This window comes from Solibacillus isronensis (assembly GCF_023715405.1).
Taxonomy (GTDB): Bacteria; Bacillota; Bacilli; order Bacillales_A; family Planococcaceae; genus Solibacillus; species Solibacillus isronensis_B.
In genome coordinates this window covers 461,371-519,041 of the sequence record NZ_JAMBOC010000001.1, presented here as the reverse complement: position 1 = coordinate 519,041, position 57,671 = coordinate 461,371, and the positions used below count along the sequence as shown (strand labels likewise).

General features: G+C 39.3%; 64 protein-coding genes and 1 riboswitch (3 of these 65 cut by a window edge). Of the genes, 14 read left to right on the top strand and 50 right to left on the bottom strand.

Annotated features, from left to right (window positions below; all coding sequences use genetic code 11):
• From M3166_RS02550 to M3166_RS02540, 3 genes are all read right to left on the bottom strand, one after another.
• Positions 1-376: the beginning of a glycerol-3-phosphate dehydrogenase/oxidase gene (locus M3166_RS02550; protein ID WP_251687046.1), read on the bottom strand. It extends 1,265 nt beyond the left edge of the window; 376 of the gene's 1,641 nt are visible here — the first part of the coding sequence; its start codon is at positions 374-376; its stop codon lies off the left edge, out of view.
• Positions 377-550: 174 nt separating this feature from the next.
• A complete protein-coding gene (locus M3166_RS02545; protein WP_008404246.1) occupies positions 551-955 on the bottom strand; it encodes an Asp23/Gls24 family envelope stress response protein in 405 nt (134 codons plus the stop codon).
• 132 nt (positions 956-1,087) lie between these two features.
• Positions 1,088-2,161, bottom strand: coding sequence for a mechanosensitive ion channel family protein (locus M3166_RS02540; RefSeq protein WP_251687044.1), 1,074 nt, complete (start codon positions 2,159-2,161; stop codon positions 1,088-1,090).
• A 115-nt stretch (positions 2,162-2,276) separates the two neighbouring features.
• On the opposite strand from M3166_RS02540, the gene M3166_RS02535 reads away from it, so the two are divergent.
• Complete coding sequence (locus M3166_RS02535) at positions 2,277-2,621, top strand: DUF4440 domain-containing protein (RefSeq protein WP_251687042.1); 345 nt, start codon at positions 2,277-2,279, stop codon at positions 2,619-2,621.
• Positions 2,622-2,656: 35 nt separating this feature from the next.
• On the opposite strand, the gene M3166_RS02530 is transcribed toward M3166_RS02535, so the two are convergent.
• The 17 genes from M3166_RS02530 to M3166_RS02455 all read right to left on the bottom strand — a co-directional run bounded on the left by M3166_RS02530 (position 2,657) and on the right by M3166_RS02455 (position 17,415).
• Positions 2,657-3,652 (bottom strand): VanW family protein, encoded by a 996-nt coding sequence (locus M3166_RS02530; RefSeq protein ID WP_251687040.1) that lies wholly within the window; start codon positions 3,650-3,652, stop codon positions 2,657-2,659.
• Between the two features lie 146 nt (positions 3,653-3,798).
• Entirely contained in the window at positions 3,799-4,800 is a 1,002-nt protein-coding gene (locus M3166_RS02525; RefSeq protein ID WP_251687038.1) for a M23 family metallopeptidase, read from the bottom strand.
• Entirely contained in the window at positions 4,800-5,567 is a 768-nt protein-coding gene (locus tag M3166_RS02520) for a polysaccharide deacetylase family protein (protein WP_251687036.1), read from the bottom strand. Before M3166_RS02520 ends, M3166_RS02525 begins: the two co-directional genes overlap by 1 nt.
• A gap of 211 nt (positions 5,568-5,778) precedes the next feature.
• The gene (locus M3166_RS02515; RefSeq protein WP_079527624.1) at positions 5,779-7,080 is read right to left on the bottom strand and encodes an NCS2 family permease; all 1,302 of its coding nucleotides are present in this window, start codon (positions 7,078-7,080) and stop codon (positions 5,779-5,781) included.
• A gap of 310 nt (positions 7,081-7,390) precedes the next feature.
• Entirely contained in the window at positions 7,391-8,923 is a 1,533-nt protein-coding gene (locus M3166_RS02510; RefSeq protein WP_251687034.1) for an SH3 domain-containing protein, read from the bottom strand.
• A gap of 257 nt (positions 8,924-9,180) precedes the next feature.
• Positions 9,181-10,545 (bottom strand): acetyl-CoA carboxylase biotin carboxylase subunit, encoded by a 1,365-nt coding sequence (accC, locus tag M3166_RS02505; RefSeq protein WP_251687032.1) that lies wholly within the window; start codon positions 10,543-10,545, stop codon positions 9,181-9,183.
• Positions 10,546-10,560: 15 nt separating this feature from the next.
• Complete coding sequence (accB, locus tag M3166_RS02500; RefSeq protein ID WP_251687030.1) at positions 10,561-11,064, bottom strand: acetyl-CoA carboxylase biotin carboxyl carrier protein; 504 nt, start codon at positions 11,062-11,064, stop codon at positions 10,561-10,563.
• Between the two features lie 193 nt (positions 11,065-11,257).
• Positions 11,258-11,791, bottom strand: coding sequence for a SpoIIIAH-like family protein (locus tag M3166_RS02495; protein WP_251687028.1), 534 nt, complete (start codon positions 11,789-11,791; stop codon positions 11,258-11,260).
• Entirely contained in the window at positions 11,788-12,165 is a 378-nt protein-coding gene (locus M3166_RS02490; RefSeq protein ID WP_251687026.1) for a hypothetical protein, read from the bottom strand. The genes M3166_RS02495 and M3166_RS02490 overlap by 4 nt, the downstream gene beginning before the upstream one ends.
• Positions 12,166-12,231: 66 nt before the next feature.
• Positions 12,232-12,366, bottom strand: coding sequence for a hypothetical protein (locus M3166_RS19295; RefSeq protein ID WP_285848697.1), 135 nt, complete (start codon positions 12,364-12,366; stop codon positions 12,232-12,234).
• The gene (locus M3166_RS02485; protein ID WP_251687024.1) at positions 12,363-13,274 is read right to left on the bottom strand and encodes a stage III sporulation protein AE; all 912 of its coding nucleotides are present in this window, start codon (positions 13,272-13,274) and stop codon (positions 12,363-12,365) included. Before M3166_RS02485 ends, M3166_RS19295 begins: the two co-directional genes overlap by 4 nt.
• The gene (locus M3166_RS02480) at positions 13,274-13,651 is read right to left on the bottom strand and encodes a pyruvate formate-lyase (RefSeq protein ID WP_251687022.1); all 378 of its coding nucleotides are present in this window, start codon (positions 13,649-13,651) and stop codon (positions 13,274-13,276) included. The genes M3166_RS02485 and M3166_RS02480 overlap by 1 nt, the downstream gene beginning before the upstream one ends.
• A 4-nt stretch (positions 13,652-13,655) precedes the next feature.
• Entirely contained in the window at positions 13,656-13,862 is a 207-nt protein-coding gene (locus M3166_RS02475) for a stage III sporulation protein AC (protein ID WP_251687019.1), read from the bottom strand.
• A 105-nt stretch (positions 13,863-13,967) separates the two neighbouring features.
• Positions 13,968-14,972 carry an NAD(P)H-dependent flavin oxidoreductase gene (locus M3166_RS02470; protein WP_251687017.1) on the bottom strand — a complete coding sequence of 335 codons (1,005 nt, stop codon included), beginning with the start codon at positions 14,970-14,972 and terminating at the stop codon, positions 13,968-13,970.
• 157 nt (positions 14,973-15,129) lie between these two features.
• The gene (gene efp, locus M3166_RS02465) at positions 15,130-15,687 is read right to left on the bottom strand and encodes an elongation factor P (protein ID WP_008404273.1); all 558 of its coding nucleotides are present in this window, start codon (positions 15,685-15,687) and stop codon (positions 15,130-15,132) included.
• Between the two features lie 17 nt (positions 15,688-15,704).
• Positions 15,705-16,763: a M24 family metallopeptidase gene (locus M3166_RS02460; RefSeq protein WP_251687015.1), complete on the bottom strand. Its 1,059-nt coding sequence runs from the start codon at positions 16,761-16,763 to the stop codon at positions 15,705-15,707.
• Positions 16,764-17,007: 244 nt separating this feature from the next.
• A complete protein-coding gene (locus M3166_RS02455) occupies positions 17,008-17,415 on the bottom strand; it encodes a DNA helicase (RefSeq protein WP_251687012.1) in 408 nt (135 codons plus the stop codon).
• Positions 17,416-17,644: 229 nt separating this feature from the next.
• On the opposite strand from M3166_RS02455, the gene M3166_RS02450 reads away from it, so the two are divergent.
• From M3166_RS02450 to M3166_RS02440, 3 genes are all read left to right on the top strand, one after another.
• Positions 17,645-18,532 (top strand): DUF1385 domain-containing protein, encoded by an 888-nt coding sequence (locus M3166_RS02450; protein ID WP_251689994.1) that lies wholly within the window; start codon positions 17,645-17,647, stop codon positions 18,530-18,532.
• A 166-nt stretch (positions 18,533-18,698) separates the two neighbouring features.
• Positions 18,699-20,414 (top strand): ABC transporter ATP-binding protein, encoded by a 1,716-nt coding sequence (locus M3166_RS02445; RefSeq protein ID WP_251687009.1) that lies wholly within the window; start codon positions 18,699-18,701, stop codon positions 20,412-20,414.
• Positions 20,414-22,210, top strand: coding sequence for an ABC transporter ATP-binding protein (locus M3166_RS02440; RefSeq protein WP_251687007.1), 1,797 nt, complete (start codon positions 20,414-20,416; stop codon positions 22,208-22,210). Before M3166_RS02445 ends, M3166_RS02440 begins: the two co-directional genes overlap by 1 nt.
• Before the next feature lie 82 nt (positions 22,211-22,292).
• Here the strand turns inward: M3166_RS02440 and M3166_RS02435 are convergent, their stop codons facing one another.
• On the bottom strand, positions 22,293-23,165 hold the full coding sequence (locus M3166_RS02435; protein WP_251687004.1) for a CPBP family intramembrane glutamic endopeptidase: 873 nt from the start codon (positions 23,163-23,165) through the stop codon (positions 22,293-22,295).
• A gap of 161 nt (positions 23,166-23,326) precedes the next feature.
• Here M3166_RS02435 and M3166_RS02430 point away from each other — a divergent pair, with 161 nt between their 5' ends.
• From M3166_RS02430 to M3166_RS02415, 4 genes are all read left to right on the top strand, one after another.
• The gene (locus tag M3166_RS02430) at positions 23,327-24,031 is read left to right on the top strand and encodes a response regulator transcription factor (RefSeq protein WP_251687002.1); all 705 of its coding nucleotides are present in this window, start codon (positions 23,327-23,329) and stop codon (positions 24,029-24,031) included.
• Complete coding sequence (locus M3166_RS02425; protein WP_251687000.1) at positions 24,021-25,373, top strand: sensor histidine kinase; 1,353 nt, start codon at positions 24,021-24,023, stop codon at positions 25,371-25,373. The genes M3166_RS02430 and M3166_RS02425 overlap by 11 nt, the downstream gene beginning before the upstream one ends.
• Positions 25,363-25,911 carry a PepSY domain-containing protein gene (locus M3166_RS02420; RefSeq protein ID WP_251686998.1) on the top strand — a complete coding sequence of 183 codons (549 nt, stop codon included), beginning with the start codon at positions 25,363-25,365 and terminating at the stop codon, positions 25,909-25,911. Before M3166_RS02425 ends, M3166_RS02420 begins: the two co-directional genes overlap by 11 nt.
• 90 nt (positions 25,912-26,001) lie before the next feature.
• A complete protein-coding gene (locus tag M3166_RS02415) occupies positions 26,002-26,568 on the top strand; it encodes a PepSY domain-containing protein (RefSeq protein WP_251686995.1) in 567 nt (188 codons plus the stop codon).
• A gap of 55 nt (positions 26,569-26,623) precedes the next feature.
• On the opposite strand, the gene M3166_RS02410 is transcribed toward M3166_RS02415, so the two are convergent.
• On the bottom strand, positions 26,624-27,364 hold the full coding sequence (locus M3166_RS02410) for a class I SAM-dependent methyltransferase (protein ID WP_251686993.1): 741 nt from the start codon (positions 27,362-27,364) through the stop codon (positions 26,624-26,626).
• A 229-nt stretch (positions 27,365-27,593) separates the two neighbouring features.
• Between M3166_RS02410 and M3166_RS02405 the strand changes: the two genes are divergently transcribed.
• Both M3166_RS02405 and M3166_RS02400 read left to right on the top strand, forming a co-directional pair.
• Positions 27,594-28,226 (top strand): heat-shock protein, encoded by a 633-nt coding sequence (locus M3166_RS02405; protein WP_251686991.1) that lies wholly within the window; start codon positions 27,594-27,596, stop codon positions 28,224-28,226.
• Positions 28,227-28,240: 14 nt separating this feature from the next.
• Positions 28,241-28,690 carry a cAMP-binding protein gene (locus M3166_RS02400; protein ID WP_251686989.1) on the top strand — a complete coding sequence of 150 codons (450 nt, stop codon included), beginning with the start codon at positions 28,241-28,243 and terminating at the stop codon, positions 28,688-28,690.
• Positions 28,691-28,748: 58 nt separating this feature from the next.
• On the opposite strand, the gene M3166_RS02395 is transcribed toward M3166_RS02400, so the two are convergent.
• The 15 genes from M3166_RS02395 to M3166_RS02325 all read right to left on the bottom strand — a co-directional run bounded on the left by M3166_RS02395 (position 28,749) and on the right by M3166_RS02325 (position 42,852).
• Positions 28,749-30,230: a methyl-accepting chemotaxis protein gene (locus M3166_RS02395; protein ID WP_251686987.1), complete on the bottom strand. Its 1,482-nt coding sequence runs from the start codon at positions 30,228-30,230 to the stop codon at positions 28,749-28,751.
• 154 nt (positions 30,231-30,384) lie between these two features.
• Entirely contained in the window at positions 30,385-31,014 is a 630-nt protein-coding gene (gene kynB / locus M3166_RS02390) for an arylformamidase (protein WP_251686985.1), read from the bottom strand.
• Between the two features lie 10 nt (positions 31,015-31,024).
• Positions 31,025-32,371: a sodium-dependent transporter gene (locus M3166_RS02385; RefSeq protein ID WP_251686983.1), complete on the bottom strand. Its 1,347-nt coding sequence runs from the start codon at positions 32,369-32,371 to the stop codon at positions 31,025-31,027.
• Between the two features lie 32 nt (positions 32,372-32,403).
• Complete coding sequence (gene kynA, locus M3166_RS02380; protein ID WP_251686981.1) at positions 32,404-33,261, bottom strand: tryptophan 2,3-dioxygenase; 858 nt, start codon at positions 33,259-33,261, stop codon at positions 32,404-32,406.
• 11 nt (positions 33,262-33,272) lie between these two features.
• Positions 33,273-34,532, bottom strand: coding sequence for a kynureninase (kynU, locus tag M3166_RS02375; RefSeq protein WP_251686979.1), 1,260 nt, complete (start codon positions 34,530-34,532; stop codon positions 33,273-33,275).
• Between the two features lie 136 nt (positions 34,533-34,668).
• Positions 34,669-35,556 carry a signal recognition particle gene (locus M3166_RS02370; RefSeq protein WP_251686978.1) on the bottom strand — a complete coding sequence of 296 codons (888 nt, stop codon included), beginning with the start codon at positions 35,554-35,556 and terminating at the stop codon, positions 34,669-34,671.
• Positions 35,549-36,025 carry an RNA polymerase sigma factor gene (locus M3166_RS02365; RefSeq protein WP_251686976.1) on the bottom strand — a complete coding sequence of 159 codons (477 nt, stop codon included), beginning with the start codon at positions 36,023-36,025 and terminating at the stop codon, positions 35,549-35,551. Before M3166_RS02365 ends, M3166_RS02370 begins: the two co-directional genes overlap by 8 nt.
• A 103-nt stretch (positions 36,026-36,128) precedes the next feature.
• Positions 36,129-36,311: a hypothetical protein gene (locus tag M3166_RS02360; protein WP_251686974.1), complete on the bottom strand. Its 183-nt coding sequence runs from the start codon at positions 36,309-36,311 to the stop codon at positions 36,129-36,131.
• Between the two features lie 130 nt (positions 36,312-36,441).
• Positions 36,442-37,152, bottom strand: a complete 711-nt coding sequence (locus M3166_RS02355; RefSeq protein WP_251686972.1) for a response regulator transcription factor — start codon at positions 37,150-37,152, stop codon at positions 36,442-36,444.
• Positions 37,153-37,390: 238 nt separating this feature from the next.
• Positions 37,391-38,044 (bottom strand): phosphate signaling complex protein PhoU, encoded by a 654-nt coding sequence (phoU, locus tag M3166_RS02350; protein ID WP_251686970.1) that lies wholly within the window; start codon positions 38,042-38,044, stop codon positions 37,391-37,393.
• Positions 38,045-38,059: 15 nt separating this feature from the next.
• The gene (gene pstB, locus M3166_RS02345) at positions 38,060-38,872 is read right to left on the bottom strand and encodes a phosphate ABC transporter ATP-binding protein PstB (protein ID WP_251686968.1); all 813 of its coding nucleotides are present in this window, start codon (positions 38,870-38,872) and stop codon (positions 38,060-38,062) included.
• 16 nt (positions 38,873-38,888) lie between these two features.
• Positions 38,889-39,713 carry a phosphate ABC transporter permease PstA gene (gene pstA / locus M3166_RS02340; protein WP_079527682.1) on the bottom strand — a complete coding sequence of 275 codons (825 nt, stop codon included), beginning with the start codon at positions 39,711-39,713 and terminating at the stop codon, positions 38,889-38,891.
• A gap of 1 nt (position 39,714) precedes the next feature.
• Positions 39,715-40,629 carry a phosphate ABC transporter permease subunit PstC gene (gene pstC / locus M3166_RS02335; protein ID WP_251686966.1) on the bottom strand — a complete coding sequence of 305 codons (915 nt, stop codon included), beginning with the start codon at positions 40,627-40,629 and terminating at the stop codon, positions 39,715-39,717.
• A 21-nt stretch (positions 40,630-40,650) separates the two neighbouring features.
• Positions 40,651-41,478, bottom strand: coding sequence for a phosphate ABC transporter substrate-binding protein (locus M3166_RS02330; protein ID WP_251686964.1), 828 nt, complete (start codon positions 41,476-41,478; stop codon positions 40,651-40,653).
• 420 nt (positions 41,479-41,898) lie between these two features.
• Positions 41,899-42,852, bottom strand: a complete 954-nt coding sequence (locus M3166_RS02325; protein ID WP_251686962.1) for a rhodanese-related sulfurtransferase — start codon at positions 42,850-42,852, stop codon at positions 41,899-41,901.
• A 184-nt stretch (positions 42,853-43,036) separates the two neighbouring features.
• On the opposite strand from M3166_RS02325, the gene M3166_RS02320 reads away from it, so the two are divergent.
• Complete coding sequence (locus M3166_RS02320) at positions 43,037-43,186, top strand: hypothetical protein (RefSeq protein ID WP_251686960.1); 150 nt, start codon at positions 43,037-43,039, stop codon at positions 43,184-43,186.
• Between the two features lies 1 nt (position 43,187).
• Here M3166_RS02320 and M3166_RS02315 read toward each other — a convergent pair whose 3' ends face one another.
• Positions 43,188-43,550, bottom strand: coding sequence for a VOC family protein (locus M3166_RS02315; RefSeq protein ID WP_251686958.1), 363 nt, complete (start codon positions 43,548-43,550; stop codon positions 43,188-43,190).
• Positions 43,551-43,863: 313 nt separating this feature from the next.
• Between M3166_RS02315 and M3166_RS02310 the strand changes: the two genes are divergently transcribed.
• Together M3166_RS02310 and M3166_RS02305 are read left to right on the top strand one after the other, a co-directional pair.
• Positions 43,864-44,499 carry a 2OG-Fe(II) oxygenase gene (locus M3166_RS02310; protein ID WP_251686956.1) on the top strand — a complete coding sequence of 212 codons (636 nt, stop codon included), beginning with the start codon at positions 43,864-43,866 and terminating at the stop codon, positions 44,497-44,499.
• A 55-nt stretch (positions 44,500-44,554) separates the two neighbouring features.
• On the top strand, positions 44,555-45,331 hold the full coding sequence (locus M3166_RS02305; protein WP_251686954.1) for a YqjF family protein: 777 nt from the start codon (positions 44,555-44,557) through the stop codon (positions 45,329-45,331).
• Positions 45,332-45,397: 66 nt separating this feature from the next.
• Here M3166_RS02305 and M3166_RS02300 read toward each other — a convergent pair whose 3' ends face one another.
• Both M3166_RS02300 and M3166_RS02295 read right to left on the bottom strand, forming a co-directional pair.
• The gene (locus M3166_RS02300; RefSeq protein WP_251686952.1) at positions 45,398-47,965 is read right to left on the bottom strand and encodes a vitamin B12-dependent ribonucleotide reductase; all 2,568 of its coding nucleotides are present in this window, start codon (positions 47,963-47,965) and stop codon (positions 45,398-45,400) included.
• A 263-nt stretch (positions 47,966-48,228) separates the two neighbouring features.
• Positions 48,229-49,008, bottom strand: coding sequence for a lipoate--protein ligase family protein (locus M3166_RS02295; RefSeq protein ID WP_285848834.1), 780 nt, complete (start codon positions 49,006-49,008; stop codon positions 48,229-48,231).
• Between the two features lie 153 nt (positions 49,009-49,161).
• Between M3166_RS02295 and M3166_RS02290 the strand changes: the two genes are divergently transcribed.
• Positions 49,162-49,545 carry a rhodanese-like domain-containing protein gene (locus M3166_RS02290; RefSeq protein ID WP_079527702.1) on the top strand — a complete coding sequence of 128 codons (384 nt, stop codon included), beginning with the start codon at positions 49,162-49,164 and terminating at the stop codon, positions 49,543-49,545.
• A 171-nt stretch (positions 49,546-49,716) separates the two neighbouring features.
• Here the strand turns inward: M3166_RS02290 and gcvPB are convergent, their stop codons facing one another.
• Positions 49,717-51,198, bottom strand: a complete 1,482-nt coding sequence (gene gcvPB, locus M3166_RS02285) for an aminomethyl-transferring glycine dehydrogenase subunit GcvPB (protein ID WP_251686950.1) — start codon at positions 51,196-51,198, stop codon at positions 49,717-49,719.
• Positions 51,191-52,537, bottom strand: coding sequence for an aminomethyl-transferring glycine dehydrogenase subunit GcvPA (gene gcvPA, locus M3166_RS02280; protein WP_251686948.1), 1,347 nt, complete (start codon positions 52,535-52,537; stop codon positions 51,191-51,193). Before gcvPA ends, gcvPB begins: the two co-directional genes overlap by 8 nt.
• 103 nt (positions 52,538-52,640) lie before the next feature.
• Positions 52,641-53,750 (bottom strand): glycine cleavage system aminomethyltransferase GcvT, encoded by a 1,110-nt coding sequence (gene gcvT / locus M3166_RS02275; protein ID WP_251686946.1) that lies wholly within the window; start codon positions 53,748-53,750, stop codon positions 52,641-52,643.
• Positions 53,751-54,023: 273 nt separating this feature from the next.
• Positions 54,024-54,116, bottom strand: a riboswitch (glycine riboswitch).
• Between the two features lie 126 nt (positions 54,117-54,242).
• Positions 54,243-54,755: a shikimate kinase gene (locus M3166_RS02270; RefSeq protein WP_251686944.1), complete on the bottom strand. Its 513-nt coding sequence runs from the start codon at positions 54,753-54,755 to the stop codon at positions 54,243-54,245.
• 309 nt (positions 54,756-55,064) lie between these two features.
• Positions 55,065-55,520: a competence type IV pilus minor pilin ComGF gene (gene comGF, locus M3166_RS02265; protein ID WP_251686942.1), complete on the bottom strand. Its 456-nt coding sequence runs from the start codon at positions 55,518-55,520 to the stop codon at positions 55,065-55,067.
• Complete coding sequence (locus M3166_RS02260) at positions 55,517-55,810, bottom strand: type II secretion system protein (protein WP_251686940.1); 294 nt, start codon at positions 55,808-55,810, stop codon at positions 55,517-55,519. The genes comGF and M3166_RS02260 overlap by 4 nt, the downstream gene beginning before the upstream one ends.
• Entirely contained in the window at positions 55,719-56,270 is a 552-nt protein-coding gene (locus tag M3166_RS19465; protein WP_353056546.1) for a prepilin-type N-terminal cleavage/methylation domain-containing protein, read from the bottom strand. The genes M3166_RS02260 and M3166_RS19465 overlap by 92 nt, the downstream gene beginning before the upstream one ends.
• Before the next feature lie 2 nt (positions 56,271-56,272).
• Positions 56,273-56,587, bottom strand: a complete 315-nt coding sequence (gene comGC / locus M3166_RS02255; protein ID WP_251686938.1) for a competence type IV pilus major pilin ComGC — start codon at positions 56,585-56,587, stop codon at positions 56,273-56,275.
• Between the two features lie 15 nt (positions 56,588-56,602).
• Positions 56,603-57,671 carry the 3' portion of a competence type IV pilus assembly protein ComGB gene (gene comGB, locus M3166_RS02250; protein ID WP_251686936.1) on the bottom strand. It continues 5 nt past the right edge of the window, so 1,069 of the gene's 1,074 nt are visible here — the last part of the coding sequence; the start codon falls outside the window, past its right edge; its stop codon occupies positions 56,603-56,605.
• On the bottom strand, positions 57,657-57,671 hold the final stretch of the coding sequence (gene comGA / locus M3166_RS02245; RefSeq protein ID WP_251686934.1) for a competence type IV pilus ATPase ComGA. The gene runs 1,002 nt beyond the window's last position; 15 of the gene's 1,017 nt are visible here — the last part of the coding sequence; its start codon lies off the right edge, out of view; its stop codon occupies positions 57,657-57,659. The genes comGB and comGA overlap by 20 nt, the downstream gene beginning before the upstream one ends.

Sequence of the window (57,671 nt, the reverse complement as noted above, 5' to 3'; positions counted from 1 at the left end):
ATACTTTCAATCCAAGCGCTGTCGAAAACGAACCAAATGTCCCTCCTTTATGGAAGGGAAGCAACATCCATACAGGTGTTGTTACATGTGGTCCGTTTTCATAAACAATTGCCCGCTCTCGACCAAGCTCTGCAACCTCTTTTATTTCGAATTGTTTTAAGTATCGCAGGCCGCCGTGCACAAGTTTTGTCGATCGGCTACTCGTTCCTTCCGCAAAGTCCTGCATTTCTGCCAACCCTACTTTCAGCCCTCGTGTTGCTGCATCAAGTGCAATCCCTGCACCTGTAATACCCCCACCAATAACAAATAGATCAAAGGTGTCTTCTATAAATGTTTTTTTCAGTCGCTCTCTTGCATTTGCAGAAAAGTTTCCCATACCGTTTTCCTCCTTACCAAATGAAGCTTTAAATCTATACCCTATTTTCACCTTGTTCATATCCTAAAATTCACAAAAATATGAAAAAACATTTTAAATTAAAGCCTTAGCTCTTTAGGGGACGAAAAAAAAACCGAGCCTCAATTTAATTGAGCTCGGTTCATGTTTATACGATTATTCTGCGTCTTTTGAAGTTTCGAACTGGATCCCTGTAATGTGGATGTTCACTTCGCTTGTTTCGATGGCTGTCATATTTAAAATGGCTTGTCGAATCGTTGTTTGCACTTCTTTCGCCACTTTAGGAATGGCATAACCATATTTTACAGTGCAGAATACATCAATGACAATATTGCCTTCTTCAGACATCGCTGACTTGATGCCTTTCGAATGGACTTTTTTACCGAAACGCTCGGCAACACCTGATGCGAAATTTCCGCGTGTTGCTGCGATTCCTTCCACTTCTGTTGCAGCGATACCTGCGATAACTTCAATTACTTCTGGCGCGACTTCAATCTTCCCTAATTCTTCTTTACCAACCGGTGTTGGTTGTACGAATGCTACTTGTTGTTTCTCAGCCATTTGCGATACATCCTCTCTTATGTAAACTAATGGATTTCTAACGCTTGTTACTTTAAATCCTTATGTTCAGTATACTACAATTATAGACTGGATGTAGAACCGTTACGCCACATTTTCTAAATTTGGCACTGGTTATCCATTATTCCATGCATACTGTCCGTCATTCGGATCAACTAATTTAATGTCATACACTTCACAGTAATGTTTTGCTACAAATAATATTTCCTGACGCACTTGAAGCATAATACCTGTATCATTCGTCTCGACAAAGTATCGGATGAGAATACGACAACTTGTCGGCATCAGCTCATCCATCGCCACATGAATGATTTTTTTCGAGATTTTGGGATGTAATGAAATTTGCTCACGTACCGATTCCATAAATTTCACAATACTTCCCTCATTATTTTCATTAGAAATATGCAGGAAATGCTCCACTTTTCTTTCTGTCCGATTCGACAAATTGTAAATCGGTCGATTGACCAAATACGAGTTTGGTACATATACAGTCCCTTTATCGGATGTTTGAATGACCGTACTGCGCAAATTAATATCCTGTATCGTCCCGTCGATTTTTTCGTCACTCGACATAACCCAATCCCCGATCTGGAATGGTTTATCCAAAGCAACACTCATCCCGCCGAATATATGTGCGAGCGTATCACGAATACCAAATGCAAGCGCAACACCAGTTAATCCAATCGCAGTTAAAAACCCGTTTAAATTAAAGTTCCACAGTGACGCAATTGTAAACATGGCAATTACCATAACCGCAACTTTACTCATCCTTAAAAAAAACGGTGTTAAAATATCCTGATCTTTCCCTGTTTCAAAACGGTGCGGATTTTTTAAATAAAAACCGAGTACATCATACAGCGCTTTAAACGCAAAAAATACATACACTGAATCGATATAAATACCGAGTTTCGCATTATCAAATAGCCATACTTCCACTAATAGGGATGCGGCCATCACAATCAGGCTGAAAATAATGGCATTACGTATTGATGGATATACACTTTTAGTAATGTCACCCAAAACCGGATGATTTTTTTTATTGAACAAATCCGCGATTTTGAATAGCAGCGGCCGGATCATGAATCGAATGCCGAGTAAACCAACGACAATTATTGCAGCAGCCGCCAGACCATCTGCTACAGTCGGTGCGGTAACAGACGGAATTAACCATTTTATCGATTCCCACATAACAATCACCTTCTTAAACCTTCTTTACAACTACAAGACAAAATCATACCATGTAAAGAAACGATTTACATCGAAAATCGTTCCACTGATAGTCAATTCGAATGGAGGGTTATTTATGACTGAACTTAACAAACAATTTCTGCTTTTAGAACAACAACTTATGTATTACAAAAAGGAGGACTTTATCAGCCTTTTGAGTGAGGATTTTATAGAATACGGATCATCCGGAGGCATTATGGAGAAACCTTTCCTACTGAATGAATTAACAGATCAAGGTATTGAAGAATGTTTATTTACAGTTACGAATTTCCAGGCAATTCCCATTGCAGAGCAGCTTGTGCAAACCCGATTCGTTACTACAAATCGCACGAATGGCAACAGTCAAAACCGGAGTTCCCTTTGGCGCAATGAAAACGGGACATGGCGGATGTTCTTTCACCAAGGCACACCAATAAAATAAAAAAACCGCCCTTATGTGTAAAGAGCAGCATTTCATTACTTTTTAAATATTTCTTTATATTGATGCGATGTTGTGATAGCAATTGTCAGAGCACCCTTACTGTAATACGATTTAATTAAAAACGGAGCCCCGCTCGTATTTTGAAACTTGAAATCGAGCGATCCGTAAGAAACCGTCGCATCCCTGCCTGTCGGGACATAACCGATGTTCAATGAATGGTGATGCCTTTCTGTAATGCGAATTCCTAACTGGTCGACGGCATTAAATAATGTAGAGGACGTTTGGCAAATTCCACCACCAATCCCCATTACAAGCTCCTTATTAATAATTTCAGGTGCCGGTTGATAACCTTTTTCCATCGTTCGCTCTCCAACCATTGTGTTAAAGGAAAAATAATCTCCATCCCCAACTAATATATTATGGATGGCATTTGAGGAAAGCTCGATATTTTCACTTCTTCCGCTTTGTGCCCCATTAAAATAAGTCGTAAACGATGCAACGGTCACATCATCTAAGGAAGGTATGTCTATATCCAGATCAGTTTCCAATATATACAGCGGTAAAAAAATATGATCTCCTTTTGGTGAAGCTGTTAATATTTTGTCGACCAATTCACTTTCTTTTAATACGATACCTGGATTTCCTTCAACAATAACGTCCCCGTTCTCCCCGACTTTATGAAGCACCATTATCTGATCATAGCCGGTCCTTTCTTTAGTCCCTCTGGCTAAATCTCTCGCTATTTTTTTTACGTTAGCTTTGTACAGTTCGCCATCCGTACCGTAACCTAATAATTGTGGTGTGAACGACTTCACGATTTCCATTGTTCTCGGATCGATCAATGTAATGACAGCTGGATAGATAAGCGGATATTCTCCGACAATCGCTTCACTTTCAGGCAACGGTGCGGTAGTTGAAGCTTCAATTTGCTGTTCTTCACCGGTTACTGAATCACCAGAATACGACGCTTTTTCACACCCTGTAAGTAAACAAAGACCGATTAGTACTAAATAAATGAAGTTTTTTTTCATTTTATTTCCCCTATCTATAAAAGCAAAGATCTCATAGCTTATTCAGAAATTCAACTTCTGTTAACAGAAGCAATGCCACTAAACGTCCATGTATATTGAATATGGGATACCGTCACTTTTATAGACAGCGAGAATGGAATCCATCTTTATTGTTTTCTTTGCTTTGCTTCTTTTTCCCATCTTGCCAAGGCTGGATATGGATCAAATGCCCACTCTGTACGACCATTAAATTTATAAATTCCATAATGGAGATGTGGAGGGAATTTTCCAGCTGTTCCTTCTTTTCCGTACCCTGTGCTTCCAACATAGCCGATAATTTGTCCTGCCTCGACAATATCGCCTTCTTTGAGTCCTTTTTGGAAATAAGCGAGGTGTGCATAATAATGATACGAGTTATGGTTATCACGAATACCGACACGCCAGCCACCAAACTGATTCCAGCCCATCACTTCAATTACACCGTATGACGTTGAATAGACCGGTGTGTTGTACGGAGCAAAAATGTCTGTTCCTTCATGAATTCTTCGGCCACCCCATCCGCGATTCGCTCCCCATGTCCCTCTATAGCTGTAATCGGCATAAGTTGCTAGCGGAAATGTATGATTATCTAAATTGATTGTTCCGAATTTCTCATATAATTTTGCAATAACAAGTATTTGATTCACTGATAGTTCATTTTTATAATAGTCCCATAATGCCAACTTAAAATTATCCTCACCATAGCCATACTGTCTTAAATATTTTGCTAATGTAAACAACACATCCCTATCATCGGATCGGTCTGCCACCCCATCTCCATTTCCATCCATACCACTTCCATGAAAATAAGCAATTGAAAACGGGGATGTATCATCGCCCGCCGGATTTAAAATACCGGACCAAAATTCATCCGAAAATTGAATGGCAATGACACTTTCCCGTTTTGGTATATCCTTTCGCACTTCCTGAATATTACGTTCAAACTGATCGACGGCAGCTAAATAATACCAGGGCAATAATATATTTTCATGCTGAATATAGTAGTCCATCCTTTTTTGCATTAGCTGTTCTTTTGTCAAGGTGGTGTCCTCTTCAGAAGAAGCATCGGCAACCGGCATAAATCCTAAGATAAAAATGGCCGACATCATCAATGCAATACGGTATTTCATCATTTCCCCTCCTCTACGATATGTTGTTTCGTATCATTTTGTAATCGGATCATTTGTGAAATTGTGATAAATCGGTAGCCTTGTTTTTTTAGTTCAGGCAAAATTTTCTCCAACGCTTGAACCGTCTGTTCACGATTGCCTCCTCCGTCATGGAACAAAACAACATTTCCATTTCCAAGACCGTTCAATACCGTATTTACTATTTTATTTACACCTGGATCTTTCCAGTCTTCTGTATCCTGATGCCATGACCACATAACAATCTTATAGCCATTTTTGACGGATTCTTTAACGAGTTCATCTGTATAATAACCTTCAACCGGTCGGAATAAATTTGGTTTCACCCCTGTTATGCTGAAAATTGTATCGGATGTTTGATTAACCTCTTCTATAATGGGTGAAACTGATTTTGTAAAAGGATGTGTGTACGTATGATTGGCGATCTCATGTCCACTTTCATGCATCCGCAAAACGAGTTCGGGGCTTTTTTCAGCCAATTGCCCCACGATAAAAAACGTTCCCTTCGCCTCATATTGTTCAAGTAAATCGAGTATTTGACCGGTATATTTCGGATGCGGCCCATCATCAAATGTCAGGGCCACTACCTTTTCATCCGTTTCAATATCCCAAATAATCTGTCCTGTTTCTTCATAATAGTCCCGTCCTTTTGCTTCACCAAGACTATTGAAAACATACATAGCTGCAAATATAAATAAAAGGACTAAAAATAAAATAAAAGCAATTCTTTTCCATTTTTTTCTTTGCATTTAATCACATCCTTAATTGATTTCCTCTGCATTAGTATTTAAAGAAAAGCTAAAAAGATGTATTCAATTTAAAGTGAAAATAAACCATTTGTGTTTTTAAAATAAAAACAGAGCCTGACGCGCCACTTTTATAACTAGATAATCCTTTTTATGTATAATAGGAAGTCATAAATCAAAAAAAGTGCCGCTTCAGTAAGAAGCAGCACTTTTATTAATGTGGTAAATAGATTAACTGTAAAATAAACAGAACGGCAAAAATATATACGAGCGGATGTACTTCACGCCCACGCCCTTTTACAAGCATAATTAACGGATAGCTGATAAAACCGAGTGCAATCCCTGTAGAAATACTTGATGTAAGTGGCATTGATAAAATAACTAAAAATGCCGGGAACGATTCTTCAATTTCATCCCAATTCATATTTTTTACGACACCGATCATTAAACTACCAACGATAATTAATGCAGGAGAAGTAATAGCAGCAACACCTGATAATGAACCGACAAGCGGTCCGAAAAATGAAGCAATGATGAACAGTACGGCAACAGTTAATGCAGTTAAACCTGTACGGCCGCCAACTGCAACACCAGAACCTGATTCCAAATATGCTGTTGATGGGCTTGTCCCGAACATCGCACCAGCAGTTGTTGCAAGTGAATCGGAAACAAGTGCTTTACGTGCACGCGGAAGTTTTCCGTCCTTCAATAATCCTGCCTGCTTTGATACACCGATTAACGTCCCAGTTGTATCAAATAAAGTAACTAAAATGAATGAAAAAATCACACCGTAAAGACCGTATTCAATCACTTCAGAAATCGCAGTTATTGGATTGAATACGATCAATCCTTCCGGTAAATGCGGAAGCGCCACTACTTTATCGATTGTAAGCTGTCCTGTGAACATCGCAATAATTGCAGTCACGATCATCCCGATAAAAATTGCACCGTTCACTTTACGTGCCATTAACGCGACTGTAATGAACAACCCGATAAACGTCAATAATGGGGCCGGCTCTGAAATATTACCAAACTTAACTAAATTCGATTCATCAGCTACGACAATACCGGACATACGCAGCCCGATGAACGCGATAAATAATCCGATCCCCGCAGTAATCGCCAATTTCAGGTTTTCCGGTATGGCTGTAATGAGCTTTTCGCGGAATGGCGTTAAACTAATAATAATAAATATAATACCTGCAACAAATACTGCTGAAAAGGCAGTAGTATACGTAATCTCTCCATTTGAAGCTAATACAACAGTATAAGTAAAATATGCGTTTAATCCCATACCCGGAGCAACGGCAATCGGATAGTTCGCACAAAGCGCCATCCAGCCAGTTCCGATAACTGCTGCGATAATTGTAGCCATAAATACTTGATCGACCGGAACTCCAGCACCTGATAAAATAATCGGGTTAACAATGATGACATAAGCCATCGTTAAAAATGTCGTTAATCCCGCAAATAATTCACGCTTTACTGTTGTCCCATTTTCTTTTAACTGAAACATTTGCAATCCTCTTTTCAAAACACGAACAATTTTTAAGAACTTATATATAATATTCGTTTCTATAGTAAAATGCAATCCATTCTGAGCATTTTTTTAAATAGGGAAAATTGGTTATTTTCAGAAATTTATTTTGTTGTTCTTTTAGCTCTCTCTTTGAGTTTTTTCTTCCTTTAAATAACGAGAAAAATTTCCTTTATCCTTCTGCTGAAATCTGCTCATTTCTTCTATCATACTTTACCCAAATTATGATATTTTACAGCTATAAAATAAGAAAAACGGTTGCTGTGGACGCAACCGTTTCCAATATTCATTATTTTTGCTTTGATAGGAATGAGTCATATCGCTGTATAAACGATGAAATCTGCGCACGAGTTAAAGGTTTGTCACTTCCGTATTCTTCAACATTAGGCTTTACAGTAAGCCCATTCTTAATGAAAAATTGAATCGCTGCTTCTTCGCTTACTGTTTTCCCATAGTAGTAAGAAGCCATCAATTGTGCCAGTTTCCCGCGTTTGATACCTTCATTCGCTAAATTTCTTAAGTCTTTTGGTTCTTCCTTTGCCAACACAGGCAGATTATGCTTTTTCGCCAAGTTGTATACTTTACTTTTCCCCCATGATGATGTGCTCTTAATATTAGCCAAGGCATCTTTTTCAGCATAACGGAAGAAAATTGTTAGGAAGTGATATTCTGTTAAAGGACTGTTCGGTTTTAGAAGCGTTTCGAATTTATTTGTTTTTGCATACCATTCATTACTGTAACCTTTTATTAGACCTTTATCGATTGCCCATATCATATCCTCAGCTGCACTACTGAAGTCAGCATATTTTTTAAAATACTCCGAGTAATCCGGATTAGGGTCTACCGGTGTTACAGGAGTTGGTGTCGGTTCAGGTGTCAATGTTGATTCTGCGTAGTCTAGATAACTAGACGCTACATACCCCTCTGACCCGTCACTTCTTTTCACCGGATACCAGACAAAATGATTTTTCTTCGAAGGTACTTCTTCATATTCAAAAGGACCTGTAATAGTAACCGTTTCACCTTTACTTAAAGTTCCCTTAGAAGGGCTATCCGTAGTAGGTCTTGTTCTAACCGTAACATTCGTTGTAGCACTTACTTTTTGACTTTTTTCAAAAGAATACTTTGATTTTGTTAAAGGTAAATCAAAGTTATAGTTCATCTCTAAAAACTTAATATTATCTCTACTGTTAGAGTCATATTGGAAAGTATCGCTTGTAAAAGGCAGCTCTTGTAAGTCGATTAATTCATACTTCTCAACAAACCCAAGAATCTTTTCCTGATATGCTTTTGCATTTCTTTCACCAGTTGATTGCTCAATCGGGCTATTTACTGGCTTCGTACCATTATATGCCATGATCGCGAAGTACCAAGATTCCAGGTCGTCTCTGTCACCACTATTGATTTTAGGTAAATCCGATCGATCAAACATTTTATCAAGAATTTTCACACCCGATTCAATATTATAAACAAGATCGCTTTTCAATCTTTCTTCATTGTAGCCTGCCTGGTTTGTAATTTGCATTAAGCCAATTCCATTATCAGCAGTTACAATTGTTTTGCCGTTGTTATCGAAATGACGCCAATTTCCACTTTCACCTTCCGCTATTGCCTTAACAATTTCAGGCGGGACATTATAATTCAGTGCTGTTTCAGTTAACAGGCAGTTCGTAGTGGCGTAATCCGGGTTTACATTTGATGCCGTATCATAGTCACATGCAGTTGCTATATCTTTCGCGAATACGTTGTTATCATTATTAATAGATAGAGTGATCGCACCAATGGCAATTGCGCCTAACAATGGTTTGAATATTTTTTTCATATGTACTTATTACACTTCCTTTTATATTTTCTAAAATTAAAAGATTCACATATATGTTAACATATACCAAACTTTTCAGATAGGGGTAACATTCCGGTTACTATAATCCCTGAACAGCTATTTGCCTCTTTGCCTCCTCCCTTAGTCTTTTAATAGCTATCCCACCTACAGACGGTAAAACTGTAAAATAGTTTCAAAAAAAATATAAAAAACCCTCTAATTTAAAATTAGAGGGTTAAATCGTGAGTAAAAGCCGATTAAGCTTTTGCTTTCACATCTAAAATATCATTCTCTTCCAAGAACTTCGTGTTGAATTTCGCTGATTTGAATACGTCGTTGTTCATTAAAGCTTGGTGGAATGGAATTGTTGTGTTAATTCCAGGTCCAGCTACTTCAAATTCCGATAACGCGCGGTTCATTTTCGCGATTGCTTCTTCACGAGTGTCAGCATGAACGATCAATTTTGCGACCATTGAATCGTAGTATGGTGGGATCGTATAACCTGCATAAACTGCAGAATCGATACGCACACCATATCCGCCTGGTACTACATACGTATCTACAGTACCTGCTGAAGGCATGAAGTTTTTGTATGCATTTTCGGCGTTAATACGGCATTCAATTGCCCAGCCGTTAATTTTGATGTCTTCTTGCTTGAACGGCAGTTCTTGACCAGAAGCGATTTTTAATTGTTGTTGTACTAAGTCAACACCTGTGATCATTTCTGTTACAGGGTGCTCAACTTGAATACGTGTGTTCATTTCCATGAAGTAGAAGCGATCTTCCTGGTAATCGTAGATGAACTCGATAGTACCAGCACCTTCATAGTTACAAGCTAATGCTGCTTTAACAGCCGCTTCGCCCATTTCTGCACGGCGCTCTTCAGATAGTGCCGGAGATGGCGCTTCTTCTACAAGCTTTTGCATACGGCGTTGAACCGTACAGTCACGTTCGCCAAGGTGTACAACATTACCGTGGCTGTCCGCTAACACTTGGATCTCGCAGTGACGGAAATACTCGATGAATTTCTCTAAATACACACCAGGGTTGCCGAATGCAGCCGCTGCTTCTTTTTGAGTAATTTCGATTCCTTTTACAAGATCTTCTTCTGTGCGTGCAACACGGATCCCTTTACCGCCACCACCAGCAGTTGCTTTAATGATGACTGGGTAACCGATTTTTGCAGCCCATTCTTTACCTGTTTCGATACTTGGCACAATGCCTGTACCAGGAACTAACGGAACGTTTGCCGCTTCCATTGTGTCACGTGCAACATCTTTAATCCCCATGATTTTAATCGCATCCGAAGAAGGACCGATAAATTTAATACCCGCGTTTTCACAAGCTTCAGCAAATGCTGCGTTTTCCGCCAAGAAACCATAACCTGGGTGGATTCCGTCAGCACCTGTTTTTTGCGCTACCCCTAAAACTGCTGGGAAACTTAAATACGAATCTTTCGATAACTTTGGTCCGATACAATATGCTTCATCCGCAAGCTTTACATGCAATGCATCCGCATCTGCTTCAGAATATACTGCGACCGTTTGAATACCTAGCTCTTTACATGCACGAATAATACGTACTGCAATTTCGCCTCGGTTTGCGATTAATACTTTTTTCATTGGTATATACGCTCCTTATTCAGCTTTTACTAAAAATAATGGTTGACCGTATTCTACTAATTGGCCATCTTGAACTAAGATTTCTACGATTTCACCTTTAATTTCAGCTTCGATTTCGTTGAATAATTTCATTGCTTCTACGATACATACGATTGACTCGTCGCCTACTTTGTCGCCTACTTTTACATATGCTGGTGATTCCGGGTTTGGAGACTGATAGAATGTTCCAACCATTGGAGACGTGATTTTATGTAAATCAGCCGTGTTTTCTACTGGTGTTGCTGGTGCTTCTGCTTTAGGAGCTGGTGCAGGTGCCGCTTCCACTTGTACTGGAGCAGGTGCTGCAACTGCTGCTGCAACCGGTGCTGCTTCTTGTACTTTTTTAGGAGCCGCTACTTCTGTAACACCGTTGTTTTTCTTTAGTTTAACCTTTGCGCCGTCCGCTTCATATACAAACTCGTCGATTGATGAAGCATCTACTAATTTAATAATTTCTCGGATTTCTTGAACTTTGAACATCTTTAACTCTCCCTTTAAAAAAAGTAATAACAATACAAACCCTATTTTATAATTTTTCGGACTATTTTGAAACAAATAATTTTAAATAGCTCAAAAATAGGCATAAAGCAGAACAATCGTATATTAAGACAAAGAAAAATATTTGCAACTGCTATATAACACATTTACTGCTTTACTATAATATGACGTCCTTTTAATTAAAAGGTTCGAATTCTACGCTAACATTTACATAATCCTTAAATTCAGAGCGCACAACGTATAAAATTTCATCTGCCAATTTCTCGGATACTTCATCTGACATAACTCGTACAGCAACTTTATCTCCTTCAATACGGACAAGGGCATCTGAATAGCCGATTGATTTAATAAGCATTTCCAGCATCGCTTCTGATGATTCTAATTTGATCAGTTCATCCATTTCATTGAATGCCTCATTCTTTTCTTCTGCTGTAAATTCATCAGCAGCAATCTTTTGTGTCAGCTGTTCTTTTTGTTGGCTGCGTTTGTTTGCTAATTCTAAACGTACTTCTTGGAATAAGTTGCTTTCTGAGTTCACTGGTTGTGTCAAGTTTTGATTAACCCCTAAAATATCTGTTTCATCAATCGTTTCATCAGAGAAGATCGTTAAAATATTCGGCGTATTGTCTTCAAAAATATAGAATACAGAAATTACCGCAGCTAAACTTACTACTGTTAAGAACCATACTGTTCGCTTTTTCACTTTCACTTGTTTTCCCCCTTAATTTGCATTGGCACTACTTGAATACGATGCGACGGAATTTGCAGAACATGCCCAACTGTTTCCTTTAGCATGGTTTTCACGTCGGTGCTATTCGCTCCTTGTGCCACGATGATGACACCGGATAGCTTTTTCTGTTGTGAGACAGACAAAAATTGCTGTTCACTTTGTTGATCATAGTGAAAATAAACCTGAACTTGTCCGACTGACTGAATTTCACTTAATAATTTTGCAAGCTGTTCCTCATTCGACTTATAACTTTCTCCTTTCTCTGATGGTGATAGAAACATGAATAAAAAGATAATGAATACTACGGCAATGACAATTAATAAGATAGGACGATTCGCTTGTTTCTTTTCCACATTATTAAGCGTATACGCCCCCTTCTCTACTAGATTTCAACATAATGTATGAACGAAACAAACCGGTTATGCAAAGAATGAAAGAATTGTGCTTGCGACGAATAAATACAGTGCGAGCTTTACATATACTTGCCATTGCCGCTCATCGGCAAAGATGAGAAGACTGCTGCCCAGTAAAATAAAAAGAAATAATTGGATCACGTTTTTCCCCCCATGGACATCTGCATAAAGAAAATAAATAACAGTACGATAAACATAATTGCGAAGCCAAGCAAAAATGCAACTGCACATAATACAAACATCGTCTTTCCAACATCATCAAACAGACCGCTCATACGCATATTTGTAAACGGTTCAATAATGGCACCAATAATTTTAAACAGCAGGGCATGCAGCAAAAGCACCGTCGCCGGATAAAAAGCCGCACCCCAAATAATTGTTAAAAAGGACAGTCCGACAAAGGTTGATACGGTTGACTGGGTTTTTTGGAAAAAAGACAGTCCTTCAACAATCAAACTGCCGATTAGCGGAATATTTTGCTCGATTAATTTTTTGATAGGAGATTTTAATGCATCATTCAGCTGAATAAAGGCGATACCGGAAAGCGTCAAAATTGAAGTCAATGCTACGACCGACGCAATCATGACGCTTAATATGGAGGAACGTATTAAATCTGCAGCTTTTGAAAAGGAAATGGCCGGATATATTTTTGTGCATACATCAAATACTAGTGCGAGGACAAGAGCAGGTATTGTTACTTTTGTACTGACAAATAAAATAACTTGGACAAATAGGATGATAATCGGGTTCCACGCAATCGCCGTAAACACGGTTTGAATCGTCAACAGCATAAATGACATGATCGGCAAAATAGCCATAAAGAAATTTTGAAGTATGGCAATGAGCTCATACAACACAACAAAGGCATCAACGACATTTTGCGCAAATACTACGATAAACAAAATAATAAATAACTGTTCAATCAACACGGTTTCATTCGGTACTAAAGCAAGTAGCAGTAAATACATCAAAATATAAATCGCTACAAGCAGCAAGGAAAACAATAAAGATTGAATAGGTTCTGTAAAAATCGAATAAATTGTCTGCATTACTGTAGCCTTTCTAATAATTGGATTAATAGCTGAAATTTCGGTTGTAGCAGATTGATCCAATATAACACTGCGGTCATGCGAATGGACAATGTAACTAATGTCGCAAAAGCTTCATATTCAAATTGATCTAATAGCTGACAGATTAATTCATTCAGCAAAAAGAGTAATGCCGTGAAAAGCAGTCCCTTACTGTATGGAACATTATTGAAAATAACTGCGAGTCGCTGCCAAAGCGGGATGAGTTGCTCTCGGACAACAAATTGGAAAAAAATAAAGAAAGCGATGACGACAATGATTGAATGCAGCTTGTCCATCGTCTGTTTCAAAATTAAAAACAGAACTAAATAAATGACACTTGCAAATAGCGCAATCATTTAGCTAGACTGCCGTCAACCATTGAAAAAATACGACAATTTCTTGAAAGAACAAGCGCAAAAATCGAATTAATTCCATCGTCATATATAGGTACGCAATGAAAAACAAGAAAAACGAAAACTCTTTTTTTCCTAAATGCTCGAAGAATAAATGAAGAAGTGCAATAATCAACCCAATCCCTGCAACACGAAGCACATCTTGTAATTCCAATAAAGCCCTCCTTCCTTAACGAAACTATATGCAATATCCAAACAAATAAGCACAAAAAAACACTAACGAGAAAGTTTTTATCCTTTGTCATCAGTGTAAAATTTTTTACGGTAAGAGAGTTTCGATAATCTCTTTAACGGATGCTTCTTTAGCCAAATAACTATTTTCTCCCATCCAAAGAGACATATATTCACGGTTGTTTTGGCGGGCACTTTCTTTTCGGATCGGCTGTGTCAAATAATGCTGGACCGGATATGGAGCAGTAGTCGCTTCTTTTAATTGCTCGGTAAATTTATTTCTCAAACCGCGCGCATATTTGCCGGTAAATGCTTTTGTCAATGTCGTCGCTTGTTCTCCGGAATTTAAAATTGCCTCTTTATGTAGTTTTGGAGCCCCACATTCTGCAGCCGTCAATAACGCCGTACCGATTTGCACATATGATGCCCCTAATGCAAGCATGTCAGTAACTTGTGGCTTAGTCATAATTCCACCTGCTGCAATGACAGGGATTGAAACATTTTCTTTTGCGGCTTTCAGCAGATCGGAAGTTGAATGAAGTGCCATTGGTTCTATAAATGACCCCCGGTGTCCGCCGGCTTCTTTTCCTTGGACAACGACTGCATCCAGTCCAGCCTGTTCAACTGCATTGGCTTCTTCCACTGAAGTTGCTGTGCCGATCAAGTATACGCCCTTTTGTTTAAGTGTTGATACAGTTTCGCCATCGGGTAAACCAAATGTGAAGGAGACGATCATTACATCTTCTTCAAGAATTGCCTGTACTTGGTCTTGAAAAACGTCGGTTGTTGGAATAGCTGCCGGAATTTCGATGTTCAACTCCTCATAGATGGGCTGTAATGCCTCTCGTGCATATTGTAGTAATTCGGGATCTGTTTTCGGCTGTTCCGGTACAAACAGATTCACATTAAAAGGTTTTGCAGTTAATGCTTTTACTCCCTGTATAAATTGCTTCGTTTCTGCGCCGTTCAAATACCCTGCGCCAATTGAACCTAATACACCTGCCTCACAGCATGCCGCTACAAATTCAGGGGTTGTAATGCCTGCCATTGGTGCCTGTACAATCGGTTTATCAATCGGTAATTTTGCCATCAAAAACAATCCACTCCTTTCTTTGATTATACCTACCCTTCCATTAGCAAGCTATAATTTGGGATATTTTTCATTGCTTTTCTAAAGCAGCACAACAAAAAAGACAGAAATATTGTATTCCTACAATACCCCTGCCTTTATCACTTTTGTTTTAGTGCAATTATGCGCGTGAAACGTAAGTACCTTCAGTTGTGTTGATGATTAATTTGTCGCCTTGGTTAACGAAGAATGGTACGTTTACCATTAATCCAGTTTCCATTTTAGCTGGTTTTGAACCGCCTGAAGCTGTATCGCCTTTAATACCAGGCTCTGTTTCAGCAACTTCTAAAGTTACTGTATTTGGTAATTCAAGACCTAACATTTCACCTGAATATGTTTGGATATGAACTTCCATGTTCTCTAATAAGTAGTAAAGTTCGTCTTCGATTTGAGCAGCAGCTAATGTTGTTTGGTCATATGACTCTAAGTCCATGAATACGTGCTCATCACCTTGTGCATATAGATATTGCATTTTGCGGTTTTCGATCATTGCTTTTTCTACTTTTTCACCAGCACGGAAAGTTTTTTCTGTTACGTTGCCGTTACGTAGGTTACGTAATTTAGAACGTACGAATGCAGCACCTTTACCTGGTTTTACGTGTTGGAATTCTAGTACGCGGAATAAGTTACCGTCAACGATAATTGTTAAACCTGTACGGAAATCGTTTACTGAGATCATGAATTATTTCCTCCAAATTATAAAATGATTAATTCTTTAGTCGAATGTGTTAGTACTTCATTACCCGTATTTGTGATTAAAATATCGTCCTCAATTCGAACGCCACCAATTCCAGGAATGTATACTCCCGGTTCAATTGTTACAACCATATTAGGCTCCAGCACTGTATTGGAACGGAATGATAACCCAGGTCCTTCATGCACTTCAAGGCCGATACCGTGACCAGTCGAGTGACCGAACGCTTCACCTAAGCCTTTTGATTTTAAATAATCTCGTGCTACAGCGTCCGCTTCGATCCCTGTCATACCCGGACCAACTTTTTCAAGCGCAAGAAGCTGAGACTCGAGCACAGCATTGTACATTTCTACCAACTTATCTGATGGTTGGCCTACAGCGATTGTACGTGTAATGTCCGAAATGTATCCATTATAGTAAGCACCAAAATCAAGTGTTACAAAATCGCCCGTTTCAATAACTTTGTTTGTCGCAACACCGTGCGGCAATGCAGAACGTAATCCGCTTGCAACAATAATATCAAACGAAGAACTTGTAGCACCTTGTTTACGCATGAAAAATTCTAATTCATTCGATACGTCAAGCTCTGTAATGCCAGGCTTGATGAAATTTAAAATATGTGTAAATGCATTGTCTGCAATTTCACATGCAACCTTAATAATATTAATCTCTTCTTCAGTCTTAATCAAGCGAATTTTTTCAATTAAACCTGAAACTGGCACGAAATCAACATTCACTGCCGAATTGTATACTTCATATGTACCATACTGCATGGCATCTTTTTCGAATGCCAATGATTTTACACCCATTGCCGCCACTTGTTTTGCCACTTCTTCATGGATCGGTCCGCTATGCTGAACTACACGGAATTCCTTTACTTGCTCTGATGCTTGTTCTGTATAGCGGAAATCTGTGATAAATACAGCATCTTGCTGTGAAACGACTGCTACACCAGACGTACCAGTGAAGCCTGTCATATAACGGCGGTTGTATTCATTCGTAATGAGTATTGCTTCGACATTGTTCTCGATTAGTGCTTGACGTAGTTTAGTAAGTTTCATCTGTTTTCATTCCCCTTTTGTTTGTTGTAAAAACTTGCAGTTGGCCATTAAATTGCCGGATCTGCAAATTTGTCCTGCCTTCATTCACAGAAACTTTGGCGTCACGCGATGCAATACTCCTATGTCTTTAAGCCCCTGAAAATACACTTTAAAAGGGACCTGAATACAAGCAGCTTCATTGTGAACGCTTCTTTTTATACTGTCCCTATTTTATCACAGACTTTTCAGACATCAATACTTTCGACTAACGAAATAATGTGATTGTACGGTATCTGGCCGTTTCTACGATTAATCGCATCGAAGTCACAACTACAATGAAAAATGGGATCGAGAATTTTTTGAATGATGACCATTCAATAGGTAGATTTAAGATTTGCCACTCCAGTATTGCTGCAATGACAATTCCTAAAATAAGTGAAAGTAAAAAAGGCGGTACCATAACAAGCAGCTGTGTTACAACCAACAATATAAAAGCAACAATGGCTATAATTAAAAATAAAATGACCCAACGCTCAAAAGCCGTCCATTCGAACCATTCCAATTTTTTTAAAAATGAAACCGGATGCCATTTAATAAAATGAAATAAGTGCAAGCCTTTTAAGCTTACTGTCACAATAAATGATGTAAATAATGCCGTGACAAACAAATGCATGACAAAAACTCCTTTTTTTGACTCAGTATGACCGAATGTAAAAAAACTATTCGAATGGATAGTGCTTTTCTCCAAAATTTAGTACAATATGAGGGTATAACAAAGAAAAGAGATGGATAGATTCCATTCTCCCGTCTAAAAATAGATTGAAATTTTATAAGAGAGTGGTGTCGAGCAAGTGAGTAATAATGCGCCAGTATATGGTGGGCAAGCGCTTTTAGAAGGTGTTATGTTCACTGGTCAAGATCATATGGTAACGGCAATCCGTCGAAATGACGATTCCATCGATTATTTCCATGTAAAAAAAGAGAAAAAGCCTATTTTTCAAAAGCTGAAGAAAATTCCGTTCGTACGCGGGGTTGTCGCATTAATCGAATCGGCAGGATTTGGGTCGCGCCATTTGCAATTTGCTTCTGACCGCTATGATGTTACACCAGGCGAAGAAGAGGAAAACAGTGGTGAAGAGCCATCGAAGTTAATGATGATTTTAGGAGTAGCCGTTATTGGTGTGCTCTCATTTTTATTCGGTAAATTTGTCTTCACATTAGTGCCGATGTTTTTGGCAGAATTTTTAAAACCTTGGTTCCCAGGCAAAATGGTTCAAATTTTTATCGAAACCGGCTTTAAATTAGTTTTGCTTCTTGCCTATTTGCAAATCATTTCGATGACGCCGTTGATTAAACGTGTTTTCCAGTACCATGGTGCCGAGCATAAAGTAATTAACTGCTATGAAGCAGGTCTTGACTTAACGGTCGAAAATGTTCAAAAACAATCACGACTTCATTATCGTTGCGGTTCAAGCTTTATTTTATTTACCGTAATTGTAGGTATGTTTACATATTTCTTCGTACCTGTTGATCCGCTTTGGGTTCGTCTTGTAAGCCGTATTTTACTAATCCCGGTTGTCATCGGTATTTCTTTTGAAGTATTACAGGCGACAAATGCCGTTCGTGAAATTCCGGTTTTACGTTTCTTGGGCTACCCTGGATTATGGCTGCAACTGTTAACAACAAAAGAGCCAAAAGACGAAATGGTGGAAGTAGCAATCGCATCTTTCAACAAGCTGCATGAAGTCGAGAAAAATCCGTCTGTTGCCCAAACATTAGTACATGATTAATTGAAAACTCGGGGAGTTATGTAAAAGGAAATTCACTTTTACGATAACTCCCCTTTTTTAATGGCTTTAATATATTTAGAGTCTCGAAATATTTTCATTGAGTTCCAATAGATGAAATGGCATAATAGAGTTAAAATTCAGTGAATTCATTATAAGGAGTTAACATATGAAAACGATTTTTCAATTTATGAGGCGCTATAAATGGCCAGCAGCAATCGCCTTTTTTCTCATGCTATTGGAACTTGCGAGCGATCTGATACAGCCGCTGTTCATGGCGAGAATGATTAATGAAGGCCTTCTTGAAGAAAATTTACATAATGTCGCATTTTGGGGTGGCTGTTTATTTGCTTTAGCCCTATTCTCATTCATCAGCGGAGTACTCAACTCCTTCTTCTCCGCGCATGTCGCCCATAGTTTCGGTTTTGATATACGCAAAGCATTGTACAGTAAAATACAATCACTGACGATGGCGACCTACCTGACATTCCCTACTTCCGGGCTTATTACGCGCCTGACAAGCGATGTTACACAAACGATGAACATCGTCTTTATGATGCTGAGGATTGCGATGAAAGCACCTCTAATGACTGTTGGTTCGCTTATAATGGCATTTGTCATCAATGCGAAACTTGCGCTCATTTTATGTGTCAGTTTTCCGTTTCTGCTTATCTTCCTTGTATGGATGGTATCAGTCGGAATCAAGCTGTTCGCACAAGTACAGCAACGTCTTGATTTTGTGAACCGCCAGCTTCAGGAAGGATTGCAGGCTGTCCGATTGATTAAAGCATATATGCGTGGTCAGTATGAAGAAAGCCGCTTTTTATCCGTTGCAGAAAATTTGAAATTCGATACGATCAAAGCGACTCGTGTTATGGAAATTGCATTGCCTGTTCTTCAGTTTGTTATGAATATTAGTTTGCTTATTGTCATTTGGGTTGGTGCAGATGCGATCCGTGACAATGATATTCTTGCCGGTGACTTGGCCGCTATTATTAACTATGCATTCCGTATGACAGCATCATTTTCTATTTTTTCATTTATCATTATTGCTTATGCCCGCGCCAAAGCGTCTGCTGAGCGTATCGAAGAGATTTTAAACGTCGAGGAAGGTATAGAGGAAGTTCAGAAAAATGAAGCCCCTGTCCTTGAAAACTTCTCGATTCGTTTTGACAATGTCTCATTCCATTATCCAACAACGGAGCAGTATACACTTCAAAACTTGTCATTTTCAATTGAAAGCGGTGAAAAAATAGCCATTATGGGGGCAACCGGCTCTGGAAAATCGACTATTTTACAATTGGTTGAGCATTTTTACGAACCGAATAGTGGTGACATTTTTATTAATGATCAAAATATAAAGGATATCCCGCTGCAGCAGTTACGCCGCTCAATTTCCTATGTCCCGCAGCAATCCCTTCTGTTTTCAGGTACAATTGTGGACAATTTACGCTGGGGGCAAAATGATGCGACAATTGAGCAAATTATTGACGCGACGAAAAAAGCGCAAATTCATCACTCAATCGAAAGCTTTGATGAACAGTATGAGACGATGATTGGACAGCGTGGTATTAACTTATCCGGTGGTCAAAAACAGCGTCTAGCTATTGCCCGTGCCCTGTTAAAACCGGCATCATTATTGATATTAGATGACAGTACTTCAGCGCTCGATGTCGCGACAGAGCAGAAATTATGGGAGGCACTCGATCAGGAGGCTATCACAATGCTCGTTGTAACCCAAAAAATCCAGACAGCACAAACGGCCGATCGTATACTGCTTATTGAAGAAGGCCGGCTACATGGGTTTGGCACACATGAACAATTAATGGCAACGAACGGTCTTTACGCGAAAATTGTAGCTTCACAGCAGGAGGTGCTTGCCTAATGAAGTTTTTCAACTATGAACCGATCATTACAAAAGAACAAATCAAAAATGCAAGCGGCAAGAAGAAAAAAGGTGAACGTGCCCAAAACTGGACGTATACATTGAAGCGTATTTTCGATTTTGTAGCCGAACAGAAAATGCTCCTGTTTTTCGTTCTGCTGCTTGTCGTGTTAAGTTCAGCGTTCGCGTTGATCGGACCATTCATCATCGGACGGCTGATCGACCAGTTTATTGATGGCAGTTCACTTAGCCAGCTTTCCTATTGGCTATACGGGCTGGCGGTCGTATATTTACTTTATAGTTTGGCGAGCTATTTCCAAAACTATTGGATGGTCGGCATCGCCCAGCAAACTGTATTTCGAATTCGTACACAGCTATATGGTCACTTTTTCAAGCTCCCTCTTCGCTTTTTCGATAAACGAAAACACGGGGAATTAATGAGCCGTGCGACGAACGATATTGAAACAATCAGCTCGACATTAAACAGTGCCTTTATCCAGGTTGTATCAAGTATTTTGACATTAACAGGTACGGTTGCCGTTATGCTTTGGCTCAGTCCCTTATTGACACTGATCACAATGCTGATCGTACCTCTTATGTTCTACGGGATGCGCTGGATTACTAAACGCACAAGTCTACTATTTAAACAGCAGCAGGCAGCAATCGGGGAAATGAACGGATTAATCGAAGAATCCATTACCGGTCAGCATGTCGTTAAAGCCTTTTCACAGGAAACGGAAATGCTGCGTCAATTTGACGAGAAAAATACACGCATCCGCACAGTTGGTTTTTGGGCATTAACGTATTCCGGGTTCATTCCGAAAGTGATGAACACATTAAACAGTTTAAGCTTTGCGATCGTGGCATTAGCCGGTGGTTTATTTGCCTATTACGGTCATATCTCAATCGGTACTATTATTATTTTCACGGAATATGCCCGACAGTTTACCCGTCCTTTAAATGATTTGGCCAACCAGTTCAACACCGTCCTTTCAGCATTGGCCGGAGCGGAACGTGTTTTCTTGATCATGGATGAAAATGAGGATGAAATTGAAGGGGAAAATGTGGAACTGCTCGGGAATGTGCGTTTCCAAAATGTTTCGTTCCAGTATGATGCACAAGCTTCCTCCCCTACCCTCTCAAATGTATCCTTTGAGGTGAAATCGGGGCAGTCGGTTGCACTAATCGGTCAAACTGGTGCCGGGAAAACAACGATTATGCAGCTGTTGACCGGACTTTATGAGAAAACGGACGGGAAGATTGTATTTGACGATATGGAAATAGAAGAAATTTCAAAAGCGAGTTTGCGCAGTCAAATGGCATTCGTCCTACAGGATCCGTTCCTATTTGAAATGTCGATTAAAGAAAATATCCGCTACGGAAAGCTTGATGCAACAGATGAGGAAATCTATGAGGCTGCGAAAAAAGCGAATGCCCATACCTTTATCGATAAGCTGCCGGAAAAATACGATACGATTTTAAGTGCGGACGGCAGCCAGATCTCTCAAGGACAAAAACAGCTGTTATCGATTGCCCGTGCGTTTGTGGCAGATCCGAAAATTTTATTATTGGATGAAGCGACAAGCAGTATCGACACTGTGACGGAGCTGCATATTCAGGAAGCACTCGAGAAGCTGATGGAGGACCGTACGAGCTTCATCATCGCCCACCGCCTGAATACAATCCGGAAAGTCGACTATGTCATCGTCTTAAATCAAGGAAAAATCATCGAACAAGGAAAACGCCAACAACTAATTGAAAACCAAGGCGTGTTCGGACAAATGCTTAACGTGTAATATTAAATAAAGTGAGAAAATAATAAATCGCCCATTTTGCCTTATTCAGCAAAATGAGCGATTTTATTTTATACATTACTAGCTAAACCGTTTCGATATCCGTTTGCTCATCCAACTTTGATGCCGGATTTTTTAGCTGACGGAAATTTTTATAGTATTTGACGAGCAAGAATATAATTACAGCCGACAATATGAAAAAGAACGCCACATTTATCAACAATCCTTGTTGGGCAGCTTCTGTTGTCGGTAAATCCATTTCTGTCGTTTGATTTGTATAAACAAACTGAATATATGCCAGGAAATTATTAAAACTATGTAATAACATTGGTATCACGATATTTTTAGTTTTAAGGTAAGTATAGCCAAGCACACAGCCTAATGCAAAAGCAAATACAATATTGATTGGGTTGAGGTGGATAATGCCAAATATAATAGAAGAAATAATAATACTCTTTTGCGGGCTCCATCGCAATGTGAAACGACGAAGCAAGATCCCTCTGAATAACATTTCCTCATAAATCGGTGCAAGAATGCAAATATTAATAAAAAACAGGACGTATACGAGTAGCGATGGACGCACTTCTTCCAAATCCATCATCGGAAAGAATGAAAACAGTTCCCGTATATGCTCTTCAAAAACAAGATATACAATCGTTAACAAAATCGCTGTAAACACAACAGTGATCAGTTGGAAGCTTGCTGTAATTGATAAATACTTTGCCCAGCGCCCTTTTGTCATTGTAGTATGAATCGGCTGTTCATTGTATGTGAAATTCCATTTTTTTGTTTGATACAGCAAATACACTAAACAGCTGACCGAAACAAAAAATGTAATCCACTCTTCACTGGCTGGAATATCGGTTACAAATAACAAGATAAAACTTGCTATGAATATACCAATCGCAAACAGTATAAAATAGCGCAGCTTGAAGTTTTTCAATTCAATATAATCCATTATTTTACACCTCCTGTAAATAGAGTAACATGAAATGGAAGTTTTAACCCAAGCATCGCTACCCCTTTTCGATCATTTTTCAACGAATAACATTTCTCCATTGCCAATACCGCCTCTTTTACAATACGATGGATACAAAACAGATAGAAGTAGGTGTTTGCATGTCTAAAATTTTAATTGTGGAAGATGAACAGCAGATTGCACGTGTATTACAGCTGGAACTGGGATTTGAAGGCTACGAAACAACTATCGCCCATACCGGCACGGACGGTTTGCTGAAATTTCATGAAGACGAATATGATTTAATATTGCTTGATGTGATGCTTCCGGAGCTGAACGGTTTGGAAGTGCTAAAACGAATTCGCAAACATAACGAAACCGTTCCGGTCCTTTTACTGACTGCTAAAAGTAATATAGAAGATAAAGTGACAGGGCTTGATTACGGGGCAAATGACTATATAACAAAACCTTTTGAATTCGATGAACTGCTTGCACGAATTCGCGTGGCGTTGCGATTTTCACACAAATCTGCTCCTGAAGCAATAACTTCGACTGTCCACACATTTCAGGATTTATCATTAAATGAGCAAACACGTGAAGTCACAAGACAAGCACAGCAAATCGATTTGACTCCCCGTGAGTTTGACTTGCTGCTGCATTTTATGAAGCACGCGAAACTTGTGCAGTCCCGTGAGCAGCTGCTGAATGCGGTTTGGGGATTTGACTATTACGGGGATACAAATGTAGTTGACGTATATGTACGATATTTGCGTCAAAAACTAGAGGTAAATCTGAATTTACCGTCACTGCTACATACTGTTCGCGGTGTCGGCTATGTATTAAAGGAAGCGACAAATGAAACTTAATACGAAAGTGAATCTGTTTTCCATGTTATTGACTTCGGTTATATTAATCGGCAGTTTTACTGGTATTTATTATTTGTATAAAGAATTTGCCTTTTCAACAGAGGCTGAACAATTACAGGCACGGGCAAATGAATTAACGACTGCCATTAGCGCACTGGACACAACAGATGGAATCGATTCGATTTTCGGAGCATATCTTCCGACTGACGGCGCGATCATCGTTCATGACAGCGCAGGTAATACAATTAAAAGGCTTCAAAAAACATCCGAACAAATTGATTATGAACTTGATCCGTCCCAGCATTACACGGAAAAAACAATACGTGATATCCCTCATATCGCGCTTGCTACGCCTATTATTTTGCCGAATGATGAAATTGCCGAGGCAAAGCTGATCCAGCCATTGCCGACAATTACCGAAAATATGAACCGGCTGCTAATAATCTTAGTGCTGATGACACTTGTTGCACTCATTCCGATTTATTTGGCGAGTCAGCTATTTGTTCGACTGATTGTAAAACCTGTTCAGCAACTGACGACGACGATGGAAAAGAATATTCAGCAGTCCAGCTATGAGCAAATCCCGGTCCGCAAGCAATCAAACGATGAAATTGCACAAATGGCCACGACGTACAATCATTTAATGGCACAGTTGGAAGATGCCCATGACAAACAGCAGCAATTTGTCGGCAACGCTTCACATGAACTGAAAACACCATTAACCGTCATCGAAAGCTATACGAAGCTGTTAAAACGCCGCGGCACACAAGACGCGAAAATTACGGAAGAAGCATTGGAAGCAATTTTAAAAGAGACAACCAACATGAAGGCAATGATTGAACAAATGCTCGCACTGGCAAAGACGAATGAAATGACGAAGATCAATATGACGACATTTGCATTGCAGCCTTTTATCGAGCAGATTGTGCAAAGTATAAAAACCGCCTATCATCGTGAGATTCTCGTTAACATTCCTGACGTTGAAATTACAACAGATGAAGCAAAATTAAAACAGCTGCTCTTTATCTTTATCGATAATGCACGAAAATACAGTGATGATGTCATTAAAATCCACGCCTCTGTGAAAAATGATTTGCACATTTCCATTCAGGATTTTGGTGTTGGTATACCTAAAGAGGATCTTCCGAATTTGTTCCACCGCTTTTACCGGGTTGATAAAGACCGAAACCGGAAAACCGGCGGCACCGGCATTGGCCTATCGATTGCAAAGGAACTCGCAAATCGTTTAAATGCCGAGGTTTCCATCGACAGCGAACTGGGAAAAGGAACGACCATTTTACTCATTGTTCCACTTTCAGGAGGTGCACAGCATGAAAGCTAAATGGATTATACTATGCATCGCTGTCATCCTAATCGGATTTTTCATTACACTGACAGTCAAGCAATTATCAACACCGCATGAACTGAACACGAATGAACTGGAATTGAAAATTAAAGATATTTATAATGCGGAAGTCCAAACATTGGTCAAAGAAAAAGATCATTTTGTCGCTTCTTTCAATAAAGACGGTTCGATTTTTGAAGTGAATGTAAATGCCGTAACAGGGCAATTTACCGAGTTGAAGCTTATTCATAAAAATGAAAATAAACAATCCGAGGAGCAAACGAATTCGGAAACACCAAAAGAGGAACAAGCCACAGCAAATAAGCCAGCTGAAAATGCTACAAAGCCGTTACTTTCAAAAGAGCAAGCTGTAGACATTGCTTTAAAGGAAGTACCTGGTGAAGTCGATTCTGTTGAGTTTGTAAAAAATGCGGAAGGTGGCATTTATTTTGTGGAGATTGAACAAGAAGATGATGTTACTGTTCAAGTACATGCCATTACCGGTGAAATTATCGTGATAAAATATGATGATTAATTTTCTCATCAATTTCTAATAATTCTCTCAGACCGTTTTCATATTCGCTCGTTATACTGACATTACAAACAAGAAAAGGAGCGAGTGAATATGAATAAAAAATTTTTAGCAATCCCTGCATTACTAGTAGCAATTGGTGGAGGTGCTGTATTCGCACAATCTGATTTATTTGCGCAAGCCGAAAACAACCCAAGTATTTCAGCTGGTGAGGCAAAGAAAATCGCGTTAAAACAATTGGACGGAGAAATTATCGGTTTTGAATATGATAGCGATGACCGCACACCACATTATGAAATCGACATCGTGAAAAACAATGAAAAAATCGAAGTTGAAGTGAATGCTGGCACAGGTAAAGCGGTAGTAACGGAACGTGAAAAAATTAGTACAGTGAAAGCAGTAAAAACAGACGATACAGTAAAAGCAACAGATTCAGTGAACAATTCTGCTATCATTACTGAAAAGCAGGCAATTGAAATTGCTCAAGCAAAAGCAAAAGGAACAGTAACAGACATTGAATTGGATGAAGATGATAACCGTCTGATCTATGAAATCGAAATCCGTAACGGTAAAATGGAATACGATTTTGAAATCGATGCAAAAACTGGAGATATTATTAAGTACGAAGAAGATCTAGACGATGACCGTTTTAATGACTAATGGAATAACAAGCAATAATTAAATGGAGCGCAGATTTATTTCTGCGCTTTATTTTTTATATTGTTTTTCTCGCCTTCACGATTAAAAAAGAAGGGCGATGCTGTTCTTTTTGTAGACTTGGTAGTAATTCGATTGCTTCGTCTGTCGGCATTGGCTCCACTATTTTCTCGATTTGCAGCCCATTAATAATTAATGTATTAATAATTGTTTCTATTGTGCGATGATACATCACGACATGATCTACGAGCCAATTTTGTGTTCGTTTCCCTTCATCCCGGTAACGAGCAACTGCAAAATGAGAGATTGTGCGCGTCTCGTCCAAAATCCATTGCTCCACACCTTTATTTGCAGTCGATATTGGATGCTCAATAGAAAATAGGAATACCCCTTCCGGACATAATGCTTGACTTACCTTTTGTATTACCCCTTCAAAATCTGCCACATAATGTAGTGCCAATGCACTTGTAATGAGATGATAATACGTTTCCTCTAATTGAATGTCTTCAATTGAAATATTTTGAAAATGGAGACGAACACTTCTATAGCGCTCTTTTGCTGCGGTAATCATGTTATCCGAAATATCGATTGCATCGACATGCTGTGCCCCATTTAAAACACAGTCATTTGCAAACTCCCCTTTTCCACATCCTAAATCTAACAATATTTTCCCTTTAACATCCGGCATTAACACTAAAAAATTGGGCCGCTCCAGCAAATTGTTATAATTGAATTTCCGATTTCGAATTTCTTCATATCCTTTAAAAAATAAGGCATTATCATAAATATTTTGCTTCATTTTTCTCCTCGTTTCACCATAACGTTATGACTTTTTTGCGCAACTTCATTATCACATGGCTGGAAAATTTTAAATAGACTTATATTTCAAATTTTAGTAAGATGTAGATAGAGGCATGTCTAGTTTTACTAATTCAACTTTTTTATAAAAACTATGCAAATTCCTTAGCGATTTGCATAGTTTTTGTTTTAATGCCTTCTTCACAATCCTTTGGAACTGGGGAAAACTTATGAAAAACAATGATTCGAAAAGCATCCTACTCTTTTTACTATTTGCTTTTATCACCAATTTAGTCTATGTCGCTTCTCAACGCATAGAAAATCTGGAGCTGCCTTTAGCGCTCGTCATATTTGCTCTATTTATATTATTTATTGTGCTTGTTTTAAAGCTCAACTTAAGACCAATTGTCATTACACTGGCAACAATCTCAGCTTTGCTCGATATTAATTCGATTTTCTATTTGGCTCTTCCTGAATTTTATACAATCGGCTTTACAATCGGAGTCCTAGTATTTCTTGGTTTTTCCTTTAAAAAGTCTAAAGATGCCATACTGGCCGCGATTGGTTTTTGTATAATGAACATACTGATTAATATAGAATTTTTCATACAATGGGAATGGGTTTACCTTTTAGTGTTACATAGTATTCTATTTATCATCGCCAACAGATTAAAATTTACGATTACGAAAAGAATCTATTTAGGATTTTTCAGTGTGACTTTCATTTTTCTCGTTATCGGAATGTTGGTTGATCACAATTATTTAGCCACATTTGGACTTCTCCTGTATTTGGCGGTACTTATTGCGATTTATTTCGTTATCCGAAGACAACTTGAACAACAACCTACTTATAAATTACATTGAGGTGAAACATCCGGATGAAAAATGTAAATCGTTTATTTCTCATTATCGCCATCATAATTCTTGTTATAATTGGCCGTTATTTTATGGCCCAAAATGAAGTGACGGTAATTCCTGACGTAACAGCAGCAACGAATGAACAGACGATTGAAACAGTTCGAGGAAGCTATTGCTGGCATTCAGCAGGTGAAGCAGAGTGTGTGGATACTGCTGCCCCGCATGAAATTATAAGTACGCAAAATACCCCTTACGTAAAAGTACAGCCAGGGGAAGAACTGGAGTTTCAATATAGTCAGAATGTAACGAGTGTATCCATACAACAATGGATTAAAGATTACGATTATAAAGAAATTGCCACATCGACACGCTTTACTGCCCCAAAGGAAAAAGGAAAATATATCATTTCCAGTATGGCGCGCTTTGGCAACGGTGATGTGACAGATAGTATTGCAATAGAAGTAGAATAACTAAAAAGGGAAATGTCCGTTAAGTTTGGACGCTTCCCTTTTTGTTTGCGGTTTCTACTTATTGTCGCTTCGTAATTTCCGCCAATTCGCTTTGCAATTGCTGAAGTTCATTACTCGCATCTGCAATTGATTTCATCATGACATGCTCTTCATGTATTGAACTCGCGATTTCTTCAGTCATAGCGGCATTTTCTTCAGAAATAGCGGACAGATTTTCAATTTGATTCATTACTTCTTCAACAAGTTCGTTCGTATACGAAATGATCGACATGTTTTGATTAATTTTCCCTTGAATACCATTAAATGATTGCTTAATGCCATCAAATGAACCAGTAATATTGTTCAATGTGCCAACACTTGAATGGACCGCTTCTTTTCCTTCATATGCTTTTAACTGGGCAGTTGTTGCTCGTTCAAGCAGCTGCTGAGTAACAACGGTAATACTCGTTGCAATATTCGCACTCTCTTCCGCCAGTTTTTTCACTTCTTCTGCAACAACGGCAAAACCTTTCCCGTGCTCCCCTGCTCTTGCCGCTTCAATTGAGGCATTTAAAGACAGCAAATTCGTTTGATCAGCAATGGCTTTAATACCATTTAACAGGTTATTGACATTCGCAAGGCTCTCTTGCATATTGTCAATTGTCGTTGTCGTTAAATCAATAGAGTCACTTAATGTTGCCATATCCGCTGTCACATCATGTACCTGTTTCCAGCTCTGTTCAATCGCTACTTGCACTTCATCCGAATCCTTTACAGTCGATTCAGAGGACTCCTTCGTTTTCACCATATTATCATGCGATAAAATCATTTGTTCATTAATCTGCTGAATCATCCCCGCTTCATTATGAATAGCTGCTGCCATTTGATTCGAAGACTGTAAAATCGTCTCGCTCGCTACATTCAATGTACCAACATTGTCATTTACATGTGTAATGCTAGAAGCAAGCTGGTTTGAACCTTCCTCAATTTTATTTAAAATAGAGGATAAATTTTCTAACAGTTCATTCGCTTCCCGCTCTTTTTCCTGGGCATCCTTTATTAATTTGTTGCCCCATTGTGTTAATCGGTAAAGCAAAAAGTTACAGCCTGTCATACTTACAAAAATCGTAATAAATACCGAGAGATTTGCATTTACCCCTAATAAATTTTCCGGTACTGCTATGTATAATAAAATATAAGAAATACTGGCGATCAGTAAAAATATTTTAATCATTCGTTCATTAAAATACATTGCACACATAATAAATGTTACAAGCAGCATGTAATGTTTATTTATAGAATATCCATCCAGGTAAAATAATAAAAATACGACAAATGCTGGTATCAGTACAAAAATTAAACCTTTGGCGAAGTTGGATATATTCAGGAAATAATTGGCCGACGATAATAAAATGACACCGCCCCCTGCAATCACATAAGGGATTGAATTACTAAAACCATTTGCAATAACAAGTGGTGAAACAATTAAAATTGCCAATACTATCGTAATAATTAGATTGAGTTGATGAATCCAATTAACTTTTCCGTTGCGTTTCTTCAAGCTGTTTTCCTCCTAGGAACAATTGGTTATTTCCATAATAGTTTATAGGTATATATTACAACCCTTTTTTATACAATACAATGGACTTTTGTATTGAGAAGGGAAAATTTTCAAAAAAAGAGCTCACGAATATTTAATCGTGAGCTTCTCATCATTATTCTGCTGAATCAACTTTTTTACGAACGACCGCACGAACAGGTGCACCGTCAGCACCTGCTATTTTTAGCGGCAGTGCGATCAGTTCATAAATACCTTGCTGAACTTGCCTTAAATCGAGCCCTTCCAGAATATGAATGCCATGTTCGTACAACTTATGATGTGCCAATACTTCCTTGCTGTCCAACGGATCAACGGAAGGATTGTCAATGCCAAGCAATATTACACCGCGCTCTTTTAAAAATGGCGCGACATCAGGAGAAATTACGGGAATGGTTCCCGGAAATTCTTCACCGAGCTGTTCCACTGTTTTAAATAGTACACGCTTTACACTATGGAAATCCATCGATGCCAAAGACTGAGCTGTAATGACTTCCTGCCCAATACAATCCACAATCACGCAGTCACCGATATACACATTTACATCCAATTGCTCGATTGTCTCAGCTTCACTGTTAAAATGAAACGGTGCATCTGCATGTGTACCCGTGTGCAGCGAAGTCGTGATTCGCCCGATATTGACCGAGCCCGTCTGTTGTTTCGTAAACCCGACTTCAAAAGAAAACGGTGTATCCCCCGGCCAGTTCGGCATCCCATTTTTCATCGTCTGTGTAATATCAATCCACATGGCTTCACCCCTAATATTGAATGACTAAATATGCAAGAACCACGACAATGACTGTCGGTACAACGAAGGTCATTAAAAAGCGATATGTTTTATAAAAGCCTTCACCCATTTTACTTCCTTGCAACAGCTCGCTTTTCACAAGATTTTTATCCATAATATGCATTATAAAAATCGCGATTAGCAAGTTGCCGACCGGTAAAATGATATTCGAAACTAAAAAGTCGGTGAAATCAAAAATATTGCGTCCAAAAATCGAAACATCACCTAATGTACTGTACGTTAATGTCGAAGGAATCGAAGCGATAAATACAAAGATACCGATGATGATTGTAATTTTTGCACGGCTAATTTTCCATTTTTCAATAATGGCAGCAACGATAATTTCATACATACTAAACGCTGACGTTAATGTTGCAAATAAAAACAGAATTAAGAATAGCGCTAAAAACAGTTCACCAAACGGCATTTGCGAGAACGCTGCAGGCAATACCATGAACAATAATGGTGGTCCGCTCGCCACTTCCATATCAAAGGCAAAAACAACCGGGAAAATCGCCAGTCCCGCCAAGAACGATACGAAAATACTTAATCCTACAACAGAACCTGCTGAATTCGGTAAGCTCACATCTTTCTTTAAATAAGAACTATATGTAACTAAACATGAGAATCCAACAGCCAGCGCAAAAAATGATTGCCCTAACGCATACAAAATTGATTCACCGGTAATGTTCGAAAAGTCCGGATACAGGAAAAACTTAATCCCTTCCATTGCTCCGTCCAATGTTACGGCTCTTACAACTAAAACGAAGAACATAATAAACAGTAACGGCATCATGAATTTATTTGCCTTTTCAATCCCGTTTTGAACACCAAGCGCAATGATTACAACATTCGCCAATGTAAACAATCCCAAACCGAGTAAAGCAATCCAAGGTGTACCTGTTACTTGTCCGAAAAATGCCCCTGGTTCCACAGTCGGCGCGATAACTTCTCCCACAACCGAAACTCCGCTGTAAACAAAAATCCAGCCGCCAACTACACTGTAAAACGATAATAATAAGAAACAGCCAATAATGCCGAGCTTACCAATCCAAGCCCAAGCCTTCGTATTCGGCGCCAATACTTTATAGGCAGTAACCGCCTCTTTTTGTGTGGCACGCCCGATAATATATTCCGATAAAAGCATTGGCAGCCCGATAATTAATGTCAGCAGCACAAAAATCAGGAAGAATGCGCCACCTCCACTTTGACCGGCTACATAAGGCATTTTCCAAATTGCCCCGAGCCCAATCGCTGCGCCCGCTGACGCTAATACAAATCCTAACTTACTTGACCACTGTCCTTTACTCTTCTCCATCTGTCTCACTCCACTCATCTGTCTAACCTAAGCTATAGTACTGTCCGCAAATCCCAAAGTTCCGGGAAAAAGCGGTGATCGAGCACTTTTCGCAAATAATTGACCCCTGATGAGCCACCTGTGCCCACTTTAAAGCCAATGATGCGCTCGACCGTTTTCATATGACGGAAACGCCACTGCTGCAAGGAATCTTCAATATCGACAAGCTTTTCACCAAGCTGGTATAAATCCCAGTATTTATCGATATTTTCATAGACGGTCTTCCATGCGGCGGCAACAGAATCGTCACCACTATATACTACCGAAAAATCACGATTTAGCAAAGCTTCAGTTATTGGCAATCCTGCTTTAGCCAATGCTTGAATCGCTACATCATAAATACTCGGCGCATCGTACGCCTCTTTAAGAACTGCGAGAATGTCCGGTTCTTTCTCATAGATTTTGAGTATATATGGTGTTTTATAGCCAAGTGCAAATTCGATTAAGCGATACTGATAACTTTGGAACCCCGATGCTTTCCCCAGTTCATCCCGAAACTCCAAATATTCCGCCGGAGTCATCGTTGCTAATACATCCCACGCCTGAATAATCTGCATTTGGATTTTCGATACGCGTGCGAGCATTTTAAATGCTGGCTGCATTTCACCTTTTTCAATCGCTTGTATCGCACCGCGCATTTCGTGGATGATGAGCTTCATCCACAGTTCACTCACCTGGTGAATAATAATAAACAGCATCTCATCATGATGGTCGGAAAGACGATTTTGACTGTTTAAAAGAGGGGCCAGACTCAAATAATCGCTGTACGTCATTTCTTCACGGAAATCCGTATGAATCCCCTTTTCATCCTTTAGCTTGTGTTGCAAATCCGAAATTGAACGTTTATCCACTAAACCACCCCTTATGCAATGATGTCTCGTTTATTTTCGTGCTTCTCATAAGTTTTGTTTGTAATAATTTCTTTTAAAATCTGCACTGATTGCCATACTTCCTCATAGGAATTATAAAGCGCAACCGGTGCCAGGCGGATGCCATTCGGTGCACGGAAATCAGGTACAACGCCGTACTCTTTTAATGTTTTACAAATTCTTGCCGCCTCGTCATGCACTAAAAACAGATGGCCGCCACGTGTGTCATCAAGCGGATTGCCGAATGTAAACGTATTTGGTAACTCCTGCTCAATACAATCCATCATAAATTGTGTCAACGCGAGTGATTTTTCACGAACCGCTTCGATGCCCGCCTCTACAAACAGTGATAGTGCGCCTTCAATCGGTGCCAAGCTTAATATATGCGGTGTACCGATCTGGTAAGCCCCTGCATGCGGTGCAGCGGTAATTGATACATCCAGATCAAACTGTTTTTCCTTAGCCGAGCCAAACCACCCAGCCAGACCCGGTGCTGTTCCAAAATGCTTTTCATGAACGTACAATCCTGCAACTGAACCCGGTCCACCGTTCAAATGCTTATAATTGCACCAAAATGCAAAGTCCGCACCGATTTCATGAAGATGATGCGGAACGGAACCGATCGAATGGCATAGATCAAATCCGACCAATATGCCGCGTTCCTGTGCTGCTTCCGTAATCGCCTGCAGATCCAACACTTGGCCACTCCGGTATAAGACAGCAGGCAAAACCGCAACCGCCACATCATCTGTCATCGCTTCGATGATGGCCTCTGTCGTAATTGTTTGCCCGTCTTCACTTTTCACCAGCTGCATACTGCTTTCCGGCAAATTGTGCAAAGCAATTTGACTGGCAATCGCATACAAGTCCGACGGGAAGTTCAGTTCATCTGCCAAAATTTTATAGCGTGCCGCAGTCGGTTTGAAAAACGTAGCCAACAGCTGGTGCAAATTCGTTGTTGTCGAACCAGTCAGCATTACTTCTTCACTTTTGGCACCTATTAAAGGAGCGCACATCGCCGAAAGCTTTTCGGAGAAATAAAACCAAGGATGCTCCCCATTTGTCCAACCGTCAATCCCGTAATCTTTCCACGAGTTAAGCAGTGTATGCACCGACTGTTCCGCCCGCTTACACAGCAACCCGAGCGAATTGCCGTCCAAGTATATCTGTCCTTCTTTTTTATAAAACTCATCTGCATATTTCTGCAGTCCATCCAATTCGTCAAGTTGTCTTGCTTTTTCAATCGTTGTCATGCTTCCACCCCTTCTAGTAACTTATTAATATCGTACGGGGGAGAGAATAGGTTGTCAAAGTATTCCGAAAGATAAAAATACTTAAGAACCTGGAAAATAGTCCAAAATCGCTACTTCTGTCCTAATCTGGTTGCAATTAAATTAAAGGCCATAAAAATATATAAATATAAACACCTGCATATACTTTCACCAATACAAACTGGAATATGCGCCATTTATTTTTGCCGTGCTTTACTTCTAATAGGATATTAATAAGTGCTGTCAGCAATAAAAACGAGATGAGCACAAACAGATGTAGTTGTGGTGCGAAAATAAGTAAGATTAGGATTAATAATGTCAGGATTTCCACGACGCTTTGCCAATAGGTAGAATGCATCGGAATGTACCGTTTCGGATCGTCCGGGTCACGCATCTTCTTTTTCACCTTACTCGTCGCAATCATTGCAAACGTCAGGAATACTATGCCAATAATTAAAGATAATGTTCGATCAGCCGGTTCATGAAAATTGATAATTTCCTGCAATGAATTTTCACTTAATAAATATATTTCCCCCGTATCTACATTACGATAATACGTTACTTCGCTTCCTGGGTATTCCTGTATACGCATCACCTGATCATTTTTAAAGCTTAGCCTGTAGCTTTGTTGAATATATGGGTCTTCTATTTTAATATCAGTTTGCTGAAACTGTTGCAGCGCTGTTTCAATCTCTTTTAATGTTTCTTCATTTTTCACCTTTCTCACACCAGCTTGAAAGACGGACTCCGGATCCCCTTCCCATTGCATAAAATAAACCGCTTGTAATGCGCTACGATCCATATTGTCAGACGTGATTTGCTGCTGTATCGGAAATGTACCAACCAAAAACATCGTAATACACGCAATCGCTATCATTACTGCAGGGATTTGCCAGTTAAAAGATTTATTGTTGAGTCGCTGCTGAATTTTATTGAAGTCCTCTTGCTTTTTTTCCGGATCGACTTGAACCTTTTTGAGCTGACTTAACTTTTCGTCATCAAACATCCTCTTTCCCTCCTAACAGTTCCCGTAATGCTTTTAAACCGCGCGCCGTATTATTCTTCACTTTCACTTCACTGCAGCTTAAGATCATTGCCGTCTCTTTTACCGAGTACTCTTCTATGTATCGCAGCACAATCACTTCACGATAATTCCATTTAATTTGCTGGAGGGCGGCATACAGATTTTCATTTTCCGCATTTCGCTCGACTACTGCTTCCGGCAAATCGTCCACTGCAACGGGTTCCGTTTTCAACTGAAAAAAACCAATAATCTTTTTCCTTCGATAATGATCGTATACAAGATTTCTGGCGATTTTTAATAAATAAGTCCGTTCATGTTCAGTATAATTTTTCTGATAAAAGCGGTAAAAGGTTTCTTGCAGTAGATCATGTGTTAAGTCTGTATCATTCGTTAAATAGCGTATATATTTATAAACAGCGTCGTAATGCGCTTCAAAAACTTCCCGTCTCAACCTTACAGCCCCCTTTCTCCTTAAAGACGATTGAGCGATCATTTGGAATCACTTTGCCAAAATAAAAACCCGGGCAAATTTTCGTTTGCCCGGGTTCTCATCATTACACACCCATTTTACGACGGGTATTGCTCGTTTTCTTTGATTGTTGACTCTTCATCTTTTTCGTTGATGTATCACCTTTTAAATTACCTTTGTTGCCAGCTGCATTATTTTTCTTCGCTTCCAGCTGTTGCTTCACTAATTCCTGCAGGCTTAATTTCTTTTTTTCATTTTGTTCAGACATATTCAGACCTCCTCATCAATCTACTTTTCTAAGTATAATCCGTTGCCGTTCCATTTGTAAAAGAAATGATGTAAATAACCTCATAAAAAAACATCTTGAAACTTTCACTCGCTCCAAAATGTTTTCTAATTTATGAACTGTACGTCACTTCCTGTGATGAAAGGTTGAAATAATACCCTAACCCGCTTTTTGTTTTAATCCACTTCGGTGAGCTCGGTTCTTCTTCAATTTTTTCCCGAAGCCTGCGTATATGTACATCGACTGTACGGCGATCCCCTTTTGTAAAGTCCAGTATATCAATAATTTCTTCACGCGATTTAATATTGCCCGGCTGCTCCAGCAAATGAAGCAGCAATTTAAACTCGCGCTTTGTCAAAGGAATTTCCACTTCGTCTTTATACACTTTGAACATGACTAAATCTACACGAAACGGACCAATCAACATTTGGGAAACACGCTCTTGCTGCTGTATTTCTCTTTCGTAGCGTTTTAAATGAATCCTTAAGCGTGTCAGCATTTCTCGGAATCCAAACGGTTTTCGGATATACTCTGTCGCCCCCATTTCAAGCGCCAGTACAATATCCAATTCATCCGTACGCGCACTAATCATGATAATCGGAAAATCATGCTCGAAGCGGACTTGACGGCAAATCTCGATTCCTTCCATATCCGGAAGCATCCAATCAAGCAGCATCGCATCCGGTTCAAACGTTGGGATTGCAGCCAATGCTTCTTTACCCGTTCGTACACTATGGACTTCATAGCTGTCCTTTACTAAATAAATATGCAGTAAATTCACTAAATTTTCGTCATCTTCAACGACTAATATTTTTTTCGTCATTAATGATTCCCCGCTTCTCTAATCAATTACGCCTCGGCGTAATTGTGTCCAGATTCGGTTTGCTTTCGCGCAAAGTATTCCTTACCGAATCTGTGACATCCGCCGGAGGCATTAACTTCTTTCAGCAGGCATTTGAAAACACCCGATGAAAATTGACCAAAAATTATATTAACCTCTATATATATAGATAGACTCTGTGCCTACTGCTTCGCCTAAGCATAAAATCTGCTGAAGGAAGTTAATTTAAATCAAATAGCTGCCCTTTAATAAAGTAAGCTGTTGACTCCGCCATATTGGTAATATGGTCCGCTGCTCGTTCAACAAAACGGTTAATGAACAACAATTGCAATGTTTGTTCGATCTCTTGAGGACTTTCTTTTAAATACTCAGTTAAAAGTGCATAGTTTTCATGATTATTGCGATCTACGATATCATCAAGCTCTCCTACTTCTTTCGCCAATGCGATATCCGCATCGATAAATGCTTTCATTGATTTTTTCAGCATATCCATCGCGACATCTTTCATTTCAACTAATGATGTTCTGTCTAAAATCGTTTCGGCTTTGCTGATGCGAATCGTTGCTTTTGCTGTATTTACCGCAAAGTCGGCAATTCGCTCGATATCGGACGACATTTTGATGACACTGATAATTCGGCGCATGTCGCGGGCTACCGGCTGTTCTTTCGCCATCAGCCAGATCGCCATTTGATTGATTTCATTTTCCAGATCGTCAATGTAGTTGTCCTCTTCAATGACATCCAGTGCCAACACCATATCCTGCTCCTGAAGGGCTTTGAATGCCTTTTCCATCGCAACAACCGTCATGTCGACCATTTCACCCATTTTGTCCTGCAGTTCAAGCATGTTCTTTTCGAAATTTTCGCGAATCATTCCCAAATCCCCCTCTTATCCGAATCGTCCTGTTACGTAATCTTCTGTACGCTCATCTTTTGGTGTTGAAAAAATAACATTCGTATCATCATATTCAATGACTTCCCCATTTAAGAAGAATGCCGTCTTATCGCTAATACGCGCTGCTTGTTGCATGTTGTGCGTTACAATAACAATTGTATAGTCTTTTTTCATTTGTGTAATTAGTTCTTCTACTTTCAATGTAGAAATCGGGTCAAGTGCCGAAGTCGGCTCATCCATTAAAATAACATCCGGCTTCATTGCGATTGCACGTGCGATACAAATACGTTGTTGCTGACCACCAGAAAGGCCTAATGCTGATGATTTTAGACGATCTTTTACTTCATCCCAAATTGCTGCACCGCGTAGAGACTCTTCTACAATTTCATTTAGGATTTTTTTGTTTTTAATTCCTTGCATACGTGGACCATAGGCAACATTGTCATAGATGCTCATTGGGAACAGATTCGACTTTTGGAATACCATCCCGACTCTTGTACGGAGCTTGATGACATCGCTTGTTTCATATACATTTTCACCATCAATATGAATATTCCCGATTACGCGTACACCGTCGATTAGATCATTCATGCGGTTTAATGTACGTAAAAATGTTGATTTACCGCAGCCTGAAGGACCGATTAATGCCGTTACTTCTTTTTCTTTAATGTCCAGATTTACATTGAACAACGCTTGCTTTTCACCATAAAACAAGTTTAAATCATTTACTTTAATTTTTGTTGGTAAAGCGCCTGTAGAAGTCGTCGTTGATTTAAAAATTGATGCTTCAGAAATAGTCATAGTCATATAGGTTTCGCTCCTTTTAATAGTCCGCTTTGTTTAGTTTTTTCGAGATATATGTTGCCGTTAAATTCAATACTAATATAATGACGATTAAAACAATTCCGATTGCTGCTGCAAGTCCGATATCGCCGGCTTCCTGTGTTACTAAATACGAGTGAACCGTCAGTGTACGGGCAGACGAGAAAATACTTGATGGCATTGCCGCTACTGTCCCTGCAGTCAGGAAGATCGCTGCCGATTCACCGACAATACGGCCGATTGATAAGATGATTCCTGATAAAATTCCAGGCATTGCACTTGGCAAAATAACTTTAATTAATGTTTGTAATTTTGTAGTACCTAATGCCAGTGAACCTTCACGATATGTTGCCGGCACTGTTTTTAATGCTTCTTCTGTCGTACGAATAATCACCGGTAATACGATAATCGTTAATGTTAAGGATGCTGAAATAATCGACATTCCCAGTTTTAAAATTACAACGAAGAACACGGCACCGAATAGACCATAAATAATCGATGGAATCCCTGTTAAACTTTCAGTCGCATAACGAATGATGCGTACAAGTCGTCCTTGTTTTGCATACTCGCGTAAATAAACAGCTGCTAAAATTCCGATTGGTGTTGCGATTAAAAGTGAAATGACAATCGTTAAAATCGTTGTAACGATCATCGGGAATATTCCGCCGCCACCTGTTGGCGAATAATCACCGAATATGAAATCAAAACTGATATATGAAAAACCTTTATAGAAAATATAGCCAACGATTACAACTAATACGGCTACTGATACGAATGCGGAACCCCAAAGTAAGCCGCGAAACATATTATCTTTAAATTGTCGCATGTTACTGAGCTCCCTTCGCTGTAATACGTGCTAATACAAAGTTTAAAATTAAGATGAATGAGAATAACACAATCCCTGTTGCAAACAGCATTTCCTGATGTGTTCCTGCTGCATAGCCCATTTCAAGTGCAATATTTGTCGTCAATGGACGTACACTGTCTGTCAGGCTTGTCGGGATAATCAGTGAGTTACCTGCAACTAAAATGACGGCCATCGTTTCACCCAATGCACGCCCTAATCCAAGAACGATTGCTGCCATAATACCTGACTTCGCAGCCGGTACAACAACTTTAAAGATTGTCCCGATTTGGGAAACACCTAAAGCAAGTGAACCTTCTCGATATGTTTTCGGCACTGCACGAATCGCTGTTTCAGCAACTGTTACAATTGTCGGTAACATCATAATCGCCAATACTAAAATGACCGCGATTAAACTTTGTCCGCGTGCTAATCCAAGATTGTCCTGTAAAAATGGAACGATAATCGCTAAACCGAATACCCCGTATAATACTGATGGAATACCGGCCAATAGCTGAATTGCCGGAGATACGATTTTAGCTACGGATTTCGGTGCAATCTCCGCCAAGAAAATCGCTGTTAATAATCCGATTGGTACCCCGATTACAAGTGCTCCGATCGTTGCGTAAATCGATGCAACAATCATCGGGAAAATACCGAATTTATCTTCTGATGGTACCCAATCACTGCCAAAAAGGAAGTCGAAGAAGCTATAGCCGCCTGTTACGAATGGGTTTGCCCCTTTATAAAATACGAATCCTACAATTAGTAGTAAGCTCACTACTGAAAGAAGCGCACATGCTAAAAATAGTTTCGATGATAAGCTTTCTAAAAAGTATTTTCGCTTATTGCCTTTGCTTATTTGCTGTTCTACTTCGTTTCTGTTTTGTGTGTTCACAAATTTATCCTCCAGCACTAATTATTTCGTTAATGGAATCGCTCCTGCTTCTTCCACAATCTTTTGTCCATCAGCAGTTAAAATGAATTCCATAAACTTTGATGCTGCTTCCGGAACGCTCTCTTTATAAACAAATAGGAATGGACGAGATAATTTATAGTTGCCATCCAATACATTGCCCGCTTCTGCCTTAACGCCATTAATGTCCATCGCTGAAACTGTTTCATCGATATATTCGAATGAGATGAATCCTATCGCATGTTTGTTCATCGCAACCGTTGTTTTAATATTTCCGTTTCCGCTTGCTACGATTGCATTACGAATCAGTTGTCCAGATTCATAGCCGACGATTTCCTGGAATGCATCACGTGAACCAGATCCGTCCTCACGTGAAACAACGACGATTTCCATATCTTTTCCGCCAACTTCTTTCCAGTTAGTGATTTCCCCTGTGAAGATTTGTTTTACTTGCTCCATCGTTAAATCCTTAACTGGGTTTGATGGATGTGCAACAACTACAATCCCGTCATAAGCAATAACCAACTCTTGAATACCGGATTCGATTTCTTCCTGCTTCAGATCACGAGACGACATTCCGATTTGTGAGACATCGTTGATCGCATTTGTAATCCCTGCTGATGAACCGATTTGATTTATTTCAATTTTAACGTCTTCTGTTTCTTCATATTTTGCTGCTAATTTCTCTGCTAAAGGTCCAACTGATGTAGAACCTGAAATCGTTACTAAGTCTCCGCCAGAAGAGGACTCCGTAGAATCTTCATTACTGCAAGCTGCTAATACTACCATTAGAATTGTTAACCCAATGAAGTAACGTGTTTTTTTCAACATACTTCAATCCTCCATCAACATGAATGTTTTCTACCTGCTTTAACAATACATTCATAAAATTAATATCATGTATTAAACATGTAAACCTTATGTAAATTATGAAGAAACGATCTTTTTATTATGTAAAATTATTCAATTAAATCTGAAAATTTAAAATAATAGGGCTGAATTGTAAATATTTATGAGATTTTTTAACAAGTTAGAGGGAATTATTATGAGGAATTAAATAATTAATTTATAAAAGAAAAGGAAATATGTCGATATTATGTTCAAATCTTTATTGAACAATGTAAGAAATACAGAAAACAGACAATTTGCAATGAATATTTAGAAAAATCTATTTACATTACATTTACAAAAGGGTGTTTTGTTTACAAAAAAGAAAAATGCATCCCTATAAAGAGATGCATTTAAAATCTATTATACTGTAGCTTCAGCTTCTAATAATTCAATCGCTTGCTGTACTTGCTCTTCCGTTAGGTTATGACGGACGATATAACGATTGCGTTCATGTTTCGTACATTCGATTGTACAGCCACCTAAATGCTTCGCTTCGTTTTCCTCTGATGCAATGATTTGCTCATTACATTCAGGGTTAGCACAATTAATATAGCGTTCACATGGTGTTCCATCAAAGTGGTCACGTCCAACAATCACGTGTTCTACCTGGTTGATTGGCACTGTCAGACGCTCATCGAATACGTACATTTGACCATCCCATAGCTGACCTTTAGCAACCGGATCTTTACCGTATGTTGCAACGCCGCCATGTAATTGACCAACATCACCAAAACCTTCTCGCTTCATCCAACCTGAGAATTTCTCACAGCGGATTCCGCCTGTACAATATGTTAATACATTTTTACCTTCGAATAATTCACGGTTTTCACGTACCCATTGCGGTGTATCACGGAAATTCTTTACTTCTGGACGAATTGCTCCGCGGAAGTGACCGACATCATATTCATATGTGTTTCGTACATCGAGTACGACTGTGTTTTCATCTTGCATTTCTTCCAGGAATTGCTCCGGAGATAAATAGCGACCTGTTAATTCATGCGGGTTCACATCTTCTTCCAAGCCTAAGTGCACAAGCTCAGGACGTGGACGTACATGCATTTTTTTGAACGCATGGCCTTCTGCTGGATCAATTTTGAAAACAATCCCTTTGAATAATGGATGTGCTTCCATCATATCGATATAGCTTTGTGTTTGCTCAATCGTACCTGAAACCGTACCGTTAATCCCTTCACGGGCAACTAAAATACGACCTTTTAATCCAATTTCCTTACATGCAGCTAAATGCTCTTCTGAAAAAGCAGCCGGATTTTCAATCGTTGTGTAATGATAATACAATAATACTTGATAATTCATTTTTTTCACCTATCATTCAATATATTTGCAGGATATACCTGATAGTTTAAAACTACCTTACAATGATACGCGATTTCCGGTAAATTTACCATCATTATTTAGGTGGAGGTTTTTAGAAATAATTAACTATTCTTTTTAATATTAGTATAATAGATGTAATACTAATTTGAATGGAGGTATTTTTGTGGGCTTTTTAATTTTCGCACTACTAATCATCATTACCTTTACCGCATTGGCAATTGAAAGAATCCTAAAAGATATACGATCACAGAACAAAGAAATTATTGAGCTATTATCAAAAGCTGATGAGAATAAAAATAATAAACTGGAATAGATTAAACTGGTTGAATCATCTCCACTCTATTTCCAAAAGGGTCTCTAAACTCAAAACGTTCATAATTAGGAATGGGTACGGAGTCCAAAATCTCAATTTCATTTTCCATCAATACTTCTCTCCAATAGGTAATATCCTCAACTTCGTAGGCGAGGTGCGCTTTAGTTGTAAACCGATTAAAGCCATCTTCTGTCCCTACATGTACTTCCAGGCTTCCTACTTGCAGCCAAAATCCTCCTCGCCCCTTCAGTACAGAAGGTTTTGAAATTTCATTTAAACCTAAAATTTTGCAATAAAAATCTTTCCCTGCTTCCTCCGTACCTTGGGGAATTGTTATTTGTGCATGGTGTAATCCAGTAATCATTCGCTTTCCTCCTCCATAGCTTCCTCTTCTTCCATTACCTTACTTCAAATATGACATAAACAAAATGATAGGTTATTTATGTAAATCCATAACTTTTTCTTATCCTCCTTAAATGCTAGTTGAATTTCCTAAATACTAGCACTTAGGAATCAGCCACCAATTTTTTTTATTATTAACCCATTACTTAAATACCATTAAATTCAATTAAATGGTATAATATGTATTGGAGTAGAAATACATTCTTAACCTACATAAAAGAGTTAGAGTAATGTTTTTGTACTAACTTTGAAGGAATTGCGGAAGGATATAACATATGACAACAGAAATTTCGATTTTACCTATTCAATCTGTTTATTCAATTGACAACCGTACGATAACAGGAGAAGTTCTTCATGAAGAGCCGCTCATTGTAAAGTTTTCGAATGTTTTAAGTGATGAAGAATGTCAGAATATAATCGATTGTGCTTCTTCGCGTTTGGAAAGATCCAAATTAGCAAAAAAAGAAGTAAGTCCGATTCGTACGAGCAGTGGTATGTTTTTTGAGGAAAATGAAAATCCGCTTATTTCAGAAATCGAAAAGCGGATTAGCAGCCTGATGCATCTTCCAATCGAACATGCCGAGGGTCTACAAGTTTTACATTACGAACCCGGTCAGGAATTTAAGGCACACTTTGATTTTTTCGGTCCAAATCACCCTTCAAGCAGTAATAATCGCATTAGCACGTTAGTAGTCTACTTAAATAATGTTGAAGAAGGAGGCGTTACAACGTTTCCTAATCTGGGTATCCTAACTGTACCGGAGAGGGGTTCAGCTATTTACTTTGAATATTTCTACAACGATCAAAAATTAAATGAACTTACCCTACATAGCGGTGAGCCAGTAATACGAGGCGAGAAATGGGTTGCTACCCAATGGATGCGGAAAAAGCAAATCCGCGAACGTTTTTAATCCTTTTCAAAAGGATTTATATAAAATATGATAGATGTGAAGGAAGTGACTAACTATGGTGGAACTCCTATACATACAAGAAAACAAATGGGATGACAGTCATCGTCCTTGGCCGCTGCCTAATTTGCCTTGGGGGATGAAACAAACGTGGAGTGATTTATTATTCGCCCATTATCCGGTTAAATACGAGGTTTTGCGGAAGTTAGTTCCAAATGCGTTGGAACTGGATACGTACGACGGTGTGTGCTGGGTTGGGGTTGTTCCGTTTCGCATGTCTGGTGTGAGACTTCGGGGATTGCCGCCAGTTCCAGGTACCGACGAATTTCCGGAACTTAATGTGCGCACCTATGTAACGATTGACGGAAAACCGGGCGTATACTTTTTCAGTTTGGATGCGGATAATTGGCCGGCTGTAAAAGGGGCCAGGACATTTTTCCATTTACCGTATCATTACGCTAAGATGGATATTAAAAACTTTGGCGATACAGTATTGTTTGAAAGTAAAAGACGCGATCAATCAGACATTGATTTCGCAGCCCGTTATAAACCCGTTTCTGAACCGTTCCTTGCGATAAAAGGGACCTTTGAGGAATGGATTACCGAGCGTTACTGTTTCTACACATTAAATACTGCAGGTGTCCCGGTGCGCTGTGATATTTTGCACCACCCATGGATTTTACAGGAAGCAGAAGGTGAAATCACCCTTAATACAACTCTGTCCAAACAAGGGATTATTGTGGTAAACGATCAGCCGATTCTGCATTTTTCTAAAAAAATCGATGTTCGCGCATGGCCATTAGTAAGTCCTGCTACCGGCCGATTACATTTTTAAAAAGATAAGTCTTACTTTAAAAAGCAAAAACGCAACCCATATTATATGAGTTGCGTTTTCTTTATTTTATAAACCGCATTTCAGCTGTGCACCACAGTTTGTACATGTGTTGCAGCCGCCCATTTCTTCTACCGTACCTTGACGGCAAACCGGGCATGTATTGCCAACTTCCGAACCAATTGTCACATCTGTATCTGTTAACGGCTTAATTGTATCTACTAATACAACCTGACGTTTCACTTGGTCTTCTGTTTGTTTTAATTCTTCAAACTCTAATTGCTCATCTGAATTGGCTTCTTCAGCTTTTAAAGTCAGTACTTGTGTATCACGAGATCCATCGACATACACGGTACCGCCTTTAGCACCGCCGCGGTATAGACGCTCGTACACTTTTTGTACTTGCTCTACGCCATAGCCTTTAGGTGCGTTTACTGTTTTTGAAATGGATGAATCAATCCAGTTTTGAATGATACATTGAACATCTGCATGTGCTTCAGCAGAAAGCTCCATTGATGATTTGAACCAGTCCGGTAAATTATTTTCATCCACACCCGGGTTCGCATCTAAATACTCTTTTACTATCTCAGCTTTTACTTCAATAAACTTCCCTAGACGACCTGAACGGTAGTAAGTGAAGCTGAAGTAAGGTTCAAGCCCTGTTGCAACTCCGACCATTGTACCTGTAGATCCCGTAGGTGCAACCGTCAATAAATGCGAGTTACGAATACCGTTTGCCACAATATTTTCGCGAATATGCTGCGGCATTTTTTTCATGAAGCCTGTGTTAATGAATGCTTCACGTAAACGTGTTGTTTCAGCTTCTGTTTGTCCTTCAAGGAACGGGAAACTGCCGCGCTCTGTTGCCAGTTCAACCGACTCTTCATACGCTGCAACCGCAATCGTCTTGAAGATTTCATCAACTAGTGCATTGCCCTCTTCAGAACCGTACTCTTTCTCACAGTAAATCAACAAATCGGCAAGCCCCATTACACCAAGACCAACTCGGCGTTCACCTAGTGCCTGCTTTTTGTTTTCTTCCAGGAAGTACGGTGTTGCATCAATTACATTATCCTGCATACGTACGCCAACTTTTACCGTTTTGCGTAACGCATCAAAATCAACTGTTTTCGTTTCTTTGTTTGCAAACTTCGCCAAGTTAACAGCAGCCAAGTTACAAACGGAATATGGTGCGAGTGGTTGTTCTCCGCACGGATTTGTCGCAACAACTTTCTGACCGTAAGCTTTTGCATTTGTCATGTCGTTTGCGTTATCAATGAAGAAGATACCAGGTTCTGCCGCATATGTTGCGCAGACATTGATTAAATTCCAAAGTTCTTTTGCTTTGATTGTACGATACGTACGAACTGGATAACCAAGTTTCTCCCATTCGCGAACATCGCCAACTTCATGCCACTTTTCGTTGTAATCCAGCATTTGTGCCGGAGTATAGTTTTCTACATCCGGGAAGCGTAATTCGAAGTCCTGATCGTTTTCTACAGCATCCATAAACTCTTTCGTTAATGTAACCGAAATGTTTGCACCTGTCAGGAAATCCGGATTATGGACTGAATACGTTCCGCCATCGCGTAGCTTCGTTTCAGCGTCACGAATAATCGCTTCGTTAAATCCGCCGAAACCTTCAATATTTTTATAGTTCACAATACCTTGATACATCGCATCTTCCTGCTGTGTTAAAGGCTTGAATTTTAATTTTTCTTTTGCTAGACGAATAATTGATTCATCTGCTGTATTCTCGATCAGATAACGCAGAATACGCGGATTTTGCATTTTGGAAATGATAAACTCCACAATATCCGGATGCCAATCTGCCAGCATAATCATTTGAGCGCCGCGTCTCGATCCACCTTGCTCAACAAGATGTGTCAGCTTGGCAATATCATCAAGCCAGCTTACTGATCCGCTAGATTTACCGTTTACACCGCGCGCCAATGTGTTACGCGGGCGAAGTGTCGAACCGTTCGTACCAACACCACCACCACGGCTCATAATTTCCATTACTTGCTTGCGGTGATCACTGATGCCTTCACGGGAATCGGCTACAAATGGCATTACATAACAGTTGAAGAATGTTACTTCAGTTTCTGAACCTGCCCCGTAAATTACTCGTCCTGCAGGGATAAAGTTCATCGACACAAGCTCTTCGTAAAACTTTCCGAACCATTCTTTGCGCTTTTCTTCTGTTTTCTCAACTGAAGCTAAACCTGTTGCATTACGTTTTGCAATTTGCTCATAAAAAATTTCGAGCGGCTTTTCAATAATATCCAATGAGCGTTCAATAATACCCGTCTCTTGTTCTTCGCCTTCCAATACATGACGGTAATCTTCATCAATTTTAATAAGAGCGGTATTCTTTTCCGGATTAATCGAATGAATAATGCCAAGTCCACGTGCCGGGAATTTCGGATCCTGTTTCACTGTCAAAACAACAAAATCCCCTGTTTTTAATGTTTTCTTTTCCGTATCTTTAAAAGAATAACGGTCAATCATAACAAGACGTGATACACCTTTATGCGTAATATGCATGTCCGGTGTAATCGGGTGCACTTGAGGAAATTGCTCAATATCTTGATTTAACTGATTGACTTGGATGGATTGCTCTAAAACACTTGCCACCGCGTAAGCCCCCCTTTGGACGATTTAATAATTTTAAGTTTCCCTTCACGAATGTAAACTAAACACATTTTATACCATATATTGTGCTAATTTCTTAAATATCATTCTATATGTTGGGTTATATAATTACACTTAAAAAAGATTACAATAAATCTTTTTTTCAAACAAGGGGTTGATTTTTTTTTCTTTTTGTTAAATCCATCTATATCAACGTTTCGGGTATAAAAATTTTTTTACAAAAAATAAAAACACACGTTCGCAATCTATTTTTTGAAATTCCATTCATCTGTTAAATATTTATTTTCCATCAATTGTTCTACATATTGGGTTTGCTGCTCTGTTAATTCATAAGGAATTAGTTCTATGTCCAAAGCTACTTCAAACCCTTTAGAAAACGCGTCAACACATTGATCGATTGTAAATGGTGTGTCGACAAACTGATTCATCGCAACTGCTTTTTCTGGTAACTTTTTTCGCATTCTTTCTTTTGCTTCAGCTGTAGCAAAATTAAATACCGATAACAGCAGTTTTTCATTCAGATCAAGTAAAATAGCGCCATGCTGCAAAATTACACCTTTTTGACGTGTTTGCGCACTGCCGGCTACTTTTTTCCCTTCAACAACTAGCTCATACCAGCTTGGCGCATCAAAACATACCGCGCTTTTCGGTTTCTTCAGATCATCCAGTTGTTCCTTCGTCTCCGGCACACTAAAATAAGCATCCAGTCCTAAAAGGCGGAACCCTTGTAAAATTCCTTCGCTAATGACACGATATGCCTCTGTAACGGTTTCCGGCATATTTGGGTAGCTCTCTGTCACAATCACTGAATATGTAAGCTCCTGGTCATGTAAAACGGCACGTCCGCCTGTAGGTCTACGGACGAAACCTAAGTTTTGCTTTTTTACAGCTTCTAAATTAATATCTTTATGTACTTGCTGGAAATAACCGATTGATAATGTTGCAGGGTTCCACTCGTAAAAACGAATAACCGGCGGAATTTCCCCTTGGCTATGCCAATCAAGCAACGCTTCATCCAGTGCCATATTATAGGCTGGGCTGCATGGACCCGAATTTATAAAATACCATTGTTTTTTCACAATTTCTCGCCTCCACTAATTCATTTTAACAAACTCGCTCGACTAACTCTAGTTCATCTCTTATAATAGATAGTACAGATAGAAAGGGGCAATATCGCAGTGACAATTTTATATACGATACTAGTAATTTTAGTAGTAATCGTTGCTTACGTAGTAATCAACTCTATGCGCTTAAAAAAATCCGTAACAAATTTAACACAGGAGCAATTTATTGAAGGCTACCGTAAAGCACAATTAATCGATTTACGCGAACCTAAAGAATTTGAAGCGGGACACATTTTAGGTGCTCGAAACATTCCGATGACGCAACTTAATACACGTCATAAAGAAATCCGTCCGGATCTGCCTGTATACCTTTACTGCCAAAACTCTGGTCGTAGTGCACGAGCAGCGCTGACATTAAAGAAAAAAGGCTATAGCCAACTGTTCCAATTACAAGGCGGTTTCAAAACTTGGACAGGCAAAGTTAAATCGAAAAACTAATTCTAAAAGTTCTCTACATTGTAGAGGGCTTTTTAATTTTCATTCACCGGCCCTACGAATCGAAATTGTCTGATTATCAGTAGTTTCTACTATTATATAGTCACACGTAAGAAGTCTAACTTTTCTCATAGAAAAAAGGTCAGAAAACAGCTCTGACCTTTTTGTCACAATTTATGAAATTGTTACTTCTTCTTTTTTTGTATAACGTAATACAGGTGTACGTGCAGCACGTGTTTCATCTAAGCGGCTGATTACCGTAGTATGTGGTGCTTCTTGTACGATCGATGGGTTATCGATTGTTTCTTGAGCAATTTGAATCATTGCATCACAGAATGCATCCAATGTTTCTTTTGATTCTGTTTCTGTTGGCTCGATCATAATCCCCTCTTCCACGTTTAACGGGAAGTATACTGTTGGTGGATGGTAGCCAAAGTCAAGAAGGCGTTTTGCGATATCCAATGTACGAACACCTAATTTTTTCTGACGACGGCCTGATAGCACGAATTCATGCTTACAGTGACGGTCGTATGGTAAATCAAAGTGCTCTTCCAAGCGGCGCATCATATAGTTTGCATTTAATACAGCATATTCTGTTACAGCCTTTAAGCCATCTGGACCCATTGAACGGATATACGTATATGCACGGACATTAATGCCGAAGTTTCCGTAGTAAGGTTTCACACGACCGATTGATTGTGGACGTTTGTAATCGAAGTGGAATGTACCATCTTCTTTTTTCACTAATACTGGTTTAGGCAGGAATGGGATTAAATCTGCTTTTACCCCTACTGGACCTGAACCCGGACCACCGCCACCGTGTGGACCTGTAAATGTTTTGTGTAAGTTTAAGTGAACACAGTCAAAGCCCATGTCTCCAGGACGTGCTTTACTCATAACAGCGTTTAAGTTCGCGCCGTCATAATAAACTTTACCGCCGACACCGTGCACGATTTCAGCCATTTCTAAAATGTTTTCTTCGAATAAGCCTAAAGTGTTCGGGTTTGTCAGCATAAGCGCTGCTGTATCAGGACCGACAACACGGCGTAAATCTTCCAGATCAACTAAGCCGTCTTCACCAGATCTGATTGTAATTGTTTCAAAACCTGCCACTGTAGCAGAAGCCGGGTTTGTACCGTGAGCTGAGTCCGGTACGATTACTTTGTTACGGTGACCTTCACCATTTGCCTCATGGAATGCACGGATCATCATTAATGCTGTCCATTCACCATGTGCGCCTGCTGCCGGCTGTAATGTTACTTCATCCATACCCGTAATTTCCTGAAGTGATGTCTGCAGATCATATAATAATTCCATTGCACCTTGTACTGTCGACTCATCCTGTAATGGGTGAACATGGGCAAAACCAGCGTAACGTGCAACTGTTTCATTGACTTTCGGATTGTACTTCATCGTACATGAACCAAGTGGATAGAACCCTGAATCCACACCATGGTTACGTTTTGAAAGTGCTGTATAGTGACGCATAATATCTAATTCTGCAACTTCCGGCAGTTCAGCCGCTTCTTGACGTACTAACTCTTTCGGCAGAAGTTCTTCTAAATCAAAATCAGGAACATCCAATGGCTCTAAGTTGTAGCCGACACGACCTGGTTTTGTAATTTCGAAAATGAGTGTTTGGTTTTCGTTATGCATTGTAAGCCCCCATTTCTGCAACTAATTGCTCGATTTCTTCTTTTGTACGGATTTCCGTAACAGCAATGAGTGCATGATTTTCTAATTCAGGATAAACACGACCTAAGTCAAAGCCGCCGATAATACCTTTTTCGATTAATGCTTTGTTTAGCTCTGTTACATTATATTTTGTATTTACTACGATTTCGTTGAAGTGAGCGCCTTGATAAGCAACTTCAAAACCAGCTGCTTCAAATGCATTTTTAGCAAAGCGTGTCTTCACGATATTTTGTTTCGCCATTTCCTGCATACCTTGCTTTCCAAGGGCTGTCATTGCTACTGAAGAAGCTAGTGCAAGCAATGCCTGGTTTGAACAAATATTGGATGTCGCTTTGTCACGACGGATGTGCTGCTCACGAGCTTGTAATGTTAATACATAACCACGACGTCCATCTTGGTCTACAGTTTCCCCAACAAGACGGCCTGGTACTTTACGCATTAATTTATTCGTTACCGCGAAATAACCACAGTGTGGACCACCGAAGCTTTCCGCAATTCCGAATACTTGTGCATCCCCAACTGTAATATCTGCGCCTAATTTTCCTGGTGGTGTTAAAACGCCAAGAGCTAACGGGTTCGCAGATACGATAAACAATCCTTTTGCGTCATGTGTAATGTCTGCAAGCGGCTGCAGGTTTTCAACTTGACCAAAGAAGTTCGGATATTGAACGATTACGCCGGCTGTTTGGTCATCGATCAGGCCTTTTAGTGCTTCGATGTCTGTTACACCGTCTTTTGTAGGAATTGTAACGACTTCTATTGATTGTCCTGTTGCATACATTTTCACAACATCTTGATACTCCGGATGTACAGTTCCTGAAACAAGTAACTTTCCGCGACGTGTATGACCTGCAGCAAGCATACCTGCTTCTGCCAATGCCGTACCGCCATCATACATAGAAGAGTTTGCAATATCCATGCCTGTCAGTTCTGCGATCATCGTTTGGAACTCAAAAATCGCTTGAAGTTCACCTTGTGAAATTTCCGGCTGATATGGCGTGTATGCTGTATAGAACTCCGAACGTGAAATAACATGATCAACAATTACCGGTTTATAGTGGTTGTATACACCTGCACCTAAAAACGATACATTGCTTGCTGTATCTTTATTTTTTGAAGCAAGTTGTGCCAGTTCCTTCATTAAAGCGGCTTCTGACTTGGCAGGTTTAATATTGTAGCTTCCTTGGAAGCGAACTTTCTCAGGAATATCCTCGAAAAGCTCATCAATTGTCGCAACCCCGATACGGTCTAACATTTCTTGTTTATCTTGTTCCGTCATTGGTAAATAACGATGTTTCATTGTTAACCCTCTTTTCAAAAGTTTTATCCCGTATTAACGGGTAGTAAGCTTGGTTCAACTACCAATCTAGGGGATGAAGACCCCCACTGATTGAAGTTTCATTTTATTTTGCACGCTTGTAAAATGGAGTTTCTACAACAACTGCTTTTGCTCTATTTTTTCGTACTTCAATTTCTAATTCAGTTCCAACTTCTGTGAATTTTGCGTCAATTAAAGCTAAGCCGATATTGCGCTTTGTCATTGGTGACTGAGTTCCTGTAGTTACAAAACCAATCTCTTCACCATCTTTAAATACTTTATAGCCATGGCGGGGAATACCTTTATCAATCATCTCGATGCCTACAGATTTACGTGTTAGGCCATTTTCTTTTTGGTCAATTAATGCTTGCTGACCGATAAATTGCGGATCCTTTGCCAATTTCACCGCAAAGCCAATTCCCGCTTCCAATGGTGAAATCTCTTTTGAAATCTCTTGGCCATATAATGGTAAGCAAGCTTCAAAGCGAAGTGTATCACGTGCTCCTAAACCGGCCGCTACTACACCTTTGTCTTTTCCTGCTTCCAAAATTTTGTTCCATAGATCGACAATCGCTGCTGGTGTCCCGTAAATTTCAAATCCGTCTTCACCTGTATAGCCAGAGCGAGAAACTAGAACCGAATGACCGCCTACATCCACATTGTCCTGGAATTTAAAATATTTAATTGCCGTTAAATCTGTTGCTGTTAATGTTTGCAGAACTTCCTGAGATAATGGTCCTTGCAATGCGATTTGAGCATAGTCATCTGACACATTTGTCACTTTGACATCCCCTTCGACATGCTGCTGTAACCATTCAAAGTCCTTTTCAATATTCGCTGCATTAACACATAGTAAATAACGGTTATCTTCCAAACGGTATGTCAGTAAATCGTCAACAACACCGCCATCTTCATAACATAGTGCACTGTATTGTGCGCCGCCAACTGCAATTTTAGAAATATCGTTGGAAAGCATCTTTTGTAGATAAACTAGTGCATCCGGACCTTCTACGATAATTTCCCCCATATGGGATACATCAAAAAGTCCTGCACGGTTACGAACCGCATCATGCTCCTCTTTAATCGAAGAAAATTGTACCGGTAATTCCCAGCCGCCAAAATCAACTGTTTTTCCACCATACTTTGCATATTCATCAAAAAGTGGTGTGCGCTTTAGCTTTAATTCATTTGTCATGTTCATTTCCTCCTTTAGTTATGTATGTTCATTTTGCTTTGTAAGGGGAAACAACATTACACCTATCAAAGTGTAAATCTATCTTTTTATTAGAATCATCAGAATATTAAAAGCCGATTTCTCCACAAAAAAAGACAGACGAATCCCCTTTACCGAGATTCTCTGTCCTTGCACCTGAAAGTTACACCCAAATTTGATCCACTATCACAATTTGGGCTTTCCCCGTTGGTGGCTGTTCGCAACAATAGCTGATTACAGCACTCTCCAGAGTTGCGTCCAATACGAGTCTTTTTGCCTGAGAGATTCATAGCATAGCTATTTGCTCCTTCGGCGACGTGACATCACGTTCTCTCCCCGTACCATCATCCGCGTTAGATTATTTACTTCATGTTATTGCTCTTCTTAGCAATATCCTAACATTGAATATAATGCAAACGCAATCTTTTTTTAATTTTATTCAAAATACGAACATTAAGTACAATTATCCAGTAATTATTCGCCTTTAAGACGTTTCACTTGAAAGCCGATGTACTCAACAATTTGTCTTAACGTTCTCCCGGCTGTCAGTACTTGTATATGGCCAGCTAGTCGATAATTCTTTCTGCGTTGGTGATACAGATTTTCCAATTCTTGCTCCGTTGATGATTGAACAATGGGACGGTTTTTGTCATTCCGAATACGCATATAAATATCTTCAAATTTTGCATCAAGAAAAAATACAAGCCCTGTCTGGCGCATAATTCTCCTGTTTTCTTCATTTACGGCTACCCCACCGCCTGTAGCGATAATGCATGCTTCATCACGAAAGTTCTTTAAAAATTCCGTCTCGATTTTTCGGAAGTGTGCTTCGCCGTATTTCTCGAAAATTTCAGGAATTGTCATACCCTGTTGTCGTACAATTTCATGATCCATATCGTAATACGGCATTTTCAAGAAAAAACTTAAACGTCTTCCAATCGCACTTTTTCCGCACCCCATAAATCCTACTAAATAAATTTTACGCATGCTGTTCACCTTCTTCTATTACGGACTACTTAATCAATTACGCCTCTACCTATTCTTTCGTTTCTATTTTGCTACTTAAACAGAAATATTTTTAGGTCAAACAAAATCGCATTATGCGACATTTTTTCGACTTTGCAAAAAGAAGTCGAACTTTAAGGTAAATTTAGTATATTTATCGTAGCACGAACGTAAATAGATTCCAATGAATTATATACTTTTATTTGCGCAAAATATGCATTTGTATAGAAAACAGCAGCTCCGGAAACTATGAACAATAAAAATACAGCCAGCAAAAATAATGCACCCTTCTCATTTTGGAGGCAATGGTAACACGAGGTCTCTTTCTCGCTTTGTTCCATTTTTCATCACTACCCTCATATTCACATCATTTTCATCCACCGCCAACTCCCATTTCTCAACAAAAGGCAGCATAATTTCATTTCCCCCTTTATTCGACCTTTTACGCAAATGCTGTTCCGATTTATCAAAAACAAACAAACGCTCCTCGGGGTCATTTGATATTTCCAGTTGCAGCATACCAGAGCTGAGCACCCTCCCAGATGCTGAATTCATATTGTATTGATGAAGATCATAAACGAACAATTCCCAGTTCACCTCATCTTTCATCATCTCAAGCTGTTGAAGATCCCGAACCCATATAAGGATAAGCAGGCTTATTGCGGTAAAAAGTACAAACACGCTTAACTGAAACAAGCTTTCCAGTAGTGTAAAACCCCGCTCATTAAATATTTGCCTCAATTTCATACACACAGTTCCTCTTCTTTTTCATTGTTGTCATAATGGACACATACTTGGTACCCATCGTAATTCCATTGAAACTGAACCCCGTCAATGTGTTGAACTCCGGCGGATTGTCCAAATCGTTTATATTTCATCGCTCCTATAAAAGCTACTTCTGCAGCATGAGCTTGTACTTTTTGTATAGCTATTTGCTGTTTCATATTAAATGTGAGCGGAATGATTGTCGACGAAAGGAAAAATAAGATGACGACTGCTAACAGTGTTTCTACAAGAGTTAGTCCTTCCTGGCTCATTAAAAACCTCCTTTTCCAAAATCCTGGCTTTGCCGATATTCACAGAGTATTGATGGCTTGTATTCTCAAAATGATATGTTAGCCGTCCAAAGGCCTGGACATTTCCTCTCGTATTAAATAACAGCCGGTTATGCGGAGTGGATAAATACATGTCAATTGGCCGCGCTATTCGCTGGTCGTAAATAATATTAGAAGTAGTCCAATCCATTACTTGTATTCGGTAACAGTTAATAATTTCAAAGCTATGGGACGTTCCGGTCTCAATGGATAACAATTGTGTCATGCGTATTAACATCTCATTTTGATTCATTACCTGTTTTTCTGTATAATCCATTAACGGCTTTTGTGAAAGTGAGAGGATTGTTGAATTGACGACCAAAAAGATAAAGAGAACAATGAGCATTTCCATTAATGTAAAACCTTTTTCATCCGTTAACAGTAATTTTACTTTCTCTTTCATCGTTACGTTTTGCTGTTCCCCGGTCCAATGACTTTACCATCCACTATTTTAATTTCCGTATTATCCGGACATTTTAAGTCCTTTTCTACAATATACCCCTCGTCAATTAAATCCGAGACCGAAGCTGGATATTCATTTTTGTTCAGTTTATATGCTTCGACTTGTCCTTGAAGCATGAGAATATAAGCATTACAACCTTTTTCATCGATTGATGCGAAGTGTTTTGAAACGTTGGGAATTGTAACCAATATTAAAATGGAGATGATTAATAAAACAACAAGCATCTCTACTAACGTAAATCCTTTTTCATTTTTCATCTGATCCACCTCTTCTTATATAAAATCAATGACATCATACATCGGAATTAAAATACTTAAATATGCAGCAATTACGCAAATGGCAATGATCACAAATAGCAGCGGCTGAATTATCGCCAAGATTTGTTCAATTACTTTCTGAAGCTTTTCATCCAAAAGCTCGCAATATAAAATAAGTTCCCGTCCTAACAAGCCGCTCGCCTCACCGTGGGCAATAAAATGTTCAAATTTCGGATAAAAGTAGCCGACGATTTCAACTGCACGCTCCAATGAATCGCCAATAAGAATGCGTTCTTGGAGTATACCTGCAATATACGCAATGTGCTTTTGGTGATGTTGGGATTTTAAATGATCGAATGCTTTTTGGAGCGAGAAGCCGGCTAATAATAGATTGCCTAAATGGCGGGCAAATTGTCTCGTCAGAAATAGGCGCCAAAAAAGACCGATTAACGGGAGCCTAAACAGTAGATGGAGCTGCAAATCAATTCGTTTCTTACGGATTTGATAAATAAAAAGGGAGAGGACAATACCGAGAGCAATACCAACTGCAATAATATAGTCTGGCATATGGAGGAAAAACTTCGACCACTGAATGCTGGCGGACGATCCACTTTGGACGCGGGATGTAATAACTGAAGACATATTCGGCAGAAAATACGTTCGAAAGGCTAAAAACAGTATTATTAAAAATGTAAATAAAATGAGCGGATACGACATCACTTTTATTAGTTTCATTTTCGCCTGCTGTTGAAAAACGAGCTGCTTTGCGACAAGACCAATCGCTTCACTTAACTTGCCCGTCACTTCTGCCAACTCAATTGACACTAAATATTGTTTATCAAGACAAAGCAGCTGAAAAACTTGAGTTGCACTGCCACCCCCGCGCAATATATTCGAAATTTCCTGTTGGACCGGTTCATAATGTTTTACATGATAAGGCAGCAGCATTTCGATACTGTGGGCAAATGTATAGCCTTCATTTAACAGTGTGGAGATTCGTTGGAGTAATGTAGGAAGCTCAGAGGACTTTATAATAGGTTTTTTAAACAAAGTAGCTGATGTTGCATTTTTAAGGAGTGGTATA

Excerpts from the sequence above, each read along its gene's own strand:
- M3166_RS02260 (WP_251686940.1), bottom strand. The coding sequence starts at position 55,810 with ATGAGCCAGGAAGGACTAACTCTTGTAGAAACACTGTTAGCAGTCGTC.
- phoU (WP_251686970.1), bottom strand. The coding sequence starts at position 38,044 with ATGATTCGCGAAAATTTCGAAAAGAACATGCTTGAACTGCAGGACAAA.
- pstB (WP_251686968.1), bottom strand. The coding sequence starts at position 38,872 with ATGACTATGACTATTTCTGAAGCATCAATTTTTAAATCAACGACGACT.
- M3166_RS19465 (WP_353056546.1), bottom strand. The coding sequence starts at position 56,270 with ATGAAAGAGAAAGTAAAATTACTGTTAACGGATGAAAAAGGTTTTACA.
- M3166_RS02440 (WP_251687007.1), top strand. The coding sequence starts at position 20,414 with ATGAAGTTTTTCAACTATGAACCGATCATTACAAAAGAACAAATCAAA.
- comGF (WP_251686942.1), bottom strand. The coding sequence starts at position 55,520 with ATGAAATTGAGGCAAATATTTAATGAGCGGGGTTTTACACTACTGGAA.
- M3166_RS02430 (WP_251687002.1), top strand. The coding sequence starts at position 23,327 with ATGTCTAAAATTTTAATTGTGGAAGATGAACAGCAGATTGCACGTGTA.
- M3166_RS02405 (WP_251686991.1), top strand. The coding sequence starts at position 27,594 with ATGAAAAACAATGATTCGAAAAGCATCCTACTCTTTTTACTATTTGCT.
- M3166_RS02370 (WP_251686978.1), bottom strand. The coding sequence starts at position 35,556 with ATGTTTGATGACGAAAAGTTAAGTCAGCTCAAAAAGGTTCAAGTCGAT.
- kynU (WP_251686979.1), bottom strand. The coding sequence starts at position 34,532 with ATGACAACGATTGAAAAAGCAAGACAACTTGACGAATTGGATGGACTG.
- M3166_RS02360 (WP_251686974.1), bottom strand. The coding sequence starts at position 36,311 with ATGTCTGAACAAAATGAAAAAAAGAAATTAAGCCTGCAGGAATTAGTG.
- efp (WP_008404273.1), bottom strand. The coding sequence starts at position 15,687 with ATGATCTCAGTAAACGATTTCCGTACAGGTTTAACAATTATCGTTGAC.
- M3166_RS02540 (WP_251687044.1), bottom strand. The coding sequence starts at position 2,161 with ATGTGGGAATCGATAAAATGGTTAATTCCGTCTGTTACCGCACCGACT.
- M3166_RS02310 (WP_251686956.1), top strand. The coding sequence starts at position 43,864 with ATGACAACAGAAATTTCGATTTTACCTATTCAATCTGTTTATTCAATT.
- M3166_RS02485 (WP_251687024.1), bottom strand. The coding sequence starts at position 13,274 with ATGCAGACAATTTATTCGATTTTTACAGAACCTATTCAATCTTTATTG.
- gcvPB (WP_251686950.1), bottom strand. The coding sequence starts at position 51,198 with ATGCATAACGAAAACCAAACACTCATTTTCGAAATTACAAAACCAGGT.
- M3166_RS02545 (WP_008404246.1), bottom strand. The coding sequence starts at position 955 with ATGGCTGAGAAACAACAAGTAGCATTCGTACAACCAACACCGGTTGGT.
- M3166_RS02420 (WP_251686998.1), top strand. The coding sequence starts at position 25,363 with ATGAAAGCTAAATGGATTATACTATGCATCGCTGTCATCCTAATCGGA.
- accB (WP_251687030.1), bottom strand. The coding sequence starts at position 11,064 with ATGTTCAAAGTTCAAGAAATCCGAGAAATTATTAAATTAGTAGATGCT.
- M3166_RS02270 (WP_251686944.1), bottom strand. The coding sequence starts at position 54,755 with ATGCGTAAAATTTATTTAGTAGGATTTATGGGGTGCGGAAAAAGTGCG.
- M3166_RS02410 (WP_251686993.1), bottom strand. The coding sequence starts at position 27,364 with ATGAAGCAAAATATTTATGATAATGCCTTATTTTTTAAAGGATATGAA.
- accC (WP_251687032.1), bottom strand. The coding sequence starts at position 10,545 with ATGAAAAAAGTATTAATCGCAAACCGAGGCGAAATTGCAGTACGTATT.
- M3166_RS02455 (WP_251687012.1), bottom strand. The coding sequence starts at position 17,415 with ATGCATTTGTTTGTCACGGCATTATTTACATCATTTATTGTGACAGTA.
- M3166_RS02330 (WP_251686964.1), bottom strand. The coding sequence starts at position 41,478 with ATGTTGAAAAAAACACGTTACTTCATTGGGTTAACAATTCTAATGGTA.
- M3166_RS02520 (WP_251687036.1), bottom strand. The coding sequence starts at position 5,567 with ATGCAAAGAAAAAAATGGAAAAGAATTGCTTTTATTTTATTTTTAGTC.
- gcvPA (WP_251686948.1), bottom strand. The coding sequence starts at position 52,537 with ATGAAACATCGTTATTTACCAATGACGGAACAAGATAAACAAGAAATG.
- comGC (WP_251686938.1), bottom strand. The coding sequence starts at position 56,587 with ATGAAAAATGAAAAAGGATTTACGTTAGTAGAGATGCTTGTTGTTTTA.
- kynB (WP_251686985.1), bottom strand. The coding sequence starts at position 31,014 with ATGTGGATTGATATTACACAGACGATGAAAAATGGGATGCCGAACTGG.
- M3166_RS02400 (WP_251686989.1), top strand. The coding sequence starts at position 28,241 with ATGAAAAATGTAAATCGTTTATTTCTCATTATCGCCATCATAATTCTT.
- M3166_RS02525 (WP_251687038.1), bottom strand. The coding sequence starts at position 4,800 with ATGAAATACCGTATTGCATTGATGATGTCGGCCATTTTTATCTTAGGA.
- M3166_RS02535 (WP_251687042.1), top strand. The coding sequence starts at position 2,277 with ATGACTGAACTTAACAAACAATTTCTGCTTTTAGAACAACAACTTATG.
- M3166_RS02530 (WP_251687040.1), bottom strand. The coding sequence starts at position 3,652 with ATGAAAAAAAACTTCATTTATTTAGTACTAATCGGTCTTTGTTTACTT.
- M3166_RS02315 (WP_251686958.1), bottom strand. The coding sequence starts at position 43,550 with ATGATTACTGGATTACACCATGCACAAATAACAATTCCCCAAGGTACG.
- M3166_RS02295 (WP_285848834.1), bottom strand. The coding sequence starts at position 49,008 with ATGGCACTGGATGAAGCGTTGCTTGATTGGCATAGCCAAGGGGAAATT.
- M3166_RS02325 (WP_251686962.1), bottom strand. The coding sequence starts at position 42,852 with ATGAATTATCAAGTATTATTGTATTATCATTACACAACGATTGAAAAT.
- M3166_RS02425 (WP_251687000.1), top strand. The coding sequence starts at position 24,021 with ATGAAACTTAATACGAAAGTGAATCTGTTTTCCATGTTATTGACTTCG.
- gcvT (WP_251686946.1), bottom strand. The coding sequence starts at position 53,750 with ATGACAAATGAATTAAAGCTAAAGCGCACACCACTTTTTGATGAATAT.
- pstA (WP_079527682.1), bottom strand. The coding sequence starts at position 39,713 with ATGCGACAATTTAAAGATAATATGTTTCGCGGCTTACTTTGGGGTTCC.
- M3166_RS02510 (WP_251687034.1), bottom strand. The coding sequence starts at position 8,923 with ATGAAAAAAATATTCAAACCATTGTTAGGCGCAATTGCCATTGGTGCG.
- M3166_RS02305 (WP_251686954.1), top strand. The coding sequence starts at position 44,555 with ATGGTGGAACTCCTATACATACAAGAAAACAAATGGGATGACAGTCAT.
- M3166_RS02480 (WP_251687022.1), bottom strand. The coding sequence starts at position 13,651 with ATGATTGCGCTATTTGCAAGTGTCATTTATTTAGTTCTGTTTTTAATT.
- M3166_RS02435 (WP_251687004.1), bottom strand. The coding sequence starts at position 23,165 with ATGGATTATATTGAATTGAAAAACTTCAAGCTGCGCTATTTTATACTG.
- M3166_RS02415 (WP_251686995.1), top strand. The coding sequence starts at position 26,002 with ATGAATAAAAAATTTTTAGCAATCCCTGCATTACTAGTAGCAATTGGT.
- M3166_RS02460 (WP_251687015.1), bottom strand. The coding sequence starts at position 16,763 with ATGAAACTTACTAAACTACGTCAAGCACTAATCGAGAACAATGTCGAA.
- M3166_RS02355 (WP_251686972.1), bottom strand. The coding sequence starts at position 37,152 with ATGACGAAAAAAATATTAGTCGTTGAAGATGACGAAAATTTAGTGAAT.
- M3166_RS02445 (WP_251687009.1), top strand. The coding sequence starts at position 18,699 with ATGAAAACGATTTTTCAATTTATGAGGCGCTATAAATGGCCAGCAGCA.
- M3166_RS02385 (WP_251686983.1), bottom strand. The coding sequence starts at position 32,371 with ATGGAGAAGAGTAAAGGACAGTGGTCAAGTAAGTTAGGATTTGTATTA.
- M3166_RS02450 (WP_251689994.1), top strand. The coding sequence starts at position 17,645 with ATGTTCACTGGTCAAGATCATATGGTAACGGCAATCCGTCGAAATGAC.
- M3166_RS02515 (WP_079527624.1), bottom strand. The coding sequence starts at position 7,080 with ATGTTTCAGTTAAAAGAAAATGGGACAACAGTAAAGCGTGAATTATTT.